The 55,245-nt window shown below is 61.1% G+C and carries 52 protein-coding genes and 1 tRNA gene (1 of these 53 running past the window's edge); 34 read left to right on the top strand and 19 right to left on the bottom strand.

What is annotated here, in order from left to right:
- Nucleotides 1-51 precede the first annotated feature (51 nt).
- Nucleotides 52-954, top strand: coding sequence for a LysR family transcriptional regulator (locus ACQ4WY_RS09205; RefSeq protein ID WP_436503717.1), 903 nt, complete (start codon nt 52-54; stop codon nt 952-954).
- Here the strand turns inward: ACQ4WY_RS09205 and ACQ4WY_RS09200 are convergent.
- The 5 genes from ACQ4WY_RS09200 to folD form a co-directional block, all read right to left on the bottom strand.
- A complete protein-coding gene (locus ACQ4WY_RS09200) occupies nt 947-2,089 on the bottom strand; it encodes a branched-chain amino acid ABC transporter substrate-binding protein (RefSeq protein ID WP_436503715.1) in 1,143 nt (380 codons plus the stop codon). The genes ACQ4WY_RS09205 and ACQ4WY_RS09200 overlap by 8 nt on opposite strands.
- 381 nt (nt 2,090-2,470) lie before the next feature.
- Nucleotides 2,471-2,812, bottom strand: a complete 342-nt coding sequence (locus tag ACQ4WY_RS09195; RefSeq protein WP_353660271.1) for a DUF2486 family protein — start codon at nt 2,810-2,812, stop codon at nt 2,471-2,473.
- Nucleotides 2,809-3,234 (bottom strand): DNA polymerase III subunit chi, encoded by a 426-nt coding sequence (locus ACQ4WY_RS09190; protein ID WP_436503714.1) that lies wholly within the window; start codon nt 3,232-3,234, stop codon nt 2,809-2,811. Before ACQ4WY_RS09190 ends, ACQ4WY_RS09195 begins: the two co-directional genes overlap by 4 nt.
- Before the next feature lie 8 nt (nt 3,235-3,242).
- Entirely contained in the window at nt 3,243-5,312 is a 2,070-nt protein-coding gene (locus ACQ4WY_RS09185; RefSeq protein ID WP_436503713.1) for a M3 family metallopeptidase, read from the bottom strand.
- 163 nt (nt 5,313-5,475) lie between these two features.
- Complete coding sequence (gene folD, locus ACQ4WY_RS09180) at nt 5,476-6,321, bottom strand: bifunctional methylenetetrahydrofolate dehydrogenase/methenyltetrahydrofolate cyclohydrolase FolD (RefSeq protein WP_436503712.1); 846 nt, start codon at nt 6,319-6,321, stop codon at nt 5,476-5,478.
- A gap of 472 nt (nt 6,322-6,793) precedes the next feature.
- On the opposite strand from folD, the gene aceE reads away from it, so the two are divergent.
- The 4 genes from aceE (at nt 6,794) to ACQ4WY_RS09160 (ending at nt 14,445) form a co-directional block, all read left to right on the top strand.
- The gene (gene aceE / locus ACQ4WY_RS09175; RefSeq protein ID WP_101482508.1) at nt 6,794-9,490 is read left to right on the top strand and encodes a pyruvate dehydrogenase (acetyl-transferring), homodimeric type; all 2,697 of its coding nucleotides are present in this window, start codon (nt 6,794-6,796) and stop codon (nt 9,488-9,490) included.
- A 94-nt stretch (nt 9,491-9,584) separates the two neighbouring features.
- The gene (gene aceF / locus ACQ4WY_RS09170; RefSeq protein WP_436503711.1) at nt 9,585-11,237 is read left to right on the top strand and encodes a dihydrolipoyllysine-residue acetyltransferase; all 1,653 of its coding nucleotides are present in this window, start codon (nt 9,585-9,587) and stop codon (nt 11,235-11,237) included.
- A 10-nt stretch (nt 11,238-11,247) separates the two neighbouring features.
- Entirely contained in the window at nt 11,248-13,020 is a 1,773-nt protein-coding gene (lpdA, locus tag ACQ4WY_RS09165; RefSeq protein ID WP_436503710.1) for a dihydrolipoyl dehydrogenase, read from the top strand.
- A gap of 255 nt (nt 13,021-13,275) precedes the next feature.
- The gene (locus ACQ4WY_RS09160; protein ID WP_436503709.1) at nt 13,276-14,445 is read left to right on the top strand and encodes a hypothetical protein; all 1,170 of its coding nucleotides are present in this window, start codon (nt 13,276-13,278) and stop codon (nt 14,443-14,445) included.
- A 23-nt stretch (nt 14,446-14,468) separates the two neighbouring features.
- Here ACQ4WY_RS09160 and ACQ4WY_RS09155 read toward each other — a convergent pair whose 3' ends face one another.
- On the bottom strand, nt 14,469-15,188 hold the full coding sequence (locus ACQ4WY_RS09155; RefSeq protein ID WP_436503707.1) for a TetR/AcrR family transcriptional regulator: 720 nt from the start codon (nt 15,186-15,188) through the stop codon (nt 14,469-14,471).
- 145 nt (nt 15,189-15,333) lie between these two features.
- On the opposite strand from ACQ4WY_RS09155, the gene ACQ4WY_RS09150 reads away from it, so the two are divergent.
- From ACQ4WY_RS09150 to ACQ4WY_RS09140, 3 genes are read left to right on the top strand one after another with little or no spacing between them, the layout of a single operon-like run.
- On the top strand, nt 15,334-16,539 hold the full coding sequence (locus tag ACQ4WY_RS09150) for an HlyD family secretion protein (protein WP_436503706.1): 1,206 nt from the start codon (nt 15,334-15,336) through the stop codon (nt 16,537-16,539).
- A gap of 6 nt (nt 16,540-16,545) precedes the next feature.
- The gene (locus tag ACQ4WY_RS09145) at nt 16,546-18,144 is read left to right on the top strand and encodes a DHA2 family efflux MFS transporter permease subunit (protein WP_436503705.1); all 1,599 of its coding nucleotides are present in this window, start codon (nt 16,546-16,548) and stop codon (nt 18,142-18,144) included.
- 40 nt (nt 18,145-18,184) lie between these two features.
- Complete coding sequence (locus tag ACQ4WY_RS09140; RefSeq protein ID WP_436503704.1) at nt 18,185-19,648, top strand: efflux transporter outer membrane subunit; 1,464 nt, start codon at nt 18,185-18,187, stop codon at nt 19,646-19,648.
- An 8-nt stretch (nt 19,649-19,656) separates the two neighbouring features.
- Here the strand turns inward: ACQ4WY_RS09140 and ACQ4WY_RS09135 are convergent, their stop codons facing one another.
- Nucleotides 19,657-20,574: a LysR family transcriptional regulator gene (locus tag ACQ4WY_RS09135; RefSeq protein WP_436503702.1), complete on the bottom strand. Its 918-nt coding sequence runs from the start codon at nt 20,572-20,574 to the stop codon at nt 19,657-19,659.
- A gap of 113 nt (nt 20,575-20,687) precedes the next feature.
- Here ACQ4WY_RS09135 and ACQ4WY_RS09130 point away from each other — a divergent pair, with 113 nt between their 5' ends.
- The 5 genes from ACQ4WY_RS09130 to ACQ4WY_RS09110 all read left to right on the top strand — a co-directional run bounded on the left by ACQ4WY_RS09130 (nt 20,688) and on the right by ACQ4WY_RS09110 (nt 26,247).
- Nucleotides 20,688-21,287: a short chain dehydrogenase gene (locus ACQ4WY_RS09130; RefSeq protein WP_436503701.1), complete on the top strand. Its 600-nt coding sequence runs from the start codon at nt 20,688-20,690 to the stop codon at nt 21,285-21,287.
- 109 nt (nt 21,288-21,396) lie between these two features.
- Nucleotides 21,397-23,118: a dipeptidyl-peptidase 3 family protein gene (locus ACQ4WY_RS09125; RefSeq protein WP_436503700.1), complete on the top strand. Its 1,722-nt coding sequence runs from the start codon at nt 21,397-21,399 to the stop codon at nt 23,116-23,118.
- Nucleotides 23,119-23,270: 152 nt separating this feature from the next.
- Entirely contained in the window at nt 23,271-23,963 is a 693-nt protein-coding gene (locus ACQ4WY_RS09120) for a hypothetical protein (RefSeq protein ID WP_436503699.1), read from the top strand.
- A gap of 103 nt (nt 23,964-24,066) precedes the next feature.
- Complete coding sequence (locus ACQ4WY_RS09115) at nt 24,067-24,798, top strand: BON domain-containing protein (protein ID WP_436503698.1); 732 nt, start codon at nt 24,067-24,069, stop codon at nt 24,796-24,798.
- A 156-nt stretch (nt 24,799-24,954) separates the two neighbouring features.
- Nucleotides 24,955-26,247 (top strand): MFS transporter, encoded by a 1,293-nt coding sequence (locus ACQ4WY_RS09110; protein ID WP_436503697.1) that lies wholly within the window; start codon nt 24,955-24,957, stop codon nt 26,245-26,247.
- A 55-nt stretch (nt 26,248-26,302) separates the two neighbouring features.
- Here the strand turns inward: ACQ4WY_RS09110 and ACQ4WY_RS09105 are convergent, their stop codons facing one another.
- Nucleotides 26,303-28,471: a dipeptidyl-peptidase 5 gene (locus ACQ4WY_RS09105; RefSeq protein WP_436503696.1), complete on the bottom strand. Its 2,169-nt coding sequence runs from the start codon at nt 28,469-28,471 to the stop codon at nt 26,303-26,305.
- Nucleotides 28,472-28,645: 174 nt separating this feature from the next.
- Between ACQ4WY_RS09105 and ACQ4WY_RS09100 the strand changes: the two genes are divergently transcribed.
- Entirely contained in the window at nt 28,646-29,692 is a 1,047-nt protein-coding gene (locus ACQ4WY_RS09100; protein ID WP_436503695.1) for a lysozyme inhibitor LprI family protein, read from the top strand.
- Nucleotides 29,693-29,695: 3 nt separating this feature from the next.
- Entirely contained in the window at nt 29,696-30,199 is a 504-nt protein-coding gene (locus ACQ4WY_RS09095) for a hypothetical protein (RefSeq protein ID WP_436503694.1), read from the top strand.
- Here ACQ4WY_RS09095 and ACQ4WY_RS09090 read toward each other — a convergent pair whose 3' ends face one another.
- The 5 genes from ACQ4WY_RS09090 to ACQ4WY_RS09070 all read right to left on the bottom strand — a co-directional run bounded on the left by ACQ4WY_RS09090 (nt 30,200) and on the right by ACQ4WY_RS09070 (nt 34,038).
- A complete protein-coding gene (locus tag ACQ4WY_RS09090; protein ID WP_436503693.1) occupies nt 30,200-30,598 on the bottom strand; it encodes a hypothetical protein in 399 nt (132 codons plus the stop codon).
- A gap of 104 nt (nt 30,599-30,702) precedes the next feature.
- Nucleotides 30,703-30,778 (bottom strand) — tRNA-Lys (locus ACQ4WY_RS09085).
- Between the two features lie 68 nt (nt 30,779-30,846).
- Entirely contained in the window at nt 30,847-32,604 is a 1,758-nt protein-coding gene (locus ACQ4WY_RS09080; protein ID WP_436503692.1) for a GspE/PulE family protein, read from the bottom strand.
- Nucleotides 32,605-32,649: 45 nt separating this feature from the next.
- Nucleotides 32,650-33,438: a class I SAM-dependent methyltransferase gene (locus ACQ4WY_RS09075; RefSeq protein WP_436503691.1), complete on the bottom strand. Its 789-nt coding sequence runs from the start codon at nt 33,436-33,438 to the stop codon at nt 32,650-32,652.
- An 87-nt stretch (nt 33,439-33,525) separates the two neighbouring features.
- Nucleotides 33,526-34,038 carry a glycine zipper 2TM domain-containing protein gene (locus ACQ4WY_RS09070; RefSeq protein ID WP_034785134.1) on the bottom strand — a complete coding sequence of 171 codons (513 nt, stop codon included), beginning with the start codon at nt 34,036-34,038 and terminating at the stop codon, nt 33,526-33,528.
- A 400-nt stretch (nt 34,039-34,438) separates the two neighbouring features.
- Between ACQ4WY_RS09070 and ACQ4WY_RS09065 the strand changes: the two genes are divergently transcribed.
- From ACQ4WY_RS09065 to ACQ4WY_RS09045, 5 genes are all read left to right on the top strand, one after another.
- Nucleotides 34,439-34,837: a barstar family protein gene (locus tag ACQ4WY_RS09065; RefSeq protein WP_034747450.1), complete on the top strand. Its 399-nt coding sequence runs from the start codon at nt 34,439-34,441 to the stop codon at nt 34,835-34,837.
- 156 nt (nt 34,838-34,993) lie between these two features.
- Nucleotides 34,994-35,602: a phosphoribosylglycinamide formyltransferase gene (gene purN / locus ACQ4WY_RS09060; protein WP_436503690.1), complete on the top strand. Its 609-nt coding sequence runs from the start codon at nt 34,994-34,996 to the stop codon at nt 35,600-35,602.
- Nucleotides 35,603-35,623: 21 nt separating this feature from the next.
- The gene (locus tag ACQ4WY_RS09055) at nt 35,624-36,943 is read left to right on the top strand and encodes an RsmB/NOP family class I SAM-dependent RNA methyltransferase (RefSeq protein WP_353660293.1); all 1,320 of its coding nucleotides are present in this window, start codon (nt 35,624-35,626) and stop codon (nt 36,941-36,943) included.
- A gap of 110 nt (nt 36,944-37,053) precedes the next feature.
- Complete coding sequence (locus ACQ4WY_RS09050; protein ID WP_436503688.1) at nt 37,054-38,412, top strand: mechanosensitive ion channel family protein; 1,359 nt, start codon at nt 37,054-37,056, stop codon at nt 38,410-38,412.
- Nucleotides 38,413-38,545: 133 nt separating this feature from the next.
- A complete protein-coding gene (locus ACQ4WY_RS09045) occupies nt 38,546-39,754 on the top strand; it encodes a DesA family fatty acid desaturase (RefSeq protein WP_436503687.1) in 1,209 nt (402 codons plus the stop codon).
- 136 nt (nt 39,755-39,890) lie between these two features.
- Here ACQ4WY_RS09045 and rpmG read toward each other — a convergent pair whose 3' ends face one another.
- The 3 genes from rpmG to radC form a co-directional block, all read right to left on the bottom strand.
- Nucleotides 39,891-40,058, bottom strand: a complete 168-nt coding sequence (gene rpmG / locus ACQ4WY_RS09040) for a 50S ribosomal protein L33 (RefSeq protein ID WP_010400929.1) — start codon at nt 40,056-40,058, stop codon at nt 39,891-39,893.
- 22 nt (nt 40,059-40,080) lie between these two features.
- Complete coding sequence (rpmB, locus tag ACQ4WY_RS09035; protein WP_010400928.1) at nt 40,081-40,317, bottom strand: 50S ribosomal protein L28; 237 nt, start codon at nt 40,315-40,317, stop codon at nt 40,081-40,083.
- A 257-nt stretch (nt 40,318-40,574) separates the two neighbouring features.
- Nucleotides 40,575-41,249 (bottom strand): RadC family protein, encoded by a 675-nt coding sequence (gene radC / locus ACQ4WY_RS09030; protein ID WP_436503686.1) that lies wholly within the window; start codon nt 41,247-41,249, stop codon nt 40,575-40,577.
- Nucleotides 41,250-41,369: 120 nt separating this feature from the next.
- Between radC and ACQ4WY_RS09025 the strand changes: the two genes are divergently transcribed.
- On the top strand, nt 41,370-41,825 hold the full coding sequence (locus ACQ4WY_RS09025) for an FKBP-type peptidyl-prolyl cis-trans isomerase (protein WP_070224501.1): 456 nt from the start codon (nt 41,370-41,372) through the stop codon (nt 41,823-41,825).
- A gap of 9 nt (nt 41,826-41,834) precedes the next feature.
- A complete protein-coding gene (ispH, locus tag ACQ4WY_RS09020; protein ID WP_436503685.1) occupies nt 41,835-42,782 on the top strand; it encodes a 4-hydroxy-3-methylbut-2-enyl diphosphate reductase in 948 nt (315 codons plus the stop codon).
- 80 nt (nt 42,783-42,862) lie between these two features.
- Here the strand turns inward: ispH and ACQ4WY_RS09015 are convergent, their stop codons facing one another.
- A complete protein-coding gene (locus ACQ4WY_RS09015; protein WP_070281343.1) occupies nt 42,863-43,081 on the bottom strand; it encodes a hypothetical protein in 219 nt (72 codons plus the stop codon).
- Between ACQ4WY_RS09015 and ACQ4WY_RS09010 the strand changes: the two genes are divergently transcribed.
- From ACQ4WY_RS09010 to ACQ4WY_RS08995, 4 genes are read left to right on the top strand one after another with little or no spacing between them, the layout of a single operon-like run.
- Entirely contained in the window at nt 43,080-44,009 is a 930-nt protein-coding gene (locus ACQ4WY_RS09010) for a branched-chain amino acid ABC transporter permease (RefSeq protein WP_034785168.1), read from the top strand. The genes ACQ4WY_RS09015 and ACQ4WY_RS09010 overlap by 2 nt on opposite strands.
- Nucleotides 44,010-44,031: 22 nt before the next feature.
- Nucleotides 44,032-45,249 carry an ABC transporter permease subunit gene (locus ACQ4WY_RS09005; protein ID WP_436503684.1) on the top strand — a complete coding sequence of 406 codons (1,218 nt, stop codon included), beginning with the start codon at nt 44,032-44,034 and terminating at the stop codon, nt 45,247-45,249.
- A 13-nt stretch (nt 45,250-45,262) separates the two neighbouring features.
- Nucleotides 45,263-46,036 (top strand): ABC transporter ATP-binding protein, encoded by a 774-nt coding sequence (locus ACQ4WY_RS09000; RefSeq protein ID WP_131689619.1) that lies wholly within the window; start codon nt 45,263-45,265, stop codon nt 46,034-46,036.
- Nucleotides 46,033-46,752, top strand: coding sequence for an ABC transporter ATP-binding protein (locus tag ACQ4WY_RS08995; RefSeq protein WP_353660299.1), 720 nt, complete (start codon nt 46,033-46,035; stop codon nt 46,750-46,752). The genes ACQ4WY_RS09000 and ACQ4WY_RS08995 overlap by 4 nt, the downstream gene beginning before the upstream one ends.
- A 134-nt stretch (nt 46,753-46,886) precedes the next feature.
- On the opposite strand, the gene ACQ4WY_RS08990 is transcribed toward ACQ4WY_RS08995, so the two are convergent.
- Nucleotides 46,887-47,450, bottom strand: a complete 564-nt coding sequence (locus tag ACQ4WY_RS08990; RefSeq protein ID WP_353660300.1) for a phasin family protein — start codon at nt 47,448-47,450, stop codon at nt 46,887-46,889.
- A gap of 351 nt (nt 47,451-47,801) precedes the next feature.
- On the opposite strand from ACQ4WY_RS08990, the gene ACQ4WY_RS08985 reads away from it, so the two are divergent.
- From ACQ4WY_RS08985 to ACQ4WY_RS08975, 3 genes are all read left to right on the top strand, one after another.
- Nucleotides 47,802-48,728, top strand: a complete 927-nt coding sequence (locus tag ACQ4WY_RS08985; protein WP_353660301.1) for a DMT family transporter — start codon at nt 47,802-47,804, stop codon at nt 48,726-48,728.
- A gap of 26 nt (nt 48,729-48,754) precedes the next feature.
- A complete protein-coding gene (locus ACQ4WY_RS08980; protein WP_436503682.1) occupies nt 48,755-49,474 on the top strand; it encodes a nitroreductase in 720 nt (239 codons plus the stop codon).
- Nucleotides 49,475-49,650: 176 nt separating this feature from the next.
- A complete protein-coding gene (locus ACQ4WY_RS08975) occupies nt 49,651-50,724 on the top strand; it encodes a serine hydrolase (RefSeq protein WP_353660303.1) in 1,074 nt (357 codons plus the stop codon).
- A 140-nt stretch (nt 50,725-50,864) separates the two neighbouring features.
- On the opposite strand, the gene ACQ4WY_RS08970 is transcribed toward ACQ4WY_RS08975, so the two are convergent.
- Complete coding sequence (locus ACQ4WY_RS08970) at nt 50,865-51,644, bottom strand: IclR family transcriptional regulator (protein WP_034785179.1); 780 nt, start codon at nt 51,642-51,644, stop codon at nt 50,865-50,867.
- 149 nt (nt 51,645-51,793) lie between these two features.
- Between ACQ4WY_RS08970 and ACQ4WY_RS08965 the strand changes: the two genes are divergently transcribed.
- The 5 genes from ACQ4WY_RS08965 to cysT form a co-directional block, all read left to right on the top strand.
- Entirely contained in the window at nt 51,794-52,177 is a 384-nt protein-coding gene (locus tag ACQ4WY_RS08965) for a diacylglycerol kinase (RefSeq protein ID WP_436503681.1), read from the top strand.
- A 130-nt stretch (nt 52,178-52,307) separates the two neighbouring features.
- A complete protein-coding gene (locus ACQ4WY_RS08960; protein ID WP_436503680.1) occupies nt 52,308-53,312 on the top strand; it encodes a sulfate ABC transporter substrate-binding protein in 1,005 nt (334 codons plus the stop codon).
- 51 nt (nt 53,313-53,363) lie between these two features.
- A complete protein-coding gene (locus ACQ4WY_RS08955) occupies nt 53,364-53,930 on the top strand; it encodes an RBBP9/YdeN family alpha/beta hydrolase (protein ID WP_436503679.1) in 567 nt (188 codons plus the stop codon).
- Between the two features lie 42 nt (nt 53,931-53,972).
- Nucleotides 53,973-54,611, top strand: a complete 639-nt coding sequence (locus tag ACQ4WY_RS08950; RefSeq protein ID WP_353660305.1) for a peroxiredoxin — start codon at nt 53,973-53,975, stop codon at nt 54,609-54,611.
- 230 nt (nt 54,612-54,841) lie between these two features.
- Nucleotides 54,842-55,245: the beginning of a sulfate ABC transporter permease subunit CysT gene (gene cysT, locus ACQ4WY_RS08945; RefSeq protein WP_436504420.1), read on the top strand. 406 nt of this gene lie beyond the right edge of the window; the window shows 404 of its 810 coding nt (coding positions 1-404); its start codon is at nt 54,842-54,844; the stop codon falls past the right edge of the window.

Below are 55,245 nucleotides of genomic sequence, written 5' to 3'. Positions count from 1 at the left end.
CATGGCTAATTGGGAATTGACGAGCATCGAGTACAGGCTATACATTTATGTATGACCACCTCGATTGCCTGGGAGTACTACCGTTCGCTGCTGGCCGTGCTGAAGCACGGCTCCCTGTCTGGCGCGGCACGCGCGCTGGGCATCACGCAGCCCACCGTCGGCCGGCATATCGCCGCGCTCGAGCAGGCGCTGGGCGCGACCCTGTTCACGCGCTCGCAGCTGGGCTTGCTACCCACGGAAGTGGCCCTGGCGCTGCGTCCCCATGCGGAAACCATGGAGCATACTGCCGCCCTGATGGAGCGCGCCGCCAGCAGCCAGGGGCAGGGCGTGACCGGCGTCGTGCGCATTGCGGCCAGCGAAGTGGTGGGCGTGGAAGTGCTGCCGACGATACTGGCCCGCCTGCGCGCGCGCCATCCGGGCTTGATCATTGAATTAGTATTGAGCAACAAGGTGCAGGATTTGCTGCGCAGGGAAGCGGACATCGCCGTGCGCATGCTGCGGCCCCGCCAGGAGCAGTTGGTGGCGCGCAAGGTGGGCGATATCGAACTGGGCCTGCATGCGCACGCGGATTACCTGGCCCGGCATGGCACGCCGCTGGCACTGGCCGATCTGGCTCAACATGCCGTCATCGGCTACGACGAGGCGAGCCCTTTCGTGCGCAACGCGGGCGCGGCCTTCCAGGGATTTGCGCGGGAAAACTTTGCCTGGCGCAGCGACAGCGACCTGGCGCAACTGGCCCTGATACGGGCGGGCGCCGGCATCGGCGTGTGCCAGGCGGGCCTGGCGGCGCGCGATCCGGCCCTGCGGCGCGTCTTGCCGCAAGCGTTTTCGCTACCGATGGAAACCTGGGTCACCATGCACGAAGACTTGCGCGGCAGCCTGCGCTGCCGCGCCACCTTCGACGCGCTGGCCGAAGGATTACGCGATTACGTTGCCAGCCAAGCGCTTACTTGACCACTTCCATCTTGGTCTTCTTGCCGTCTCGATACGTGAAGAGCGTCAGCGCGCCATCCTTGATGTCGCCGTTGGCGTCGAACGAGATCGGGCCCGTCACACCCTGGTAGTGCACCTTGGCCAGGAACGGCAGGTAGACGGATGGTTTCGACGATTTGGCGTCGGCCATGGCGGTGGCCATGGTCATCACGGCATCGTAGACGTATGGCGCGTACAGCTGCACTTCCATATTGTATTTCTGCTTGTAGCGGGCGCGGAAATCGTCCATGCCTTTTTGCTGCGCGCCCGTCACACCGCCCGCTTCCGCGCAGGTGACCATGTCTTCACCCACGGCGTCGCCCGCCAGCTTGCCCAGCGGTTCCGTGCACAGGCCGTCGCCGCCCATGAACTTGGCCTTGATGCCCAGCGCCTTCATCTGGCGCAGCATGGGGCCGCCCACGGAATCCATGCCGCCAAAGAAGATCAGGTCGGGATTTTTGGATTTGATGCTGGTCAGGATGGCATTGAAGTCGGTGGCGTTGGCATTCGTAAATTCCTTGCCGACGATTTGCACGCTTGGCGCAGCCTTCTTGGCGCCCTTGACGAACTGTTCCGCCACGCCCTGGCCGTACGCCGTGCGGTCATCGATGACGGCGATTTTCTTCGCCTGCAGCTTGCCCACGGCATACGCGCCCAAAGTCCCCCCCAGCTTGTTGTCATTGGCGACGACGCGGAAGGCCGTGTTGAATTTTTGCTGGGTGTACGTCGGGTTGGTGGCCGCCGGTGAAATCTGTGGAATGCCGGCATTGAAGTAAATGCGCGAGGCGGGAATCGTCGTGCCCGAGTTCAGGTGGCCGACCACGCCGTTGACCTTGGCGTCGACGAGCTTTTGCGCCACGGCCGTGCCCTGTTTGGGATCGGCCGCGTCATCTTCGGGCACCAGCACGAATTTCACGGCTTTGCCGTCGATCTTGAAGCCTTTGGCGTTCAAATCCTCGATGGCCATCTTGGCCGCGTTCTCGTTATCCTTGCCCAGGTGGGAGCTGGCGCCAGAGACCGGGGCGACATGGCCTATCTTGATGATTTCCTGTGCGCCCGCATGGCCGGCAAAGGCGAGGGCGAGGGCGAGAGGAAGGACTTTGGTCTTGAGCAGCATAAACATTCTCCAATGGATAAAGATACGGCGGCGTCTCGTGAAAACCGCTACGACTGGCGGTACGTGTGAAGAAAGGTACAACAAAAAACAGGCGGCGCAAAGCCGCATTTCGGGCTTTTTGCATTTTGTCGCAACAATCACCAAAGTGAAGCGCGATGCACCGATTTCGCAGGCGCGAGCGCACCAAAGAATGGCGTTGGAGAGAATACAAGTGTAGGAGAAGTCGGACCTCAAAGGTCATGAAACTGACAACACCTGACAAAACCGTAGCGAGCGGAAGGGAGAGGTGGCTAAGAAGCGCAACCGTACTTTATACGGGGGCGCCGAGCCGGTGAGCATCGCAGGCCGCCTATACCGACGCGCAGTAGGTTTTGACAGGTGTCACTGCAGATGTCCTAGTTCATGGCTGACGGCGTGCGCCACGATCTGTTCCAGCGACTGCTGCAAATCTTCGCGCAGGGCGCCACGCATGCCGATCAGGGCGTTTTGCAGGGCCGTCTGCAGGACGTGGGCAATGCGCTCTTCCAGCAGATGGTCGATCTTGCCCTGCACCTGATGCAGGATGCGCTGCGTCAGCCGCTGTTCGATGGCGTCCCAGTCGGGCTGCACGACGCCCGGTGGCAACTCGACAGCAGGCTCGACTGGCATGGGGGGCGCCACTTCCGGCCCCAGCAGCACCTCCGTCAGCAGGGGGATACCCTGGTCGAATGGCTGCTGGCTCATGCTTTACCCGCCACGAAGTGGGTGGGCTGCACGTTTTGCTGGCGGTAGTGCAGGAAGCGCTGGCGGCCCGCCTGCGCATCTTGCTCATCCATGGAGACGATCTCGAAGACGCGCTGAAATTGCGCGTAATTGGCGGGCGGCAACTGCGACAGGTTGACGAGGATGTCGTGGTGCGGCAGCTCGGCCGCTTCGTCATCGGTCAGGATGATGGGCGTTTGCGCCGCCAGCGGGTCGCCGGCCAGCACGTGCGGCAGGAAATCCGTGGCGGAAATGGTCCACATGGCGCTGTTCAAGGCGTCGAGCTGGGTGCTGTCGGCCGCCAGCACGACGACCTTGTTGCCGGCCATATAGGCCTTGCGCGCCAGACGGCAGGCATACGCCAGCTTGTCCGGCACATTGCTGTGAAAATCGACGCGGCTCATGGCGGGGCTCAGGCAGCCATGCCGCTGTGGCGCAGCAGGGCGTCGATCGAGGGTTCGCGGCCACGGAAGGCCGTAAACGACTCCAGCGCGGGGCGCGAGCCGCCGACGGACAGGATTTCCTGCAGGTAGCGCTTGCCCGCTGCCGTGGTGGCGGCCGGTCCCAGCGCCTTGGCTTCTTCAAACGCCGCATAGGCGTCGGCGGACAGCACCTCGGCCCACTTGTAGCTGTAGTAGCCGGCCGCGTAGCCGCCGGAGAAGATATGCCCAAAGGAATTCTGGAAGCGGTTGAACGGGGGCGGGATGAGCAGCGCGAACTTGGCGCGCACGCCGTCGATCAGCTGCTGCACGCTCTGGCCCGTGCTGGCATCGTAGTCATAGTGCAAATGCATGTCGAGCAAGGAAAACTCCACCTGGCGCAGGGTTTGCAAGCCGGACTGGAAATTCTTGGCCGCCAGCATCTTGTCGTACAGCGCGCGCGGCAGCGGCTCGCCCGTGACGGCATGCGCCGTCATGTGTTCGAGCACTTCCCATTCCCAGCAGAAGTTTTCCATGAATTGCGATGGCAGTTCCACGGCATCCCATTCGACGCCGGCAATGCCCGACACGCCCAGCTCGTCGACGACGGTGAGCATATGGTGCAGGCCGTGGCCGAATTCATGGAACAGGGTGATGACTTCATCGTGGGTGAACAGGGCAGGCTGGGCTTGACCAGCGACCACGGCCGGTTCCGTGAAATTGCAGGTCAGGTAGGCGATCGGCGTTTGCACGTGCTGCGCGTCGGCGCGGCGGCCGCGCGCGTCGTCCATCCAGGCGCCGCCACTCTTGCCGGCGCGCGCATACAGGTCCAGGTAGAACTGGCCGACCAGCTTGCCGTCGCGCTCGATGCGGTAAAAACGCACGTCCGGGTGCCAGACGGGTGCCGTATCAAGCTTGATCTCGACGGCGAACAGGTTCTGGATCTGGCGGAACACGCCGTCGATCACCTTGTGTTCAGGGAAATACTGTTTTACTTCCTGGGCCGAGAACGCATAGCGGCGTTCCTGCAGCTTTTCGGAGGCGTAAGGCACGTCCCACGCTTGCAGCTCGGCAATGCCCAGTTCTTCCCGGGCGAATTGTTTCAGCTCGGCCAGGTCCTTCTCGGCGAACGGGCGCGCGCGCTTGGCCAGGTCTTCCAGGAAAGCGATGACTTGCGCGGGCGAGGTCGCCATTTTGGAGACCAGCGACACTTCGGCGAAATTGGCGTAGCCGAGCAGTTTTGCCTCTTCGTTGCGCAGCCGCAACAAGGTGACGATATTGTGCGTATTGTCCCAGTCCTCTTTTTTGCTGAAGACGTCGCCCTGGTCCGATGCCTTGGTGGCATTGGCGCGGTAGATGGTTTCGCGCAACGCGCGATTGTCGGCAAATTGCAGGATAGGGTAGTAAGACGGGAAGTGCAGCGAAAATTCATAGCCTTGCTTGCCCGCCTTTTCGGCGGCGGCGCGCGCGGCGGCCTTCACGTCGTCGGGCAAGCCGGCCAGCTCGGCTTCGTTCTCGACCAGCAACTTGTAGTCATTGGTGGCGTCGAGCACGTTTTCGGAAAAACGCGTCGAGACGGCCGCGAGTTCTTCCTGGATGGCGCCAAAGCGCTCTTTCTTATCCTCGGGCAACTCGGCGCCGCCCAGGCGGAAGTCGCGCACGGCATTGTCGACGATGCGCCGGCGCGCCGGTGACAGGCTGGCAAAATCGGCGCGGGCCTGCAACTGCTTGTATTTGCCGAAGAGAATTTCGTTCTGGCCCAGCTCGGTCAAGAATTCCGTCACCTTGGGCAGGTTGGCATTGTAGGCGGCGCGCAGTTCCGGCGTATCGATCACGCTATTGAGGTGGTTGACGATGCTCCAGGCGCGGCCCAGGGTTTCGGCGATCTGGTCCTGGGGCGCGACGAAGTTTTCCCAGCTCACTTCTTCCATGGGTGCTTCGAGCCGCGCCACCGTGGCGCGCGCCTGGGCCAAAAGGGTATCGATGGCAGGCGTGACATGCTCGTGCGTGATCGCGTCGAAGCGTGGCAGTCCGGAAAAATCAAGCAGGGGATTGGTATTCATCGTCGGTTCGTCCATTCTGTCTTTATATCTTCAGGCGGCAACGCCGCCTGCATACTAGAGCGCCTGAAAAACGTTCCTGGCAAGGCGCGGTGCCGAAGACAGTACGAATAGTACGGCGAGGCACTGCAACGCCGCCAGGGGCATTTTCTCAGGTGCTCCTCTTTTAAATACGTTCTGCGGCTTCGACCGTATTCATCAATAACATCGTGATGGTCATCGGACCCACACCACCGGGCACGGGCGTGATGTGGGAGGCGACGTCTTTCACTCCGGCAAAATCTACATCGCCGCACAGCTTGCCTTCATCGTCGCGGTTCATGCCCACGTCGATGACGATGGCGCCCGGCTTGACCATGTCGGCCGTCAGGGTGTTGCGGCGGCCGACGGCGGCCACGACCACGTCCGCCTGGCGCGTGTACAGGCCCAGGTCCGGGGTTGCACTATGGCAGATGGTGACGGTAGCGTTCGCTTGCAAGAGCAGCAGTGCCATCGGCTTGCCGACGGTGTTGCTGCGGCCGATGACGACGGCGTGCTTGCCGCGCAAGTCCACGCCCGTGCTTTCGATCAACTTCATGCAACCGTAGGGTGTGCAAGGGCGGAAGCCGGGCAAGCCCGTCATCAGTTCACCGGCGCTCAGGACGGAATAGCCGTCCACGTCTTTCGTCGTGGCGATCGCTTCGATGACCTTGTGCGGGTTGATGTGCTTGGGCAATGGCATTTGCACGAGGATGCCGTGGATGGCCGGGTCGGCATTCAGGCTGGCGATGCGTGCCAGCAAGTCCGCTTCCGGCAGGTCCGCTTCATATTTTTCCAGCACCGAGTGGAAACCCACGTCGCCGCACGCCTTGACCTTGTTGCGGACGTACACCTGGCTGGCCGGGTCTTCGCCGACGAGAATCACGGCCAGGCCGGGCTGGGTGCCCTTGGCCGTGAGGGCGGCGGCGCGCGTGGCGATCTCGCTGCGCAGTTTTTGGGAGAGGGCGATTCCGTCGATCAGTTGTGCTGGCATGGTAGGGAGGCTGTGTGGGAGGGAAAAGACAGATTATAAAGCCGGGCGGCGCAAAGGGGCGGTTTTGGCGCCAAGCCGTTATGTTAAAAAGCGGGCCAGAGACGCGGGCCTGAGAAAATGCCGATGGCGGCGTTGCAGCTCCTTGCCGTACTGGCGTACTGCCTGCGTCGCTGCGCCTTGCCCTCGACATTTTTCAGGCCCGCTTGGCCCGGTATGCCTGTGCGGGCGACCGGCGTGTTAATTCGTTTTGCTGGTGCGCACATCTTAGTTTTCGGGCAGAATTTGCGGCAGTGCAGCATAAATTTCATAGAGTGATTTCACGATACGAAATGCTATATCGTAATTTGAAAAATAGTAAATACGCTGTTAGAATCCCCACACTAAACCGACTTAATAGTAAATAATCAGCGAAATACCGTCCGACAGCGATCCGGAAAATCGGGGTGGGGCGTTCACAAAGGAGACTCAACAGATGTCAGCTCAACTGAACCAGGTAACGACACAGATCGGCACCGACCCGGATATGCAGGAAACCAAGGAGTGGCTGGACGCGCTCGAAGCCGTTCTGGAAAATGAAGGTCCGGAACGCGCGCATTACCTGATGGAGCGCATGGTTGACCTGGCCCGCCGCCGTGGCGCCCAGATCCCATTCTCCAGCACCACCGCCTACGTCAATACCATCCCCACCAAGCAAGAAGCACACTGTCCCGGCAACCTGGAATACGAAGAGCGCCTGCGCTCGTGGATGCGCTGGAACGCCATGGCCATGGTGGTCAAGGCCAACCGCGCCGACGGCGACCTGGGCGGCCACTTGTCCTCGTTCGCTTCGCTGGCGAACATGCTGGGCATCGGTTTCAACCATTTCTGGCACGCGCCAACGGCCGACCACGGCGGCGACCTGCTGTACATCCAGGGCCACTCCTCGCCCGGCGTCTACGCGCGCGCCTTCCTGGAAGGCCGCTTGACGGAAGAGCAAATGCTGAACTTCCGCAAGGAAGTCGACGGCAAGGGCCTGTCCTCGTACCCGCATCCTAAATTGATGCCTGACTTCTGGCAGTTCCCGACCGTGTCGATGGGCCTGGGCCCGCACATGGCGATTTACCAGGCGCGCTTCCTGAAATACCTGCACGCACGCGGCATCGCGAAAACCGACAACCGCAAGATATGGGCCTTCTGCGGCGATGGCGAGATGGATGAGCCGGAATCCCTGGGCGCGATCGGCCTGGCCGCACGCGACATGCTCGACAACCTGGTCATCGTGGTTAACTGCAACCTGCAGCGCCTGGACGGCCCTGTGCGCGGCAACACCAAGATCATCCAGGAGCTGGAAGGCGAATTCCGCGGCGCAGGCTGGAACGTCGTCAAGGTCATCTGGGGTCCGGGCTGGGACGCCCTGCTGGCACAGGACAAGGAAGGTATCCTGCAGCGCGTGATGATGGAAACCGTCGACGGCGAATACCAGAACTACAAGGCGAAAGATGGCGCCTACGTGCGCAAACACTTCTTCGGCAAGCATCCGAAGCTGCTGGAAATGGTTGCCAACATGACGGATGACGACATCTGGCGCCTGACCCGTGGCGGCCACGATCCGCACAAGATCTATGCGGCCTTCAAGATCGCCCAGGAACACAAGGGCCAGCCAACCGTCCTGCTGGTGAAAACCATCAAGGGCTACGGCATGGGCAAGTCCGGCGAAGCGCGCAACACGGCGCACCAGACGAAAAAATTGGACGACGAAGCCATCCGCGAAATGCGCGACCGCTTCTCGCTGCCTATCCCTGACGACAAGCTGGCCGACATCCCGTTCTTCAAGCCAGCCGACGACGCGCCGGAAATGGTTTACCTGCACGAGCGCCGCAAGGCCCTGGGTGGCTACCTGCCGCAGCGCCGCCAGAAGTCGGAAGAAACCCTGCCGGTGCCTGGCCTGGACGCGTTCAAGAACGTGCTCGAAGCGACGCCAGAAGGCCGCGAAATCTCGACCACGCAAGCGTTCGTGCGCGTCATTTCGACCCTGCTGAAAGACCCGAACCTGGGCCAGCGCGTGGTACCTATCCTGGTCGATGAATCGCGTACCTTCGGCATGGAAGGCCTGTTCCGCCAGATCGGCATCTACAACCCGAAAGGCCAGTTGTACGAGCCGGTCGATAAAGACCAGGTCATGTACTACCGCGAAGACAAGGCCGGCCAGATCCTGCAAGAGGGCATCAACGAAGCGGGCGGCATGAGCTCGTGGATCGCCGCGGCGACGTCGTATTCGACCAACGACCGCATCATGATCCCGTTCTACACCTTCTACTCGATGTTCGGCTTCCAGCGCATCGGCGACCAGGTATGGGCTTCGGCCGACATGCGCGCCCGTGGTTTCCTGATGGGCGGCACGGCTGGCCGTACGACCCTGAACGGCGAAGGCTTGCAGCACGAAGATGGCCACAGCCATATCTTCGCCGCGACCATCCCGACCTGCATGCCGTACGATCCGACCTTCAGCCATGAAGTCGCCGTCATCATCCAGGACGGCCTGCGCCGCATGATCGCCAACCAGGAAGATGTGTTCTATTACATCACGATCATGAACGAGAACTACGCCCAGCCAGGCATCAAGCCAGGCCAGGAAGAAGGCATCCTGAAAGGCATGTACAAGCTGCAGGAAGGCCAGGCTGACGCCAAGCTGCGCGTACAACTGATCGGTTGCGGCACCATCCTGCGCGAATCGATCTTCGCCGCCGAGCTGTTGCAAAACGACTGGGGCGTGGCTGCGGACGTGTGGTCGGCGCCGTCGCTGACCCTGGTGGCCCGCGATGGCCAGGATGCGGAACGCTGGAACATGGTCAACCCGTCGAAAGAGCAGCGCGTGCCGTACGTGACGTCGCTGATGCAGGACACGGACGGCCCGATCGTCGCCACGACCGACTACATGCGCGCGTTTGCAGAACAGATCCGCGCCTTCATGCCGAAGGGCCGCACTTATAAAGTGCTCGGTACCGATGGCTTTGGCCGCTCGGACAGCCGCGCCAAGCTGCGCGAGTTCTTCGAAGTGAACCGTTATTATGTCACCGTGGCCGCGCTCAAATCGCTGGCTGACGAAGGCAAGATCGACGTGTCGGTGGTGGAGCAGGCGATTGCCAAATACGGCATCGACGCGAACAAACCGAATCCGGTGACCCAGTAATCGTTGTGCGGACCCGATGATGCCAGGGCGGTGCGAAAGTGCCGCCCTGGCGTGTGTGCGGGTCCATCTGACAAATAAAATAACGGAGCAAGCTATGAACATTGTGGAAGTCAAAGTCCCGGATATCGGCGATTTCAAGGAAGTCGAGATCATTGAACTGATGGTCAAGCCAGGCGACACGGTCAAGGTTGACCAGTCCCTGATCACGGTCGAATCGGACAAGGCCAGCATGGAAATTCCATCGAGCCACGCCGGTGTCGTCAAGGAATTGAAAGTCAACGTGGGCGACAAGATCGCCGAAGGCTCGCTGGTCCTGCTGCTGGAAGTGGCGGACGACGCCTCGGCGCCAGCGCCTGCCGCTGCTGCTGCCCCGGTTGCAGCACCTGCCGCTGAAGCCGCCCCCGCCTCCGCTGCGGCCGCGCCAGCGCCTGCCGCCGCTTCTGGCGCGCCGGCTTTGGTGGAAGTGACCGTGCCCGATATCGGCGACTTCAAGGAAGTCGAAGTCATCGAATTGATGGTCAAGGTGGGCGACGCGATCAAGGTCGACCAGTCGCTGCTGACGGTCGAATCGGACAAGGCCAGCATGGAAATTCCATCGAGCCACGCCGGTATCGTCAAGGAATTGAAAGTCAAGGTTGGCGACAAGGTTGCCAAGGGTAGTCTGGTACTGGTCGTTGAAACGACGGGTGGCGCTGCTGCACCAGCCGCCGCGCCAGCGCAAGCGGCCGCCGCACCAGCCGCCGCCGTCGCTTCGGCGCCGGTCGCTGCTGCTGCCCAGGCTCCTGCCGCCGCGCCTGCCGTGAATGGCAAGCTGGCGCACGCATCGCCATCGATCCGCAAGTTCGCGCGCGAACTTGGCGTGGACCTGACCCGCGTGGGCGGTTCCGGTCCGAAAGGCCGCATCACCCAGGAAGACGTGCAGAACTTCGTCAAGGGCGTGATGTCGGGCGCTGTCGCCGCACCGAACGCCCCTGTCGCTGCCAAAGGCGGTTCGGGTGTGGGCCTGGACCTGCTGCCATGGCCGTCGCTGGATTTCAGCAAATTCGGCACGACCGAATTGCTGCCGCTGTCGCGCATCAAGAAAATCTCGGGTCCGAATTTGCACCGCAACTGGGTCATGATCCCGCACGTCACGCAGTTCGACGAAGCGGACGTGACGGACCTGGAAGCGTTCCGCGTCGACACCAACGCGGCCAATGCGAAGAACAAGGATGCGGCCAAGCTGACCATGCTGGCATTCGTCATCAAGGCCTCTGTCGCCGCGCTGAAGAAATTCCCTGCGTTTAACGCTTCGCTCGACGCCAAGGGTGAAAACCTGATCCTCAAGCAGTACTACAACATCGGCTTCGCGGCCGACACGCCGAATGGCCTGGTGGTACCGGTGATCAAGGGCGCGGACCAGAAGTCGGTTTCGCAGATCGCCCGCGAAATGACGGAGCTGTCGCTGCAGGCGCGCGAAGGCAAGCTGAAACCGGCCGACATGCAAGGCGCAAGCTTCACGATTTCGTCCCTGGGCGGTATCGGTGGCACGCACTTCACGCCTATCGTGAATGCGCCGGAAGTGGCGATTCTGGGTCTGTCGAAAGCCTCGATCAAGCCGGTATGGGATGGCAAGGCCTTCCAGCCGCGTTTGATGATGGGCACCTCGCTGTCCTACGACCACCGCGTGGTCGATGGCGCGATGGGCGCGCGATTCTCCGTGTACCTCGGTGAAGTCCTGGCCGACATGCGCAAAATTCTGCTGTAAGGAGCGATTGATGAGCACAGTAGAGGTAAAAGTACCGAATATCGGCGACTTCAAGGAAGTCGAAGTCATCGAACTGATGGTCAAGGTGGGCGACACCATCAAGGTGGATCAGTCGCTGATCACGGTCGAATCGGACAAGGCCAGCATGGAGATTCCTTCGACCCACGCGGGCGTCGTCAAGGAAGTCAAGGTCAAGGTTGGCGACAAGATCGCCGAAGGCAGCGCGCTGCTGGTGGTGGAAGCTTCTGAAGGCGCGGCTGCTGCTGCGCCAGCGGCTGCCCCTGCACCAGTTGCAGCACCTGCTGCTGCACCAGCGGCACCTGTCGCCGCCATCCCGGCCGGCAATTACAGCGGCCAGGTCGACATCGACGTCGACATGATGGTATTGGGCGGCGGTCCCGGTGGCTATTCGGCGGCGTTCCGCGCGGCCGATCTGGGCATGTCGACGGTCATCGTCGAGCGCTACGCCACCCTGGGCGGCGTGTGCCTGAACGTGGGCTGCATCCCGTCGAAGGCGCTGCTGCACGTCGCTTCCGTCATCGATGAAACGGCGCACATGTCCAACACGGGCGTGACGTTTGCCAAGCCGACGATCGACATCGACCAGGTACGCAAGTACAAGGAAGGCGTCATCTCGAACATGACGGGCGGTTTGGCCGGCATGGCCAAGGCGCGCAAGACGCAAATCGTCACCGGCGTGGGCCAGTTCCTCTCCGCGAACCACATCGAAGTGACGGCAGCTGACGGCTCCAAAAAAGTCGTGCAGTTCAAGCAAGCCATCATCGCCGCCGGTTCGTCCGTGGTGAAACTGCCCTTCGTGCCGGAAGACCCGCGCATCGTCGATTCGACGGGTGCGCTGGAATTGCGCCAGATCCCGAAACGCATGCTGGTCATCGGCGGCGGCATCATCGGCCTGGAAATGGCGACCGTGTATTCCACGTTTGGCGCGCGCATCGACGTGGTCGAAATGATGGATGGCCTGATGCAGGGCGCGGACCGCGACGCCGTCAAGGTGTGGCAGAAGTTCAACGAGAAGCGCTTCGACAACATCATGACCAAGACCAAGACGGTGGCCGTCGAGGCACTGCCGGAAGGCATCAAGGTCACGTTCGAAGCAGCCGAAGCGGGTGCCACGGCGCCGGCGCCGCAAGTCTACGACCTGGTGCTCGTCGCCGTGGGCCGCAGCCCGAACGGCAAGAAGCTGGCGGCCGACAAGGCCGGCGTGCAGGTCACCGACCGCGGCTTCATCAACGTCGACAGCCAGATGCGCACCAACGTGCCGAACATCTTCGCCATCGGCGACCTGGTGGGCCAGCCGATGCTGGCGCACAAGGCCGTGCATGAAGCCCACGTGGCAGCCGAAGCGGCTTCTGGCCAGAAGTCGCACTTCGACGTCAAGGTGATTCCATCGGTCGCCTACACGGATCCGGAAGTGGCATGGGCCGGCATCACGGAAGACGAAGCGAAAGCCAAGGGCATCAAGGTCGAGAAGGGCCACTTCCCCTGGGCAGCTTCGGGCCGCGCCGTCGCCAACGGCCGCGCCGAAGGTTTCACCAAGCTGCTGTTCGATGCGGAAACGCACCGCATCATCGGCGGCACCATCGTCGGCACGCATGCGGGCGACATGATCGGTGAAATCGCACTGGCCATCGAAATGGGCTGCGACGGCACCGACATCGGCAAGACCATCCACCCGCACCCGACCCTGGGCGAGTCGATCGGTATGGCTGCCGAAGTGTACGAAGGCGTGTGTACGGACTTGCCGCCACCACGCAAGCGCTGATAAAGAGTTAACTTTCAGTATAAAAAACCGGGACATGTTCCCGGTTTTTTTATTTCCCTTGATCTGCAGCATAGTAAAACGTGGCGCAGCGGTGTCTTGTGAAAATTGGTGAGTATTGCCGTGTGGAAAAAGTGGCAGAATGGAGGTCTGTAACCATGTTTTTCTTTTGCTTCAACGGAAGCGTGTGATTTTTCCAGGAATGTTGCCAGCGTGGGATATGGTCAAATTCCGCTGTACTGAGAGAGTTTTGCAACGATGAAAAAATTTACCGCCCTTCACATTGCCGATGTCCGTCTGCGCCGGGCCGATGAGCAAGAGCAAGCCGTGATGCTGCATGCCTTGTACCAGGATGTGGCCGCTATCCTGGCGGCGGGCAAGAAGATCGATGCGATTTTTTTCACGGGCCAGCTGGTGGCACTGGACGCCTGTGCCGGCACGACGCCCGTGTATGTCTACGAATACTTCCTGCGCCCCTTGCTGCAGGCGGCCAGTTTGCCCGGCGCGCGTTTCTACCTGGTGCCGGGCAGCCGCGTGCAGGGCGTCGCGGCAGCGGCGCTGGGCAATGCCGGCTTCAGCTTTTTCTCCGCCGATGAGCACGCCAGTGCCGAGCAGCGCGCGCACTACAAGAATATCCACGCCGTGTTCCATGGCCACCAGCATACGGGCGATGCCAGTTCGCTCATGAAGTCGCTGGGCATCCTGTTCAAGAGCAATCCCGGCAGCCTGTACGGTGCGCATGGCCAGATGGCGGCGTTTGCCGTGCTCGAGTTCGGTACGGGCGCGGCCGATGGCGGCGCGGCAGGCACGCAGTGGACGGTGTCCCTGCGCGAGTTCGATGATGTGAGCAAGAACTTCGCCCTGTCGGTGCTGTACACGCCGAATGGCCAGGAAACGGGACAGATGGATGCGGAGTATGTGTTTGCCACCTTGCTGCCGCAACTGGCAGGCGAGCGCGCTTATTTTGATGGCTTGCTGGGCAAGGTGGGCGTGCAGCGGCGCATGGACGCCGGCGTGGCTGCCGACGTGCGCGAATTCCTGATGGAGCTGGCGTTCGTGATGTTCGAAGCCAAGACGCTATTCCTCCGCGAGGCGGAGCTGGGGCGCTTTGCCAGCGACTATTGTGGCGTGAAGGGCTGGAACATGGGGGCAGGGGAGTGGCTGGCGCCGCTGTATGCGCATGGCTTGCTGCTGCGGGCCGATGGCCAGGTGGCGTTTTCCTTCGATTACTTCCGCACGTATTTCCTGGCGCAACGCTTTGAGACCTCGTTCGACCTGATGCGCTATGGCCCGGAGCGCTACGATGGAAGTGAGTCTTCACTTTCTCTTGATGACGCGTCGGCGGCCCAGCCTTTCCTGCGCGCGCTGGGCTTGAATGATGAACGCGCCGAAGCGGCGCTGCCGGAAGACTGTAGCCGCCCTGGCTGACTTCCGCGTCCAGCCGTCGCGCCTCAGTCCGCGAGTGGCTGGCGCAGGGTGCCGCGCAGGAACAGGTCGAGACTGACCGCCACCTTGGTGCGCAATTGCGCCACGTCCGGTTGGGCTTGCGGTGGAAACAGCAGGCGCGACATCTGATCTCCGAGCAGGCAATTGAGCAGGTGCAGCGCCAGCATAGCCGCCGTCAACTCCGCGCGAAACAGCGGTGCGATGTCGGGCCGGCTGAAAAACTTGGTCAGCATCTCACGCGTCTGTCCCGGTCCCACCTTGTAAAAAGTTTCCGCCAGTTCCGGGTGCGTGGCCGCTTCGGCCACCACCATGCGATTCAGGCGTATCGCCGCCGGCATGGTGACGAGCTGCACGAACAGCAGGCCGAACTCGCCCAGGATGGTGGGCAGGGGCCGCATATCCGTTTCCAGCGCCGGCATGGTCGAGAAGTAGGCGGCGCGGCGCAGTTCCACCACGGCATTGAACAAGCCCGACTTGCCGCCAAATTTCACATAAATCGTGCGCACGGCCACATGGGCTTCGCGGGCGATCATTTCCAGGCTCACCTTTCCATACCCTTTTTCCAGAAACAGGCAGCCGGCCGTGTGCAGCAGGTTTTCCATGCGCGCTTCCATGTCGGCCGCGCGCGGGCGGCCAGCTGGCTTGCCGCAGCAGGAAAGCTCCTGGGCGTCGGCGTCGGATTCTGTATCGGTAGGCAAGCTATCGCTGAGGCCGGGATCGGACATGGTCTGGGTCTCTTTATAAGTGGGAAAAGTAAGTGATGGCTTACACTGTAGTGCAAATTAAAATGAAATGCAATCGTTTCATTTCTTGACTTTGGCTTTTCTTTGTCCAATAATGAACCTACATCATTTCATTTTCGGAGCGAGTATGTCCAACCAGCCAGGCCAGGCAGAGCACAAGGTGCTGACCGCCGTCCCACCCGCGGCCCCTGCCGCACCTTCCACGCCCGCCGCTTCCGCCAGCTCCGCAGCACCAAATAATCGCGTGAAAATCATCGCCGGCCTGATCGTGCTCGTCGCGCTGGGCGCCGGTGCGCGCATGTGGTACCGCAGCCACTATTTCGTGGAAACGGAAAACGCCTATGTGGCCGGCCACGTGCATCCCGTCTCGGCACGCATTTCCGGCGTCGTCACCAAGGTCTTCATCGACGACAATCAGATCGTGAAAGAGGGCGACGTGATCGCTGAACTCGACCCGTTCGACCAGCGCGTGAAAACCGAGCAGATCGCCGCGCAGATCGCCAGCGCCGAGCAGCAAGTGCTGCAATCGGACGCGCAGATCGCGCAAGTGCAGGCGCAAGCGAGCGCCGCCCAGGCGCAAGTGGCGCAAGCCGATGCGCAATTGCTGCGCGCAAAACAGGATGCGGACCGTTATGGCCAGCTGTACACGAGCCAGATGAAAGCCGTCTCGAAGGCGGAACTCGATGCGGCCAATGCGGCCCGCTCGAGCGCAGTGGCCGACCTGGCCGCCCGCCGCGACAGCGCCTCCGCCGCCAAGGCGCAGATTGGTGCCGCCCAGGCCGCGCGCGACGTGGCCAAGGCACAAGTGGCCGTGCTGCGCGTGCAATTGAAGGACGCGGAACAGCAGCTGCAATACAACCGCATCCTCGCGCCCGTCGCCGGCCGCATCGGCAAGCGCAACGTGGAAACGGGCATGCGCGTGCAGCCTGGCCAGCAACTGACGGCCATCGTGCAAGACAACGTCTGGGTCACCGCCAACTTCAAGGAAACCCAATTGGCCGACCTGCACCGCGGCCAAAGCGTACACGTGAGCATCGACGCCATGCCGGGCAAGAAACTGGTGGGTACCGTGGACAGCTTCGCTCCTGCCTCGGGCGCGCAATTCGCCCTGCTGCCAGCCGATAACGCGACCGGCAACTTCACCAAGATCGTCCAGCGCGTGCCCGTCAAGATCGTCTTCCAGCCGGAAGACATCAAGGCCATGAATGGCCGCCTGGTGCCGGGCATGTCGGTGATCGCCGAAGTGGAAGTGAACCAGCCCGCGTCGGCCCAGGACAAGGCCGAGGCACCACGCCACGCCGCCGCGCCAGCCGCACAGAGCGCCGCCCGCTAAGTTTCCATGAGCAGCCCTTCCACTACACCGGCGGCATCGCCGGCGTTCCCCGTGATCAGCGAGAAAGTCTCCGGGCGCACCTGGCTGGCGGTCGCCGCCGGCATGCTGGGCGCCTTCATGGCGGTGCTCGACATCCAGATCACCAACTCTTCGCTCAAGGATATCCTTGGCTCGCTGTCGGCCACCCAGGAAGAGGGCTCGTGGATTTCCACGGCCTACCTGGTGGCGGAAATCATCGTCATTCCCCTCACCGCGCTGCTGGCGCGCGTGTTCGGTCTGCGCACCTACATGATAGGCACCACTGCTTTCTTCCTGCTGTTCTCCACCCTGTGCGGGGCGGCCTGGAACCTGGAAAGCATGATTGTCTTCCGCATGCTGCAAGGGTTCACCGGCGGCGCACTGATCCCGATGGCGTTTACCCTGGTGATGCTCAAGCTGCCGCCATCGAAGCGCGCCGTCGGCATGGCTATTTTCGGCCTGACGGCGACCCTGGCGCCGGCCATGGGTCCGACCCTGGGTGGCTACCTCTCCGAGCTGTATGGCTGGCCCTCGATCTTTTACATCAACTGGGTGCCTGGCGTGCTGCTGATCGCCGGCATGATCTATGGCCTGGACAAGGAGCCGATGAAGCTCGAGATGTTCTGGAAAGCCGATTGGCTGGGCATCTTCTTCATGGCTCTGGGCCTGGGCTGCCTGACCATCTTCCTGGAAGAGGGCAACTCGAAGGATTGGTTCGACTCCGGTTTCATCATCGCCTTCGCCGCACTGGCCCTGACGGGCCTCCTGGGCTGGGTCGTTACCAGCGCCACGCGCGCCGAGCCGTTCGTCAACCTGGCTTTGTACGGCCAGCGCAATTTTCTGGTGGCCACCGTGCTGTCCGCCGTGACGGGCATGGGCCTGTATGGCTCGGCCTTTTTGCTGCCCCTGTTCCTGGGCCAGATCGCCGGCTACTCGCCGATGCAGATCGGTGAAGTCATCATGTGGGTGGGCTTGCCGCAGCTGTTCATCATGCCCTTCGTCGCCAAGCTGTCGTCCGTGGTGGATAACCGCATCCTGTGCTCGTTCGGCCTCCTGCTGTTTGGCGGCTCGTGCATGATGAATGCCTACATGGACGCTTCCACCGGCTACGACCAGCTGCTGTGGTCGCAGGTGGTGCGGGCGCTGGGTCAGCCCTTCGTCATGCTGACCCTGTCGAACTTCGCCATGAAGGGCATCGCGCCGAAGGACATGGCGTCCGCTTCGAGCCTGTTCAACATGACGCGCAACCTGGGTGGCTCGATCGGCATCGCCCTGCTGGCCACGGCCCTGAGCACCCGCGAGCACTTCCACTCGCAGCGCCTGGGTGAAGCGATCAATGCATATTCCAGCGCCACGCAGCTGCGCATCGACCAGCTGACGTCCTCGTTCATGGCCAAGGGCTATGACGCCGTCACGGCCGGCAACCAGGCCTTGCAGGCAATCGACGGCATCGTGCGCCGCGAGGCGTATGTGATGGCTTACAACGATGGCTTCTTCCTCGTCGGCGCCATTTTGCTGGCCTGTATCGTGCCCCTGTGGCTGGCCGACAAACTCAAAGCTCCCGGTGGCGGTGGCGGCGGTCATTGACCGCGCACGCGCACACATCAAGAACAAGAAGGTACACATCATGCAAACAGTATTGACGAAAATCGCGCTGGCCGCTTTCCTTGCCGTGGCGCTGTCCGCCTGCGGCACCGTGGGCCAGGATTTCAAGGCCCCGGCGAATGTGGCCGGCGTCGACAACGGCGTTTTCCGCCACGGCGCGGCTGCGGCGGATGCCGCGCAACTGCCCAAGCAGTGGTGGAGCATCTACGGCGACGCGACTCTGGACCGGCTCGAACAAAGCGCGCTGCAGGACAATCCCGGCGTGAAGGCGGCCGGCGAACGCCTGTTGCAGGCGCTGGCGCAAAGCGGCACGGCGCGCGCCAGCCAGGGCCCGAGCGTGAATGTCAGCACGGGCATCTCGAATTCGCGCACCTCTGCCAACAACTCGCAGGGCCTGGCCCAGGGCGGCCGCTCGATCAGCGGCAATAATTTCTCGGCGGGCGCCACGCTGTCGTATGAAGTCGATCTGCTGGGGCGCGTCAAGCGCATGGTCGAGGCGGCCGATTCGCAGGCACTGGCCGCGCAGGCCGACCGCGACGGCGTGCTGTTGATGCTGTCGGCACAAGTGGCCAGCAATTACTGGCAGCTGCGTGGGCTCGACGCGGAAATGGCCATCCTGAATGGTGCGTTGGACACGCGCCGCGAGTCGGCGCAGCTGGTCGAGGCCCGCTTTAACGCGGGCTTGACGAATGAGCTGGACCTGGCGCGCGCGAAAGTCGAACTGTCGAACGCGCAGGCCGACCTGCATGAAGTCAAGCGCCAGCGCAACCAGCTGGAAAACAGCCTGGCCACCCTGACGGGCAAGCCGCCGTCGGCGCTGCAATTGCCGGTGGCCGCCGAACCTTCCAGCTTGCCGCTGCCGCCAAGTATCCCTGTCGGCCTGCCTGCCAGCCTGCTGGCGCACCGCCCGGACCTGGTCTCCAGCGTGGCGGGCCTGCGCGCGGCGAACGCGCAAGTGGGCGTGGCTGAAGGCGCGTTTTATCCGTCGCTGCAATTGACGGGCAATTTCGGCTACGCCTCGGAAAAGCTGCGCGACCTGGCGCAGGGCGGCTCGCGCCAGTTCAGCTTTGGTCCGCTGGCCCTGTCCCTGCCGATCTTCGATGGTGGCCGCAACCAGGCCAACCTGGACCTGTCCAAGGCGCGCTATGCGGAAGCCGTGGCGAATCACGAAACCAAGCTGCTGACGGCTTTGCGCGAAGTGGAAGACGCATTATCTGACGTGGAGCAGCGCCAGTTGCAGGGCGATGCACAGGCCCTGTCGCAGGCAGCGGCGGCGCGCGCCTACCTGGTGGCGCGCACGCGCTACGAGCGCGGTATCTCGACCTATCTGGACGTCACCGATGCCCAGCGCAGTTCGCTGGCAGCGGACCGCGCCGCCGCGCAGATCAAGACCCAGCGCTTGCTGGCGACTGTCGCCGTGGCCCGCTCCCTGGGAGCAGGCTGGCAGCCGGACGGTGAGCTGGCCAAGCTGGCGAAGGCCAACTAAGTTCTCAGTTACGTGAGCGTGGCCGGCGGCGGTGTCGCCGCTGGCCCGTAGCGTTCCAGCAGAAAATCGATAAAAGTCGTCAGCTTCGGCGTGGGCTGGCGGTCGCGCGCATACACGAGGTGCATGGGGCGCGGCGGCGGCACGTAGTCGGCCAGCAGCGGCACCAGCCTGCCGGCGGCGATATCGCTGGCCATCAGGATCTCCGCCTGCATGACGATGCCGAAACCGTGCAGGGCCGCTACGCGCAATGCCTGCCCATTGTTCGAGCGGAAGCGGCTCTCGCGCACGGGGCTGCCATCGTCGTCGCCGCTCCTGGCCAGGCGCCACCGCACATGGCGCGTCCATTGCATGAAGTCCAGGCATTCGTGGCGCGCCAGGTCGGCCGGCGTGCGCGGTGTGCCGTGTTTGGCCAGGTAGGCGGGCGCGGCGCAGATCACCATCGCATACGGGCGCAGCGCGCGCGCCACCATGCCGGAATCTTCCAGCTTGCCGATGCGGATGGCCGCGTCGAACCCTTCTTCCACCAGGTCCACCGTCCTGTCGTTCAGGTTCAATTCCAGGCTCACTTCCGGATACGCATCAAGGTAGTCGGCCAGCAGCGGCGCAATGCACTCGCTGCCGAAAGATACGGGCGCCGTGATTTTCAGCTTGCCGCGCGGCGCCGTGCGCATGGCTTCCGCACCACGTTCTGCCGCATGGATGCTGGCCAGGATCTGGCGGCACTGTTCCACATACTGCTGGCCGATTTCCGTCAGGCTTTGCCGCCGCGTGGTGCGCGCCAGCAGCCGCGCACCCAGCCGCTCTTCCAGGTATTTGATGTGCTTGCCCACCATCACAGGCGAAATCTGGAACGCCTCGGCAGCGGCCGTGAAACTGCCCGCATCGACGACGGCGACAAAAATCTCCATGCTGCGCAATTTATCCATGGGCACCTTGATTGCAAATTGTGGGTTAGTAATCTTGTAAATTCTAGCGTATTTATTCCTTTTTGTAAGCGGCGCATACTGGCTCCATCGTTCAACCCACACAAGGAAGCAGCATGAAAATCGTCATCATCGGCGCCAGCGGCACCATCGGCACGGCCGTCGCCGCCCAACTGGCGCAACGCCATGAAATCATCGAAGTGGGCAGCCGCAGCGGCACGCACCAGGCCGACATGGGCGACATCGCGCAAGTGCGCGCCCTGTTCAAGCGCATCGGCAAGGTCGATGCCGTCGTCGTCACGGCCGGCAAACTGCATTTCGGCCCCCTGGCCGACTTCACTCCCGAGCAATTCCAGCTGGGCCTGGACAGCAAGTTGATGGGCCAGGTCAACGTGGCGCTGGTGGCGCAGGAATACCTGAACGACGGCGGTTCGATCACGCTCACGAGCGGCATCGTGGCCGAGCAGCCTATCCGTTTCGGCACGGCCGCCAGCATGACGAATGCGGCCGTGGAAGGCTTCGTGCGGGGCGCCGCCATCGAGTTGCAGCGCGGTGTGCGCATCAATGTCGTCAGCCCTACGGTCCTGGCCGAATCGCTGGAAGCGTATGGCCCCTTCTTCTACGGCTTCGAACCGGCCGCCGCCAGCCGCGTGGCGCTCGCTTACAGCCGCAGCGTGGAAGGGGCGCAGACGGGGCAGGTGTACAAGGTCTGGTAAGCCGCTTGCCATGCCATGGGGGCAGGTGGGACAATCGCAGGCTGAGCAAGAACGCGGTAGCGCGCGATCCGCGCTGGCCGCGCCTGAGAAAAATCCAACCGAGACCTCCATGAAAAAACTCCTGATTCCCCTGCTGATGGCTGCCGCCGTCGGCAGCGCCTGCGCCGCAACGCCGGCCACCCCGGCTACCGCGCAACAACTGACCAGCATGAGCGCCCGCTATGCGCCCGTCGCGCTGACCGCCGATGTCACGCACCTGTCCGCAGGCGACCGCCAGGCCATCGCCAAGCTGGTCGAGGCGGCCAAGCTGGTCGACGTACTGCAGCTGCGCCAGCGCTGGTCCGGCAACGAAGCGCTGTGGGCGGCCTTGAAGAAGGACAAGTCGGCCCTGGGCCAGGCCCGTCTGAATTATTTCTGGATCAACAAGGGACCCTGGTCGGTGCTCGACGCGCATGCTTCGTTCATGCCGGCCAGCTATGCCGGCATCGCCATTCCCGCGCACAAGCCGGAAGCGGGCAATTTCTATCCGCAAGGCGCCACCAAGACCGGCCTGGAAACGTGGATGAACGGCTTGCCGGCGGACGACAAGCAACAGGCGCAATGGTTCTTCACCACGATTCGCGCGGGCAAGGATGGTAAATACCAGACCGTCAAATACTCGGACGAGTACAAGGTGGAACTGAAACAACTGGCCAGGCTGCTCGACGAGGCGGCTGCCGCCACGGACAACGCATCGCTGAAGAAGTTCCTCACCCTGCGCGCCAAGGCTTTCCTCGACAACGATTACCTGCCGTCCGACTTTGCCTGGATGGACCTCGATTCGCCCGTCGACATCACCATCGGCCCGTACGAAACATATAACGACGAGCTGTTCGGCTACAAGGCTGCGTTCGAAGCCTACGTGAACATCCGCGACCAGGCGGAAACGCAAAAGCTGAATTTCTTTGCCAAGCACATGCAGGAGCTGGAAGACAACCTGCCGCTCGACGCCCAGTACCGCAACCCGAAAGTGGGCGCGCTGGCGCCGATGGTGGTGGTCAATCAGGTGTATGGCGCCGGCGACGGCAACATGGCCGTACAGACGGCCGCCTACAACCTGCCCAATGATGAGCGCATCATCAGCGCGCGCGGCTCGAAGCGCGTGATGCTGAAAAACGTGCAGGAAGCCAAGTTCAAGGCTACCCTGACGCCGATCTCGAAACTGGTGCTCACGCCCGAGGCGCAGCAGGACGTGGATTTCAATTCCTTCTTCACGCACATCCTCGCGCATGAAATCATGCACGGCCTGGGCCCGCACGCCACCGTCGTCGATGGCAAGCCATCGACGCCGCGCCAGGACTTGAAGGAAGCCTATTCGACCATCGAAGAAGCCAAGGCCGATATCACGGGCTTGTTTGCGCTGCGCTACATGATGGACAAGGGACAATTGAATGACACCCTGGGCCAGGGCGAGGCGGCCGAGCGCAAGCTGTACAACACTTTCCTTGCCTCCGGTTTCCGCACCCTGCATTTCGGCCTGACGGATTCGCATGCGCGCGGCATGGCCATCCAGATGAATTACATCCTCGACAAGGGCGGCTTTGTCTCGCTGGGCGACGGCAAGTTCGGCGTCGATTTTTCCAAGATCAAGCAAGCCGTGATCGACCTGGACCGTGAATTCTTGACCATCGAGGCGACGGGCGACTATGCGCGCGCGCAAGCACTGATGACCAAGTACGTGCTCATCCGCCCTGAAGTGCAGGTGGCGCTCGACAAGATGAAGGCCGTGCCCAACGATATCCGCCCGGAATTTGTCACGGCACGCGCGCTGGATAAAGCGGCGAAGAAATAAACCGACCTTGACTATTGTCAGTCTGAAAAGCCGGCGCCTCTGCGCCGGTTTTTTTTTCGTCTTTATTTACGAAAAGTTGCCAGTCTTTCCTTGTGGAAATATTTTTAACGCTTACTCTGCAGTGGTAAATCCTTTTTCCTCCCATCGATCCCATGCCAAATCCCCTCTTGCTGATGAGCTTGCTCATCGTTTTGTCTCCTGTGACTGCCGTGGCTGCCGCCAAGCTCACCGATCTGGAAACCCGTTGGCTGCAGGCGGCAAAACCTGTCATCGATTACGCACGCACGCAGGGCTTGCCCATCGATATCATCGTGCAGCCGCAGGATGCACCTGGCGCCGTGCCGCTGGCGCTGGGCTACGAAGCAGGGCGCTGCAAGCTGGTGTTGTCCTTGCGCGGCAATGCGCAGGTAGACAGTGTCTTGCAGGGCGTGCCACCCACGCGCCACGGCCTGATGATGGAAGCGATGATGGCGCATGAGATCGGCCACTGCCAGCGCTATGCACAGGGCGACTGGCATGCCTTGCCGCGCGGCTTAGGCGAGCCGCCCAGCATGCAGCGGGGCAAGTTGACACCGCTGGCGCAGGAGCTGCGCGAGACGCGCCGCGAAGAGGCCTATGCGGACCTGGTGGCCCTGGCGTGGGTGCATGGACGCCACCCCGCGCAGTACCAGGATGTGCTGGCCTGGATGCATGGTGTGCGCGCCGGCGGCGAAGTGGCAAGCGGGTCGCACGCCACGCAGGCATGGCTGGCGCTGGCCGCTGGCGCAGGCGTATTTGACGAGTCCGCTTCACCATTTGAACAGGCGCAAGTATTGTGGCGCAAGGGTTTGAGCGGCGACAAATAAACGGTGATTAGTACGCGGATGGCCTGTCAGCGTGTGCTGTCGCACGGAGCTTTGCGTGCTGCAGGGGTCTAATCTGGGCATCACTAACCAGAGAGGAACCATCATGAACAAAATCATCGCACTCATGCTGGCAGCCAGTGCCAGCGCCCTGCTTGCCGCCACACCCGCGTATGCGCAGGATGCCTCGTACAAAAGTTTGACGGACAAGGCAACGGCCGACTACAAACAGGCCAAGGCCGCCTGCGATGCCAAGAGCGGCAACGCGAAAAAAGTCTGCGTGGAAGAGTCCAAGGTGGCGCGCACCAAGGCCGAATCGGACGCCGTGGCGCAATACCGCAACACGCCGCGCGAACTGGGCAAGGCCCGCAAGGATGTTGCCAATGCCGAGTATGACCTGGCCAAGGTCAAATGCGGCGACCGCACGGGCGCCGACAAAACCACATGCATGAACGATGCCAAGGCCGCGAAAACGGCCGCGCTGGCTGACGCCAACTCGGGCGCCAGGGCTGGCACCAATGTCGCGCAAAATCCGCCTGCCATGACGAAAGAAAACTGCGACGACATGGACGCGACGGGCAAGGCCGCTTGCGTAACGCGCAATGCTGCCAGCAGCACCAAGGTGGCAGTGGAAGACTCCGTCATCACGACCAAGATCAAGGCCGACCTCGTCAAGGACAATGACTTGAAAGCACTCGATGTCCATGTGGAGACCGTGAATGGCGTCGTCATGCTCAGCGGTTTCGTGCCCTCCCAGGCGCAAGTGAAAAAAGCCGCCGACCTGGCCCGCGGCGTGGAAGGCGTGACGGATGTGAAGAATGGCTTGAAGGTGAAGTAAGCGGCATTTTTCACCAGTGTGGTAGCCAGGACTGGAGCGGCACGCAGCAGTGTCGCTCCAGTTTTTTTTGATTGTATAAATTACGATCATAATATAACATGAGAAAATCTGACCGTTTGGTGTTGGTCTGCCTTCACTTTTTCTCCTGAGGTCTGCATGCTTTCCCTATCTTTTTCGCAATGTCTGGAGCGGCGCGGCGTGCACTTTGCCTGGGTCATCGTCGCCATCACCTTCCTCACGGCCTTGACGTCGTCGGCCGCGCTGGGCTTGCCGGGCGCGCTGATGCAGCCCCTGAGCCGCGAGTTCGGCTGGGATGCCGAGCAGATTTCCTCGGCCCTGGCCGTGCGCTTCGTGCTGTTCGGTTTGATGGGGCCGTTTGCCGCCATCCTGATGGAGCGCTTCGGCTTGCGCAATGTCATCTGCGTGGCTCTGGGGCTGATCGCTGCCGGCATGCTGCTGGCCACGCGCATGACGCAGTTCTGGCACCTGGTGGCCCTGTGGGGCATCCTGCTGGGGCTGGGCTCGGGCATGACGGCGCTGGTCTTGAGCGCCGTGGTGGCCAACCGCTGGTTCGAGACGCACCGTGGCCTGGTGGTGGGCGTGCTGACGGCCAGCTCGGCCACGGGCCAGCTGCTGTTCCTGCCCGTGGGCGCCTGGCTGATCGAGCACTTCGGCTGGCGCACGGCCGTCATGCCCGTGTTTGCCGCCTGCGCCATCGTCGCCGTGCTGGCCTTCCTGTGCATGCGCAACCGTCCGCAGGACCTGGCCTTGCGTCCGTATGGCGCCGACCCGGCCACGCCCCTGGTGGCGGCGCCGGCGGCGACAATGACGTTTGCCACGCCTTTTTTGATATTGCGCAGCGTGGCGGCCAGCCGCACCTTCTGGATACTCTTTGGCACCTTCTTCATCTGCGGCCTCAGCACCAACGGCCTGATCCAGACGCACTTCATTTCCCTGTGCGGCGATTCGGGCCTGTCCGCCGTGCCGGCCGCCTCCGTGCTGGCCATGATGGGCGCCTTCGACCTGTTCGGCACGATCTTGTCCGGCTGGCTGTCGGACCGCTATGACAACCGCAAACTGCTGTTCTGGTACTACGGCTTGCGGGGCTTGTCCCTGTTCTGGCTGCCGTATTCGGAATTCACCTTGTACGGCCTGTCGCTATTTGCCATGTTCTATGGCCTGGACTGGATCGCCACCGTGCCGCCCACCGTGAAACTGGTGGGGACCACGTTTGGCCGGGAGCGGGCGGGCATGGTGTTTGGCTGGATCTTCGCCGGCCACCAGCTGGGCGCCGCCGTGGCCGCCTATGGCGCAGGCCGCATTCGTACCCTGATGCTGACCTACAACCCAGCCCTGTTCGCCGCCGGCGCCGCCTGCCTCGTAGCCGCGCTGATGGTGCTGGCGATCCAGCGCCAGAGGGCGGCCGTGGCCGCCGCCCAGGCTGCATGAAAAAAGCCAGGCCCGCATGAGCGGAGCCTGGCTTTTTTAGCAGAGCGCAGCGCGATTATTTTAAATACTTCGCCAGCCAGCCCTCAACTTCGCTATAGAAGAAGCGGCTGTTCTCGCCCTTCAAGATCCAGTGGTTTTCGTCCGGGAACACGAGCAATTTTGCCGGCACGTTCAGGCGCTGTTGCACGGCAAAGTTCATCAAGGCATTGTTGGCCGGCACGCGGTAGTCGAGCTCGCCCACGGTGATCAGGATCGGTGTCGTGAAGCCCGTGCCTTTTTCGTGATTACCCGCTTGCATGACCGGGCTTTGCTCGCGCCACACGGGCAGGTTGGACCAGACGGGGCCGCCCGCATTCGTTTCACGGCCGAAACCGCCATCGCTGGTGCCCCATTGCATGATCAAGTCCATTTCGCCCGCGTGCGAGACGATGGCCTTGTAGCGCGTGGTGGTCGCTTGCAGCCAGTTGGCCAGGTGGCCGCCATAGCTGGCGCCGCCGGCGGCCAGCTTCGTGCTGTCGATGAAGGCATATTTCTTGATGGCTTCATCGACACCCTGGTTGACTTCATCGCCAGGGCCCTTCAATGGGTCAAATTGAATCGAGCGCGAGAATTCCTCGCCGTAGCCGGTGGAACCCTTGTAGTCCGTCAGCAGCACGATATAACCTGGTTTGGCCAGCAAGTGATAGTTCCAGCGCAGCACGAACTGGTCGCGCCACATGCTGGCCGCGCCGCCATGGATGACGGTAAACAGCGGGTATTTCTTGTTCGGATCGAAATTGGCCGGCTTGATGAGCATGTTGTGGATCTGGCGGCCGTCGGCCGTCGTGAACCAGAAGTGCTCGGGCGCCTGCCAGTCGATTTTATTTGCCTTGTCCGTGTTGAAGGCCGTCAGCCGCTTTGGCTGCTTGCCGTTGAAGGCATAGATTTCCGGCGGGTTGATGGACGACTCCCACACGCCCACCAGGGCCTTGCCGCCGCTGCTCAGCGAGTTGATGGTGCCCGTCGGCAAGGATGGCTCCTCGCGCACGTCGCCGCCCCTGGCGTCGATCGAGTACAGCTTTTCCAGGCCCGCATGTTCATAGCTGAAGAGGACGCGTTGGCCGCCTTCGGGCAGCACGAAGCGGGAAATCGAACGGTCCAGCTTGGCCGTCAGGATGGTCGGCGCAGGGCTGCTCATCGGCCAGGCAAAGCAGGCCAGGCGTTTCACGTCATACACCTTGCCCGGCGTTTGCGCGTCGCTCAAGGCGAACAGGGTCTTGCCGTCGGCCGCAAATTTCAGGGAGCCGTAGCTATGTTTGTCCTGCGTCAAGCGCTGTGCTTCACCGCCCGCAACGGGCAGCAGATACAGTTGCGAGACCACGGCTTCGCGCTGCGCCGCGTCGCGGTTGGTGGCAGCGTTGAAGACGACGGCCTTGCCATCCGGCGTCCAGACGGCGTCCAGCGATTGTCCCTCGTCGCCCTGGCCGCCGCCGAAGCCCGGCAGGGTGACCAGTTGCGTGCCCGACAGGATGTCGCGCGCTGTGTTTTCACCTCGTGCAGCGGCGTCGGCGTCGACGATGAACAGGCGCACCTGCTTGTCGGTCAACCATTTGTCGAAATAGCGGGGCGCCGTCGTTTCATACGACCGGGCGCTGTATTTGCGCTCCTTGCGCTCTTTCGCACTTTGCTTGACGTCGGCTTCCGTCTTGTTGCCTGGATAGATGTCGCTGATGAACAGCAATTGCTTGCCGTCCGGGCTCCATTTCGGCATGCGCGCGCCCATGGTCAGGCTCGTCAGCCGTTGCGCTTCGCCGCCAGCGGCCACGTCGAGGCGGTAAATCTGTCCCGCTTCATCGCCGTCGCGCTTGGCGACAAACACCAGCTGGCGGCTGTCCGGCGACCAGGCCACGGCGCTTTCGCCGCTTTTGGAAGAGGTCAGGCGGCGCGCGGGGCTGTCGTCAAGCAGCGACTTGATCCACAGGTCCGACCATTGCTCCTTGCTGTCGTAGGCGCTGTCGACCACGGAAAACACGGCCCACTTGCCGTCCGGGCTGGCGACGGGCGCGCCCACCCGTTTCATCAGCCATACGTCTTCATGCGTGATGGCGTGCCTGGCGTTGGTTTGCGTGGCGGCAACTGGTGTGGTGGCCTTGGTATCGGCGGCGTGGACGGTCGTTGCCAGCGAGGCGCAGGCCGCTGCGATCAGCAGGGAGCCGAGGGAACGGCGAAGACGGGGTGAGGTCATGGGCGTGGTCCGGGAAGTGAAAAAAGTACAGCGGGCAACATTATTGCCCATCGTTTCCCCCGCTGCCAAGGCTGTGTACCGTTACTTACCAGGCGGGAAGGGCGTGTATCGGGCGGGCGCAGCTTGGCTGATCAGTTAAACTTGCCGCTTTACTCACGCTGGCGCTGATTGAACATGAAAATTAGTCTACCCTTATTGAAAACGCTATTGCTGGGGGCGGGCGCGCTGCTTGCCAACCCGGGTTTTGCCGCCGCCGCCGCACCGTACCCGAATACCAGCGCCATGGGCGTGGGTCACGCGGAAAGCACGGCCTGGTATGCGGGCTGCCTGAAGGTCAAGGATGCGGCGCCGCCGCCTGCCGACCTGCCGGCGCCATCTGCCGTGGCATCCTTGCAGCAATGCCAGGCGACGGACCTGTATTACGATACCAAGAGTATGTCCTCGCCCAAGCCCGCGGACTGGCGTCCCGCGCGCCATTGCGCGATGGCCACGCAGAATAGTGCCGTCTTGATGATGCTGTACCAGAATGGACAGGGTGTGCAGAAGGACCCCTTGCTGGCGCTCAAGTATGCGTGCAGCATCGATGCGGCGCCGGCCGAGATGCAGGGCCGCATCGAACATTTGCAGCAGATCAATGCCAGCGGGCGCGGCATGATCGATTTGTGCGACGACATCACCAGCGGCTACATGATGGGCGTGTGCAGCGCCATCGATGCGCGCCAGAAACAAAGAGTGCGTGCGCAGACGACAGGCAAAGTCAGTGCCACTATGCCGGCCGTGGCGCAAGCGTCGCTGCAAAAGCTGCAGGCGGCGGCAAGCAAGTTTGCCGATGCGCGCGCGGCCAACGAAACGGATTTGAGCGGCACGGCGCGCGCCGCCCTGAGCATCGCCGCCCGCACGGCCGAGCTTGATCTGCTGGCGCACGATTTGCGCGAGTACGAAGCGGGCAAGCTGCCGGCCAGCATGTCCAAAGAACAGGCGGCGGCGCTCGACAAGGAGCTCAACGCCATCTACGGCAAGCTGATGAAAAAGCCGGCGGAAACCTATGCGGGCGCCGTGGGCAAGGATGGCATCCGCGCCACCCAGCGCCTGTGGCTGGCGTACCGCGATGCCTGGATGAATTTCGGCGCCGTGCGCTATCCGTCCGTGAGCAGCGACACGTGGGCCGGCCGGCTGACGTCGCGGCGCAATGTGCAACTGCAGGATTTGCTGGGGAATTAAAACATGCGCGAAGCGTATTACCACGAAGATGATTTTTGCATGATCGAACTGTTGCCGCTGGATAATTTACAGCACTGTTTGACGCAGATGGGCGAGCAGCAGGCGTTCGCCGATGCGCACCGTAGCGGCGCCGGCTGGACGGAGATGTACGTGCCCGAGGCGCCGCCGTCGCAGATGCGCGCACTGGGCCTCACGGCCGATCAGCTGCGGCTGGCGCTGGCGGACACCTTGCCGCCGTATGACGCCGTCTACACGGGCTACAGCAGTTACCGGGTGGAATGCAAGAACGTGCTGGCCTTTGGCGGCGACCAGACGGAGACCGTGTTTGCCGGCCTGGATGACAAGGGCATCGTGTGCGACCTGTGGTGCAGCGATGGCATGCCCGAGCTGTTGCTGCTGCCCTTGAAAGAACAGTTGCTGCTGGCCGACTGGGGCGCGGGTTTTGTGTGTCCGCTGGCTGATGGCGACTTGTTCGCGCGCTATCTGCAGGAATACGAACTGGGCTGATTATTCGCAGGCGATGGCATTCGGTTGCGCCACCTTGATGACCGATGCCAGGCGCGCCATGTCGTTGCCGTCGCCCTGTTCCACATACGGTTGATAGGTGTCGATGACGATGCGCGCACGCGCTTGCCAGCCGCAATTGTCGGCCTGGCGCGCGGGCACGCGCAGCAGCCGGCGCGCTTCGCCATCGTTGGAAAAGCAGAACCACGCATCGTGCGACGCTGCCGGGCGGGGCAGGCGCCCCCATTGCGCCTTGTCGGGCGCGAAGCAGACGCGGTTGCCGATGATCTGCAAGCTCATCTCGTCCGTGCGCGCACTGTACTGGCCGTCGAGCACGATGGGCGTTTGCGCCTGGGCGGACAGGCAAGCGATGGCCAGGATGAGGGTGGCGGCAAGTTTCATGCGTTTCTTTCAGGGCTGGCAAGACGAAGAGGCAGTATAACCGCGAAGGCCGTAAACGAAAAAAGCCCATCCGTGAGGATAGGCTTTTTAGTACTGCGCATTCGTGGTAGGCCGTGCGGGATTCGAACCTGCGACCAACGGATTAAAAGTCCGCTGCTCTACCAGCTGAGCTAACGACCCGAAAGAGGCCGCATTATATATCAGTTGAAAAAGAATGCAAAGCATTCCTGCGAGAAAGTGCAGGCCTGCTAAGGCAGGGCTGCCGTGAGCTTCAGCACTTCATCGATGCTGGTCGTGCCATCGATGATCTTGCGCGCGCCGGCGATGCGCAGCGGCGTCATGCCGTCCAGCAGGCTCTGGCGGCGCAGGGCGTGCAGATCGGCGCCCGCCTTGACCAGCTGGCCGAACGTTTCCGTCATGCTCATCAGTTCATAAATGCCGGCCCGCCCCAGGTAGCCGCTGTACCGGCATAGGGCGCAACCGACAGGGCGGTACGCGGCGTGGGGCCGTTCCAGCTGGCCGCCCGTCAAGCGCTGCCAGGCAGCGGCGCCGGGGGCGGCGTCCAGCTGTTTGCAGTCCGCGCACAGGCAGCGCAGCAAGCGCTGCGCCAGCACGCCGGACAGACACGCTTCCAGCAGATAGGCGGGCAGGCCCAGTTCCAGCAGGCGCATGACGGCCGAGGGCGCATCATTGGTGTGCAGGGTCGACAGCACCAGGTGCCCCGTCAGCGCCGCCTGGATGGCCATCTCGGCCGTGGCCAGGTCGCGGATCTCTCCGACCATGATGATGTCGGGGTCTTGCCGCATAAGCGCCCGCACGCCATCGGCAAACGACAGTTCGATGCCAGCCTGGATTTGCACCTGCATCTGGTTGAAGGCCGGCTCGACCATCTCGATGGGGTCTTCCACCGTGCATACATTGACTTCGCTGCCGGCCAGCGCCTTCAAGGTGCTGTACAGGGTGCTGGTCTTGCCCGAGCCGGTCGGGCCCGTCACCAGCACGATGCCGTGGGTGCGCGCCGTGAGCTGGCGCCAGCGTTCGGCGTCCGCAGGCGGAAAGCCCAGTTCGGCGAGGCTCTTGACGGCCACTTCCGGGTCGAAGATGCGCATGACGAGCTTTTCGCCGAAGGCCGTGGGCAAGGTCGACAGGCGCAGCTCGATTTCCTGGCCCTGTGCATTGCGCGTCTTGATGCGGCCATCCTGCGGGCGGCGTTTCTCCACCACGTCCATGCGCCCGAGCAACTTGATGCGCGCCGTCATGGCAAGCAATACCACGGGTGGCAGCTGGTAGGCCTGGTGCAGGCGGCCGTCGATGCGCAGGCGCACGAGGCCCGCGTCGCGCTTCGGTTCCAAATGAATGTCGGAGGCGCGCTGGGCAAACGCGTATTGCCACAGCCAGTCGACGATGCGCACGACGTGCTGGTCGTTGGCGTCCAGGTTACCCTTGTTGCGCCCCAGTTCCACCAGTTGCTCGAAATTGTTGCGCAGCGCCAGGTCTTGCGTGGACGCCTGCCGGGCCACCTTGACGGAACTGGCCAGGCTGAAAAATTGCGCGATGGCGTCGGCGATGTGCAGCGGATTGGCGATGACAAGGCTCAGCTTGCGCGGCGCCAGCTTGCCCAGTTGCGCCTGCCAAGCGAGCGCGTAGGGCTGGGCCGTGGCGATGACGATACGTTCTGGCGTGCTTTCCACGGGCAGGATGTTGAAGCGGGCCGCATAGCCGGCCGTCATGACGTCGGCCACCTGGCTGAAATCGATGTGCAAGGGATCGATGCGCAGATACGGCAGGCTGGCCCGCCGCGCCAGCCAGGCGCACAGGGTGTCGAGCGTCAACGCGTCGTGGGCGATGCTGCACAGCGGATGCAAGGCCGGCGCCGGCAGCAGGGCAGCCTGGGCCTGCACGGCGGCCGCTTGCGCAGCGTCGAGCAAGCCGTCTTCCTGCAGCCAGGTCAGCAGTTGCGGCAGCTCCAGCGGGGTGTTGGGCGAAGGAGGAGGGGAAGCGGACATGGCCGGCGCCTTTCAGGCTGCCGGCCTTGCCTGGGTGGCCGGCGCTTACAGGGTGCTGACGATGCCCTTGACCCAGGATTTGGCGGGCAGCTTGGTCTCGGCGACGATCTGCTTGGCGCGCTCGAGCAGGGCCGCTTGCGCTTCCGTATCGAGTGCCACTTTCGTCTTGAAAGCGATCGCCACCACGTTCCCATCATGGACTTCCGGCAGGCAGATCACCTGTGCAAACGCAAACTTCATCGCCTTGATGTTCTTCGCGTAGCTGGGGTGGTCGCCAAACAGGTTCACCGTCATGATGCCATGCGGCGCCAGGCAGGCGCAGCAGGCGGCATAGAAATCGGCGCTGTCGAGCACGGGGCCGCGCGCCGTGGCGTCATACAGGTCCACTTGCAGGGCATCCAGGGTACCGTGGTTGGCGTCGTCGTTGACGTAGTCGAGTGCATCCATCTCGCGCACGTGCAGGCGCTCGTCGTTGGGCGGCAGCTTGAACATCGAGGCGCAGATGGTGATGACGGACGGATTCAGTTCGATGGCCTCGACCTGTGCCTGCGGGAACTGGCGGTAGCAGAACTTGGTCAGCGCGGCCGTGCCCAGGCCCAACTGGGCGAGGCGCTGCGGTTGCTCGATCCACAGCATCCACGCCATCATCTGCTGCGCGTATTCGAGCTCCGGCCAGTCCGGCTTGCGGATGCGCATGGCGCCCTGCACCCATTCCGTGCCGAAATGCAGATAGCGCACGCCATCCATTTCGGACAGGGTGACAGGGGCATAGCGGGGCTTGCGCGCTGGGCGCGAGGATTCGACTTGTTCGATGGATTTTCGTTTGATAAGCATAAGGCGGCCTGAAAGTGTGCCGCATTATAGCGTGCCATAAAAAATGCCAGCCGCTGGGGCTGGCATGCTACGGACCGGTTGTCGCGCTTACTGTTGCGCTGGCTCGATCGATACACGCAGACGGATGCGTTCGCCCGGATCATAGGACATGATGCTCGTATAGTTGCGGCCGCGGTAGTCGTAGGTGACCTGGTAGCCATTGTTGCGCGATTCCCAGTGGTCGACCTGGCGGCATTGTTTGACGGCTTGTTCCTGCATGCCGCCCTGGTAATTGTTCTGGTTGTCGACTCTGTCACCGACGACGGCGCCGGCAATCGCGCCAGCGGCTGCAGCGGCCGTGCGGCCATTGCCGCCACCGACCTGGCTACCGAGCAGGGCACCAGCAATACCGCCGACGATGGAGCCGCCAGCGCTGCGTTGTTGCGGCGGCGCCTGCACTTGCACGTATTCCGTACGGCATTCCTGGCGTGGACGATTGATCTGTTCCACTTGCGGCACGACGCGCACGACCTTGCCGAAATCTTCAAAGTCGGCGGCCTGGGCGAGTGGCAATGCGCCGATACAAAGGGCTGACATCATCAATTTGGCTTGCAAGTTCATTTGTAACCTCGTTATCTAGAGAATCTTTCAGGGTATTTTTTACAACTTGGGACTATAGTAATCCCGCCAGGCCGCAGCAAGTGTTTCGCATGGCAACAAAATGTAACAGCCCAAGCCCCTTGCCCCACAGTCTGTAACATGCACTTTCAATCGATACATGATGTTGGCTGACTTGAAACTGGCGGTTTGTAACAAATCTTGCGTTTGACATCATATTCGGGTTGATTCATGCAGGACAACACGTTACCCTAATACGCGTATGGCTTATATAAAATCGCACTGAATCGCATAAAAGTTGATACAGATCGAATCACCGCGTGCGCATTGACCCGCGTGCGGGGATGCAATAAGAAGAGCAGCTAGAAGAGATCCATACATAACAGGTCGATTTGAGGGAAAAATGAGTTTGTTACTAACCGTGCCGCCCAACCTTGTCCAGTCCATCCGTGCCTTTCGCGTGACCGAATTACAAGACGAGGCCATCCGTCTCGGGCAGCACTTTTTATATGCGCATTGCAACGCTGGACAGACCAAACAACAAGTCATCGGCATTATTGCAGAAGCATTCCTGTTTCCGAAAAATTTGGCGAAGAATTTCGATGCCCTGCGCCTGTGCCTGACGGACACCATGTTCAAGGCGGGCACGCAGACAGGTTTCCTGGTGGTGCTCGAGCAATTGCCAAATACGCAAAAATTTGACAAGGAAGCACGCGAGATCCTGCTCGACGTGTTCCGCGACGCGGCCGACTACTGGGCCGAGAAGAAAGTCCCGTTCCGCGTCTTCTATTCGTTCGAGTAAATACTTACTCTTGCCGCGACGCCGTCAAACCGGCCTCCCGCGCAGCTGAGAATCGGCCTCGCCGGGCGCCGGCGGCGCGCCGGCGCTCATGTTGCGCCGCAACAATAATACCGGCCTTTCTAGATTCGCATCGCCATAGCGGGTACAATGCGCGCTATGAAAAATATCGTTATCCTCATTTCCGGACGCGGCAGCAACATGGAAGCGGTCGTTCGCGCGGCGCAAGCCGAGCAATGGCCAGCCCGGATTGCCGCCGTCATCAGTAACCGGGCCGATGCCCAGGGATTGGTTTTTGCCGCGGAACATGGGATAGCGACGGCAGTCGTTGCCAACAAGGATTATGCCAGCCGCGAACAGTTTGATGCGGCGCTGCAAGCCGTGATCGACGGCTTTGCCCCCGACCTGGTCGTGCTGGCCGGTTTCATGCGTATCCTGACGCCGCCCTTTGTCGAGCATTATGCGGGGCGCATGCTCAATATCCACCCGTCGCTGCTGCCGCTGTTCCCGGGCATGGCGACGCACCGCCAGGCGCTCGAGGCTTGTGTGACGGAACACGGCGCGACCGTGCATTTCGTGACTGCTGAGCTCGATCATGGCCCGGCCGTGGCGAGCGCGAAAGTCCCCGTCTTGCCAGGCGACACAGAAGAGAGCTTATCGGCGCGCGTGCTGGTACAGGAACATCTGCTTTACCCGCGCGCCATCCGCCTGTTCATTGACGATAAACTGTCAATCGAGCATGGCCAGGTCCGCGTGGACCCTCAATAAAATATTACAGGAAGAATAACAATGAGATTGCCACCAGCGATACTTGCCAATGCTGAAGAAGTATTGCGCGAAATTTTACGTTTCACGGCCCCGGCCGACACCACCCTGTCGCGCTATTTCCGCGACCATCCGCGCCTCGGTTCGCGCGAACGCGGCGCCATCGCCGAAGGCATTTATGCCGTGCTGCGCAACAAATCGTTCTTCACGGACTTCGCCGAAGCGGGCAGTGGCCCGACCATGCGCCGTTTGACCATCCTCGGCCTGGCCGAAGCGGTCGGCGCCGATTCGTTGGGCGGCCTGACGGAAGAAGAAGTGGAATGGCTGGAACGCATCACGCAGATCGACCGCAGCCTGATGCCGTCGAATATGCGCGCCAACATGCCGACCTGGCTGTTCGACAAGTTGATCGCCCAGTTCGGCGAAGCGGAAACCATGAAGCTGGCCGATGCGCTGAACGCGCCGGCGCCGCTGGACTTGCGCGTCAACTCGCTCAAGGCCACGCGTGAGGACGTGATGCTGGCCCTGGCCGAAGCACCGATCCTCAGCACGCCGACGCCGTTTGCCCCGTTGGGCTTGCGCGTGATCAAGAAGCCATCGTTGCAAAACCTGCCATTGTTCCAGAGCGGCGCCATCGAAGTGCAAGATGAAGGCAGCCAGATCCTGTCGCAAATCGTCGGCGCCAAGCGCGGCGAGATGGTGGTCGATTTCTGTGCCGGCGCGGGCGGCAAGACCCTCGCATTGGGCGCGCTGATGCGCAACACGGGCCGTTTGTACGCGTTCGACGTGTCGGAAAAGCGTTTGGCCAAGCTGAAACCACGCATGGCCCGCAGCGGCCTGTCGAATGTGCATCCGGTGCAGATCGCGCATGAGCGCGATGCCAAGATCAAGCGCCTGGCCGGCAAGATCGACCGCGTGCTGGTCGATGCCCCGTGCAGCGGCCTGGGCACCCTGCGTCGCAATCCGGACGTGAAATGGCGCCAGCAGCCGAACTCCATCGTCGAGCTGCAAGCCAAGCAGGCAGCCATCCTGGCCGGCGCGGCGCGCCTGGTCAAGGGCGGCGGCCGCCTGGTGTACGCCACCTGCAGCTTCCTGAATGAAGAAAACGATTTTATCGCCGAGCAATTCCTGGCAGCCCATCCGGACTTCACCCTGGTGCCGATGAACAAGGTGCTGGCCGAACAGAAGATCGAACTGGAAATGGGCGACTACCTGAAATTGTTGCCGCACCTGCACCAGACCGACGGCTTCTTCGCCGCCGTGTTCGAGCGCAAGGTCATGCCGAAAAAAGTCTACGCCGATGAAAAACCGGCCGACGACGTTGACGCTGAACAAGCCGAGTAAGCCTGTCACGGGCCGCCGCTGCACCCTGCAGTGGCGGCTTCAATGCCGCCAGCCCGCCTGGAGGCATGGGCACACCGCCCATCCGTCCCACCTTCCAGCCCCCATGTGCCATGAACGAAACCCCGCTGCTCAACCTGATCACTGATTTTGTCAACGATTTCCGCCAACCGGCCATCCTGTGGCAGGCGCTGGTCATTGTCGGCTGCCTGGCGCTGAGCTGGCTGCTGGTGCGGCAGTTGCGCGTGTTCCTGCACCAGCGGGCAGAGGCGGCCGCGGTCCCGGCCACGCCGGAAACCTTGCAGCGCACCGATAGCTTTATTCGCATCCTGACGCCCGTTCTGGCGGCCATGCTGCTGGGCATTGCGCAACACTTCCTGGCCAAGTTCCAGTCGGTCAACCTGCTCAGTATTGCCATCCCCCTGTGCACGTCGATGGCACTGGTGCGCTTTGGTTTCTACGTGCTGCGCCGCATTTTTTCCCGCCACGGCGACATCAGTCCCACCATGTTGTTGCTGGAAAAGATATTTACGGTGGTAGTGTGGGCCGGCATGGCCCTGTATATCACGGGCCTGTGGCCGGAACTGCATAGCTTCCTGGAAGGCATCGTCGTGCCGCTGGGACGCAACAAGGTCTCCGTGGCTGCCATCTTGCAAGCCGCTATTTCGGTGGTCGTGTTGCTGCTGCTGGCCATGTGGGCCGGCACTTCGCTCGACGAACGCCTGATGAAAATGCAGGGCCTGCACACTTCCTTGCGCGTGGTCATGTCGCGCATGGGACGCGCCGTGCTGATCCTTGTCTCGGTGCTGGTCAGCCTGTCGCTGGTGGGTATTGACCTGACGGTGCTGTCCGTGTTTGGCGGCGCCTTCGGCGTGGCGCTGGCCTTTGGCTTGCAGAAGATCGCCGCGAACTTTGTCTCCGGCTTCATCATCCTGCTCGACCGCAGCCTCACCATCGGTGACATGATCACTGTCGGTCAATTTACGGGAAAAGTGACGCAGATCAATACGCGCTATACTGTGTTATTGGGTGGCGATGGTGTTGAATCCATCGTGCCGAATGAAATGCTGATTTCCGGCGGTGTGCAGAACATGTCGCTGAGCAACCGCATGGTCTGGCTGTCGACGGCCGTGTCGGTGGGCTATGAAACGGATATCGATGTGATCTTCCCCTTGCTGGAAGCGGCGACGGCCAAGGTGCCGCGTGTGTCGCAAAGCAATCCGCCATCGGCCACCCTCGTGCGTTTCGGCGCCGACGGTCTCGATGTGCAGATCGGCTTCTGGATCGCGGACCCGGAAAACGGCACCGGCGGCGTGAAGTCGAATGTGAACCGCGCCATCTGGCGCACCTTGCAGGAGCATAAGGTCACTGTACCGTTTCCGCAACGCGAATTGCGTATTGTTGGTACGCCTCCTGCCCCGCTCGCGGGCGCGGCAGAGGGTGAGTCCACGCCATCCGGCACCCAGCCTTAACCTCGCTGCCTGCCTCCGATTTTGCCTGACAGCCCCCATTAGGGCGTACAATCACGCCTAAAATTAACTCTGCCGGACCTCCAGAGTCACTGGAGCGACCGTGCGCACGCCCTGACCACTTGGAGTAGCAGTAATGACATTGAGTTCCGTTTTTCACGACGTTTTGCAGTTCATGGCAACTGGCATTACCGATCTGTCCGCATGGCAAGTTTTCCTGTACACCATGGTGGTCACGCATATCACGATCGCCAGCGTCACGATTTACCTGCACCGCCACCAGGCCCACCGCGCGCTGGAATTGCATGCGATTCCCAGTCATTTCTTCCGTTTCTGGCTGTGGCTGACGACGGGCCAGGTCACCAAGGAGTGGGCGGCCATTCACCGCAAGCACCATGCCAAGTGCGATACGGAAGAAGATCCGCACAGCCCAGTGACGCGCGGCATCAAGAAAGTGTTTTGGGAGGGCGCCGAGCTGTACCGCGCTGAATCGAAGAACATGGAAACCATGGCCAAGTACGGCCACGGCACGCCGACGGACTGGATCGAGCGCAATCTGTACACCAAATACAGCTGGCTGGGCGTGGTGTCGCTGTTCGTCATCAATTTCATCCTGTTCGGCGTGATCGGCATTTCCGTGTGGGCCGTGCAAATGATGTGGATCCCGATCACGGCGGCCGGCATCATCAACGGCATCGGCCACTACTGGGGCTATCGCAACTACGACTGCGCCGATGCGGCCACCAACATCATTCCCTTCGGCATCCTGATCGGCGGCGAAGAGTTGCACAACAATCACCATACGTATGCCACGTCGGCCAAGCTGTCGTCGAAATGGTATGAAATCGATATCGGCTGGGGGTATATCCGCGCGCTGGAAATGCTGGGCCTGGCCAAGGTGAAGAAATTGGCGCCAGAACCGAAGTTCTCGCACGGCAAGCTGGAAGCGGACTTCGACACCTTGCAATCCGTCATCGCCAACCGCTACGACGTGATGGCCAAGTATGCGAAATCGATCAAGCATGCCTGGAAGGAAGAGCTGGAACACCTGAAGCACAAGGCCGAACTGGAAAAGCGCTTCCTGAAATCGTCGCGCAAGCTGATGCAGCGCGAACCGGGCAAGCTGGCCGATGCGCATCACGAACAGTTGTCGGAATTGTTCCAGCACAGCAAGGCGCTGGAAACCATGCACCACATGCGCGTGGAGCTGGGCGCCATCTGGGAACGTTCCCACTTTACGCGCGAGCAATTGCTGCAGAAGCTGCAAGACTGGTGTACGCGCGCCGAAGCGTCGGGCATCAAGTCGCTGCAGGATTTCTCCTTGCGCCTGCGCAGTTATGCATAATTAATACTGCGCCACATCAAGGCCCTGGTTTCCAGGGCTTTTTTTTCGCCTGGACAAAGGGAGGAGGGCGGCGTCAAAATCAAGGCGAAAAAAAACCGCTCATCGGAGCGGCTCTTTTTACAGAACACAATATCAATTACTTGATTTTGGTTTCTTTGTACGTTACGTGCTTGCGTGCTTTAGGATCGAATTTCATGATCTCCATTTTCGCAGGCGTCGTACGCTTGTTTTTGGTAGTCGTGTAGAAGTGACCCGTACCGGCGGTCGATTCTAACTTGATTTTGTCGCGGCCTGATTTTGCCATGATAGCTCCCTTATTCTGCTAATTAGACTTTTTCGCCACGAGCGCGCATATCGACCAATACGGCGTCGATGCCGACTTTATCGATGACGCGCAGACCGGCGTTGGACAAACGCAGGGAGACCCAGCGGTTTTCAGATTCAACAAAAATACGACGATTCTGCAAGTTAGGCAAAAAACGACGTTTGGTTTTGTTGTTTGCATGGGAAACATTGTTGCCGACCATCGGCTTCTTCCCAGTGACTTGGCAAACACGTGCCATGGCGCACTCCTTAAAGATATTCCAAATTGGAAAAACGAGAGTATATCCAAAATAAGCCGATTTATCAATGACTTGCGAAAAACAATTGTGTCATGTTGTATTGAAATAATTTAACAATTTGACTTTGACAGGTTTTCATGAGGCGGCCGCTTGTAAACCAGTGTGTTTACTGCTAGATAAGCGGCCTGGCATTTTCACGTATGTCCTTGTTTACACATGGTTAACTGACAATTGACCGCTGCCATGCCGCATCTGCCCTAGATCTGGCCGTGTTCCGCAAAGGAATGCACTTGCCGCCCGGCCACGACGAAATGGTCGAGGATGCGCACCTCCACCAGCGACAAGGCCTGCACCAGCGCGCGCGTCAGTAATAAATCCGATTCGCTGGGCTCGGGCGTGCCGGATGGGTGGTTGTGGGCCAGCATGACGCTGGCCGCGTTGTGCAGCAGCGCCTGCTTGACCACTTCGCGTGGATACACGCTGGTGTGGGTGAGGGTGCCGCGAAACATTTCCTGGGTCGTGATCAGGCGGTTCTTGACGTCCAAAAACAACACGTGAAACGCTTCATGCGCCAGGTGGCCCAGGGTCAGGCGCAAATAATCTTTGACGGCGTGCGGCGAATTGAGGGTCTGGCCTGCCTGCAAGTCCTCGAGGATGGCGCGCCGCGCCAGTTCCAGTACCGCTTGCAGCTGGGCAAACTTGGCGCTGCCCATGCCGTGTACGGCGGAAAAACTCTCGAGGCTGGCGCTAAACAGCCCACGCAGCGAACCGAAGTGTTCCACCGTGTCGCGCGCCAGTTCCACGGCGCTCTTGCCGCGCACGCCCGTGCGCAGGAACACGGCCAGCAATTCCGCGTCTGACAGCGATTGCGCGCCATCCTCGATCAGGCGTTCGCGCGGCCGTTCGCCGGCCGGCCAGTCCTTGATGCCCATGCTGTTCTCCTGTTTGGCACCGGCGCGTGCCCCAGCATGGCCTTCTTTGACGAAGCCATGGGGCAGGCGCGGCCAGTGTGGCTTACAATATCGTTTTGCACCAGTTACTTGAAAACTACTATGTCCAACGAGCAACCAGCAGTCGTCACCGAAGCGGCTTACCTTACCCTGCATTATCGTCTTGCTACTGTTGACGGTACTGATATTGTCACTACCTTCAGCGGTAATCCTGCTACTTTGATGCTGGGACAGGGCCAGTTGGCGCCATTCCTCGAACAGCGTTTGCTGGGCTTGCCTGAAGGCACGCACCAGACGTTCGAGCTGGCTGCGGGCGAAGGCTTTGGCGAGCGCAATCCCGAGCTGGTGCAGTCGGTCTCGCGCGCGACGCTGGACGAGAACTCGGTACCGGGCGCCGACTACAAGATCGGCGACCTGGTCGACTTCGCCGCGCCGGGCGGCGGCCGCTTTGCCGGCGTGCTGCGCGAAATGCGCGAGGACTCGGCCCTGTTTGACTTCAACCATCCGCTGGCCGGCCAGCCGCTGCGTTTTGAAGTCAAGCTCATCTCCGTCCTGTAAGGAGTAGCGATGGATAAAGAACTGTTACTGGCCCAGCCCCGCGGTTTTTGCGCTGGCGTCGACCGGGCGATCGAAATCGTCGAGCGCGCCTTGCAGCAATTTGGCGCACCGATCTATGTGCGTCATGAAATCGTCCACAACGCCTATGTGGTGGCCGACTTGCGCAACAAGGGCGCCATCTTCATCGACGACCTCGATGACGTGCCTGCTGGCAATACGCTCGTGTTTTCCGCCCATGGTGTGTCGAAAGCCGTGCGCGCCGAGGCGGAGTCCCGCGGCTTGAGCATTTTTGACGCGACTTGCCCGCTGGTCACCAAGGTGCACATGGAAGTGGGCAAGATGCGTCGCGAAGGCCGCGAGATCATCATGATCGGCCACGACGGCCATCCCGAGGTGGAAGGCACGATGGGCCAGGCCGATATGGGCATGCATTTGGTGGAAACGCTCGACGATGTGGCGAAATTGCAGGTCGCCAATCCGGAGAGCCTGGCCTATGTTTCGCAAACAACGTTGTCAGTTGACGACACTCGCGACATTATTGCGGCCTTGAAAGCGAAATATCCGAATATCGCCGAGCCGAAAAAAGGTGACATCTGCTACGCCACCACGAACCGCCAGGAAGCCGTGAAATTCATGGCCCCGCAAGTGGAAGTGGTGATCGTCGTCGGCAGCCCGAACAGCTCGAATTCGAACCGCTTGCGCGAAGTGGCCGAGAAGATGGGCACGCCAGCCTACATGGTCGACAATGCCTCGCAGATCGATCCCGCCTGGCTGGAAGGCAAGCTGCGCGTGGGTGTGACGGCTGGCGCCTCGGCGCCCGAGGTACTGGTGCAAGCCGTCATCGACCGCTTGAAAGAGTGCGGCGTGAAGAGCGTGCGCCCGCTCGACGGCGTGCAGGAAGCCGTCACGTTCCCGATGCCGAAAGGCCTCGACGGCCTCAAGCGCGACGTCGCCTGAGTCTGCAGGACGATTGAGTATCTATGAAATAGTTATTTCAAAACCGAATTTAATTCGGAAATGATCGATTTATTCCAAGCTTAGTTTTTGCAAAAGATCGTTATGATTGCCTCAAGCTTGAATATGTTGTCGTTATGACTAAGCAAGGTCACGCCCGTTTTAAGTGCGTGCACCATGCTGGTGAGAACGGTCCAGGGATGGCACTGCAGGAATTCTTCCTCCGGTGCCGTTTTTGTATCAGCGCCCCATGTTCTGGCGGAAGTTGTTCCCGAAAAATGCATATTTGATAGGGCAATCATGGATACATTCATCCAGCAGATCATTAACGGCTTGGTGTTGGGCAGCATGTATGCCTTAGTCGCCCTCGGTTACACCATGGTGTACGGCGTGTTGAACCTGATCAACTTCGCCCACGGCGACGTGCTCATGATCGGCGCCATGGTGGGCTTGACCATCCTCAAGCTGCTGGGCATTTATGTGCCGGACTGGCCCGGTTACCTGAAACTGGCCACCGCCATCCTCGGCGCCATTCCCATCTGCATTCTGGTTAACATCATCATCGAGCGGGTCGCCTACCGCCGCCTGCGCAACGCCCCCCGCCTCGCCCCCCTGATTACCGCCATCGGCGTTTCCATCCTGCTGCAAACCTTCGCCATGATGATCTGGACGCGCAATCCCTTGCCCTTCCCGCAATTGCTGTCGACCGACCCCATCAACATAGGCGGCGCCGTGATTTCGCAAACGCAAGTGCTGCTGCTTGCCCTGGCCGCGTTGTCGATGGGCGGCTTGGTGTTGCTGGTGGAAAAAACGAAAATGGGCCGCGCCATGCGCGCCACGGCGGAAAACCCACGCGTGGCGGGTCTCATGGGCGTCGATTCCGACAAGGTCATCGTTGCCACCTTTGCCATCGGCGCCGCGTTGGCGGCCGTGGCGGGCGTGATGTGGGGCGCCAACTATGCATCCATCCAGTTCTCCATGGGCGCCATTCCTGGCTTGAAGGCCTTCTGCGCGGCTGTGCTGGGCGGCATCGGTAATATTTATGGCGCCATGCTGGGCGGTATCTTGCTGGGCATTATCGAAAGCCTGGGCGCCGGCTATATCGGCGACATCACGGGTGGCTTCCTGGGCAGTCACTACCAGGATATCTTTGCCTTCGTCGTGCTGATCATCGTGCTGACCTTGCGCCCGTCCGGCATCATGGGCGAACGAGTGGCCGACCGTGCCTGATGTGAAACTGGGGAGATTAATCATGGCATTACTCGATTTCGACGCAAAAAAGAATCCCGCCAAGGCCTACGCCTGCATGCTGGGCCTGGCCGCGCTGCTGATGGTGTTCCCGTTTTTTGCCGCCCAGTTCGGCAACTCGTGGGTGCGCATCATCGACATGGCCTTGCTGTACATCATGCTGGCCCTGGGCTTGAACATCGTCGTCGGCTTTGCCGGCCTGCTCGACCTCGGCTACATCGCCTTTTACGCCGTGGGTGCCTACCTGACGGCCTTGCTGGCGTCGCCGCAGTTCGCCATCCTGCTCGAATCGGTGGTGAATCAATATCCGGTGCTGGGCGAAACACTGGTGCAGCTGATGGGGCCGGAAATCCGCGAAAACGGCATCCACCTGTCGATCTGGCTCATCGTGCCGCTGGCCGCTGCCGTGGCGGGCCTGTTCGGCGCCCTGCTGGGCGCGCCCACCTTGAAGTTGCGCGGCGACTATCTGGCCATCGTGACCCTGGGCTTTGGCGAAATCATCCGCATCTTCATGAACAATTTGAACGACCCGATCAATTTCACGAATGGGCCGCAAGGCATCAATCTGATCGATCCGATCCGCATCTTCGGCGTCAACCTGGCGGGCGAGGCGGGCACCAATAGCACCGTGACGGTGGCCGGTTTTTCCATGCCGTCCGTCAACGCCTATTACTTTTTGTTCCTCTTCCTGTGCATTGCAGTCGTGTTCGTCACCAAGCGGCTCCAGCATTCGCGCCTGGGCCGCGCCTGGGTGGCCATCCGCGAAGACGAGATCGCGGCCAAGGCCATGGGCATCAATACGCGCAACGTGAAATTGCTGGCCTTTTCCATGGGCGCCTCGTTTGGCGGCGTGGCTGGCGCCATGTTTGCCTCGTTCCAGGGCTTTGTCTCGCCGGAATCGTTCTCGCTGACGGAGTCGATCGCCGTGCTGGCCATGGTGGTGCTGGGTGGCATCGGCCATATCCCCGGCGTGATCCTCGGTGGCGTGATCCTCGCCTCGATACCGGAAGTGCTGCGCCATGTGGTGGAGCCGGCCCAGCAGGCGCTGTTCGGCCATGTGGTGATCGAGGCAGAAGTGCTGCGCCAACTGCTGTACGGCCTGGCGATGGTCTTGATCATGCTCAACCGTCCCGCCGGCCTGTGGCCATCGCCGAAGCACGAAGACCGGCCCGACCACGATGTGGACCAGCCGACTAAACCCACCGGCGTCGTGTCCGCTTAAACGAGGAAGCACCATGAGCGAACAGATCATTCTCAATATTGCCGGCGTGAACAAGCGATTTGGCGGCTTGCAAGCGCTCACCGACGTTGGCATTACCATCCGGCAAGGCCAGATCTACGGCTTGATCGGCCCGAACGGCGCCGGCAAGACGACCTTCTTCAATGTCATCACCGGCTTGTACCAGCCTGACACGGGCACCTTCGAACTGGCAGGCAAGCCGTATTCGCCGTCCGCTCCGCACAAGGTGGCGAAGGCAGGCATTGCCCGCACCTTCCAGAACATCCGCCTGTTTGGCGACATGACGGCGCTGGAAAACGTCATGGTGGGGCGCCACGTGCGTTCGCACCAGGGCGTGTTCGGCGCCATCTTCCGCCACAAGGCGGCGCGCGAGGAAGAGGCGTCCATCCGCCGGCGGGCGATGGAGTTGCTCGACTTCGTCGGCATCGCCCAGTTCGCCAACCGCACGGCGCGCTTTTTGTCGTATGGCGACCAGCGGCGCCTGGAAATCGCCCGCGCACTGGCCACCGATCCGACCCTGCTGGCGCTCGATGAGCCTGCGGCCGGCATGAACGCGACGGAAAAGCTGGCCCTGCGCGAGTTGCTGGTGAAAATCAAAGCCGAAGGCAAGACCGTACTGTTGATCGAGCACGACGTGAAACTGATGATGGGACTGTGCGACCGCATCACGGTGCTCGAGTATGGCAAGCGCATCGCGGAAGGCTTGCCGGCCGAAATACAACAAAACCCGGCCGTCATCGAGGCTTACCTGGGGGGATCGCACGCATGAGTAATGTATTGAAGGTGGCGGGCCTGCACGTGGCCTACGGCGGCATCAAGGCGGTTAAAGGCATCGACCTGGAAGTCAACGAGGGCGAGCTGATCGCCCTGATCGGCGCGAACGGCGCCGGCAAGACGACGACACTGAAAGCCATCACGGGCACTTTGCCCGCCTGCAAGGTGGAAGGCACGATCAGCTACCTGGGCGAGTCGCTCAAGGGCACGAAATCGTTTCACCTGGTGGAAAGGAAACTGGCCATGGTGCCGGAAGGGCGGGGCGTGTTTACCCGCATGTCGATTCGCGAAAACCTCATGATGGGCGCCTACACGCGCACGGACAAGGCCGGTGTCGAGGATGACATCGCCCGCTGGTTCGACGTGTTTCCCCGTCTGAAGGAAAGGGCGGCGCAGATGGCCGGCACCCTGTCCGGCGGTGAACAGCAGATGCTGGCCATGGCGCGCGCCCTGATGAGCCATCCAAAGCTGCTGCTGCTCGATGAGCCGTCGATGGGCTTGTCGCCCATCATGGTCGAGAAAATCTTCGAGGTGATCCGCAAGGTCTCATCTGAAGGCATCACGATCTTGCTGGTCGAACAGAATGCCCGTCTGGCCCTGCAGGCAGCGCACCGCGGCTATGTGATGGATTCCGGGCTGGTCACCATGGGCGGCAACGCGGCGGCCATGCTCGATGATCCGCGCGTGAAGGCGGCGTATCTGGGAGAGTAATCGCGTTCAGGAAAGTGTTCAGGCATAAAAAATGCCCCAGCTGGGCTGGGGCATAATGGCATCCGTCGGGGAAGTGCGGGATGGATGCCTGGAGGAGCTGGTAACAGCGGACCGCCGTAGCGGTCGCGCAATAATTACTTGGCAGTGCGCGGAACGGCTTTTTCAGCCGCTTGCGTGAACTGGTTCACTGCCGAGGTCAGGTTGGCTTCGATGGCTTCGACGGCTTGCTTGCTGGTTTTCGAGAATTGCTCGTAGCCTGCATTGGCGTTGCCGATGGCGCTTTTCAGGATGGCAACGGCGTTTTCCGAACCGGCTGGCGCGTTCTTGGTGACTTCTTCCACCAGGGACAGGACTTTGCGGTTGGTTTCAGCGATTTGCGATTCAGCAGCTTTGCTGAATTCAGCTTGCGTGCCGGACGTGATGGCAGCCAGGTGACGGCCGTAAGCGATGGCTTTTTCGGCGCTAGGCTGGGCTTGAGCAGCGCTCAGCGAGAAGAATTCTTGTGGATCTTTTGCCGACAGCAATTGCTTGGCGGCGGCGGTCGATTCTTCCAGCGTTGCCTTGGCAGCGGTCAGGTTCAGTTCGACGATCTTTTCGATGCCTTCGAAGGCTTTGCTCGTCAGCGACGAGAAAAGGGCGAATTGGGCTTCCAGGTTGGTTTTGGTAGCGGACGAAAATTGCTCAGGAATTGAAAACATATAAATCTCCAAAAAATCGAAATCTGGTTAATTTGATGCTGCGTGTACCGTTTGGGAAAGCAGGTGAATCTAAATTTTTCAAGCCGAACAAGAATTGTGCAACGCAACAAACCCTATTCTACGGTGAAAAAAACGTAAGTCAAGCGATTCTTGTGCGATGCAACAATTGAATAGATTTGGGTCAAAAGTCGTTGTTTCTAAAGAGAAATATTTGATTTCTGTGTGTTAATGGTTTGGACTTAAACTATCGTTTCCAGTGGCTACGGGGACGATCGCGGCGCAGCATGCTAGACTTTGTCTCCCGCACTGGCGCAGCGCCCCGGTGCCGATCCCGTTTCCCGAGTTGATACCATGTCCAATCTTCCCGCCGCGGCTGGCGCCAGCGGCAAAGCCCCCAAAGCCCCTTTCCTGACGACCCTGGCGCCGATGGCCTTGCCCGGCTTCTTTGTGTTGTTATGGAGCACAGGTTTTATTGTGGCCAAGTTCGGTTTGCCCTACGCGCCACCGCTGACCTTTTTGCTGCTGCGCTTCCTGGGTGTGCTGGTGATCCTGCTTCCTCTGGTGCTGCTGTTGCGCGCGCCGTGGCCGGTGGGCCAGTTCCGCCAGATTGCCGTGGCCGGCATCTTGATGCAGGCCGGCTACCTGGCAGGCGTCTGGTGCGCCATCAAACTGGGCATGCCTGCCGGCTTGTCCGCCCTGATCGTCGGTATGCAGCCTGTGCTGACGGCGTGCGCCGCGCCCCTGATCGGCGAATCCGTGCGCCCGCGCCAGTGGTTGGGCCTGTTCTTTGGCCTGCTGGGCGTGGCCCTCGTTGTGTATGCCAAGATCAACCTCGTGGGACTGACCGTGGAAAGCGTGCTGCTGTGCGTGTTCGCGCTGCTGTCGATGACGGCCGGCACCATGTATCAAAAACGCCACTGTCCGCAATTCGACTTGCGCACCGGCACGGTGGTGCAGTTTGCCGCCTCCATCGTGGTGGTCTTGCCGTTTGCCCTGTATTACGAAGGGCTGGATCTGCATTTCAGCAACGTGCAATGGACGGCGAATTTCATAGGCGCCTTGCTGTGGTCGGTACTCGTGCTGTCCATCGGCGCCATCTTCCTGCTGTTCGCCCTGATCCGCCGCAGCGACGCCACGAAAGTGACGGGCTTGCTGTACCTGACGCCGCCCACGACGGCCGTGATGGCCTGGCTGATGTTTGGTGAAGCGTTCAATATGCTGGGCATCGCCGGCATGCTGGTGGCCGTGGTCGGCGTGGTATTTGTGGTCAAGAAATAGTATAGATATAGCGGGAGAGCAGGGCAGTGAGCAAGCAAGCATCTGAAACACCGTCGGCGCAGCAAGCCGTGGACGCCGTCATTCTGTCGCGCCGTTCGATCCGCGCCTTCCTGCCCACCCCGGTGGCGCAGGACGATATCGCGCGCATCCTGGAAGTGGCCGCGCGCGCGCCCTCGGGCGCCAACATGCAGCCGTGGAAAGTGTACGTGCTGTCGGGCGAGGCCCGCCTGCGCCTGTCGCGCCGCATCCTCGCCGCCTATGCCGCACCGAAAGCGCCCGATGCCCCCGCGCGCCCTGCGTCGTACATCTATTACCCGCGCCAGTGGACGGCGCCGTTCATCGAGCGCCGCCGCAAGATCGGCCTGGACCTGTACCAGCTGCTGGGCCTGGAGCGGGGCGACACGGCCGGTATGGCTGCCCAGCATGGACGCAATTTCCAGTTTTTCGATGCGCCCGTCGGCCTGATCTTTACCATCGAGCGTGTGCTGGAGCAGGGTTCCTGGCTCGACTACGGGATGTTTTTGCAAAACATCATGCTGGCGGCGCGCGCGCGGGGGCTCGACACCTGCCCGCAAGCCGCCTTCATTCATTACCATGACATCATCCGCGACGAGCTGGGCGTGCCGGCCAGCGAAATGGTGGTGTGCGGCATGGCCCTCGGCCATGCCGACCCGGACAAGATCGAAAACCGCTTGAGCACGGAACGCGAGCCGTTGGCCGGCTTTGTTAAATTCATGGACCAATAGACACTCTAGCGATCTGCACAGCCAAACAGCCGGTTAAGAATGAGATTGTTTGCGGATCGCTAACGTTTTGTATTTCGTTGCTGCAATAAATACTGTCCTAACTGTTAAATAGGCTTGCGATTACTCTGCATTTCGCTACACTACAATGAGGCAACAGCTTCACGGGGAATTATCGAATGGCTAAGTTTAAACTTGCGCTGGGTATCCTGGCTTCCCTGCTGTTTGCACTGGCGCCGGCTGCGGCCGTGCACGCCAAGGAAGCGAACGGCAAATCCTCAGCCGCGAAGAAACACACTACCAAGAAAATCAAGGTCGTGCTGCGCAATGGCGCGACGGCCGCGCCGCGCGAAAAGACCGTGCGCCGGGTCGTCATGGTGCGCGGCAAACGCAAGGTCATCTATCAAAAAATCAGCAGCGTGGCCGTGCCCATGGCCGCACCGATGCCGACCATGGGCGACCTGGCCGGCCTGAACCTCACGCGCGATCCGCTCGACCTCAAGTCGAGCGTGGCGCTGGTGCTGGACCAGAGCAATGCGGAAGTGCTGTTTGAAAAGAATTCGAATGTCGCCCTGCCCATCGCCTCCATCACCAAGATGATGACGGGCCTGGTGGTGGTCGAAGCGCGGCAGGACATGGATGAGGTGCTGACGATCACGGACGAGGACGTCGACCGCGCCAAGTTCAGCAGCTCGCGCCTGAAAGTGGGCGCGCAATTGACGCGCGCGAATATGCTGCACATCGCCCTGATGAGCTCGGAAAACCGCGCCGCCTCGGCACTGGGCCGCAATTATCCGGGCGGCTTGCCGGCGTTTGTCGACGCCATGAACAGCAAGGCGCGCCAACTGGGCATGATGGATACGCATTACGTCGATTCCAGCGGCTTGTCGAAAATGAATGTGGCCAGCGCGCGCGACCTGGGCAAGCTGGCCATGGCCGCCTTCCGGCATCCGCTACTGCGTGAGTACTCGACGGATCCGAAAGCCATCGTCGAAGCCAGTGGCCAGCCCATGCAGTTTGGCAATACGAATCACCTGGTGGCCAATCCGGGCTGGGAGATCGGCTTGCAAAAGACGGGTTTCATCAATGAGGCGGGACGTTGTTTGATGATGCAGGCTGTCATCGAAGGACGGGCCGTGATCATGGTCTTCCTCGACTCCAAGGGGAAACAGTCGCGTACGGCCGATGCGGGCCGTATGCGCAAATGGCTGGAGGCCTTGAAACCTGCCAACATGAGCCTGCCAGGCGGTTAATGCAGAAGGCTATCGTTACGACGCCTGACAAAACCGTAGCGAGCGGTAGTGATTTGTGGCTAAGAAGCGCAACCGTACTCTAGTACGGTGAGCATCGCAGGCCGCAAAGCGCGCCGCGTAGTAGGTTTGGTCAGGCGTTCTCAGTCTTGCGGGATATAGCCAAGCGTGACGGAAATCTGGTTCGCTGTTTCCACCAGGTCCACCAGCCACTCATCCTGCAGGCGGTCGGCAGGCGCCGAGATCGACAGTCCGGCAATCAGCTTGCCCGAATCGTCGCGGATGCCGGCGGCCATGCAGCGCACGCCCAGTTCCAGCTCTTCATTGTCGCGCGCATAGCCGCGTTCGCGCACCAGGCTCAGCTCGCGCTCGAGCTTTTGCAGATCCGTGATGGAATTCTTGTTGTGTCCGGCCAAGCCCGTGCGCGTGGCATACGCGCGGATGGCTTTTGGTTCGTCGACGGAGAGGAATAATTTACCTGTCGAGGTCAGGTGCAGCGGGCCGCGGCCGCCGATGGCGCGCACCACCTGCATGCCGGAGCGCTCGGAAAAGGCGCGGTCGATATAGACGATCTCGTCGCCCTGACGCACGGACAGGTTGATGGTTTGCTGGGTTTTCTTGTGCAACTGGCGCATGAAGTCCAGCGCCGCTTCGCGCACGCTGAGGCGGCTTTTCACCACATTGCCCAGTTCCAACAGGCGCATGCCCAGCCGGTACGTGCCCGGTTCGATGCGGTCGACAAAGCGCGTCAGCACCATATCGTTGAGGATGCGGTGCGCTGTCGAGGGGTGCAAGCCGGAGACCTTGGATAATTCCTTCAGGCTGACCGGGTCGGAATATTTGGCCAGGGCATCGAGCAGGGCGACCATGCGTTCGATCACCTGGATCGTCGTCTTCGGGGCAGCGACCGGTTCAATTTTCATGATGGATTTGGTGCAATGCAGTATTCATGCTTCTTTATACCATGATGTGAAAAAATAGTGAAATGTTCCGAGATATTCAGCGAATGAATGGTCACACTGCTATGCCGCCCCCATAATGTGCCCACTGCCTGCTTTACATATGGAAAACTATGCAACCTGTAAATGAATTCAAAAGTAAAAGTGGCTTGAAACGGATATTTTCCGCCTTTTTCTACTCGCTCGATGGCTTGAAAGCAGCCTGGCGCCATGAACACGCGTTCCGCCAGGAACTCGGTTTGTTCGTCGTCGGCACCGTGATCGCCTTGTTGCTGCGCATCTCTGCCTTTGAAAAACTGGTATTGATCGGCGTGCTGCTGCTGGTTTTGATCATCGAACTGATTAATTCGGCAATCGAAGCCGTGGTCGACCGCATCTCGCTGGACCGCCATCCGCTGTCGAAAAACGCCAAGGATTTCGGCAGCGCCGCCGTGCTGCTGACCTGCATCCTGGCCTTCGCCACGTGGTCCGTAGTGCTGTTCAACCGTTTTTATTAACCGCTAAATCCCCGTTGCGTGCCGTCCATATGCGAAAAACGCATATCAAACGGCGAAACGCTTCGTTCTCTTTGCGGCCATAGCGCCGTAATCTGGTGGCTCTGAAAGTTCAACTACACGGGGATCTTAGATGCTGTCGAAAAAAATCATCATTGCCGCCGCCATCAGCGCGTTTGCCCTTCTGCAAACGGCGCAGGCTGCCGATATCACCCTGCTCAACGTGTCGTATGACCCGACGCGCGAGCTGTATCAGGATGTGAACACGGCGTTTGCCAAGGAGTGGAAAGGCAAGACGGGCGACAACGTCAAGATCAAGCAATCGCATGGCGGTTCCGGCAAGCAGGCGCGCGCCGTCATCGATGGCCTGGAAGCGGACGTCGTGACCCTGGCCCTGGCCTACGACATCGACGCGCTGGCCGAGCACAAGCTGCTGGCCACAGACTGGCAAAAGCGCTTGACGCACAACAGCTCGCCTTACACCTCGACCATCGTGTTCCTCGTGCGCAAGGGCAATCCGAAAGGCATCAAGGATTGGAACGACCTGATCAAGCCGGGCGTGTCCGTCATCACGCCGAATCCGAAAACCTCGGGCGGCGCCCGCTGGAACCATCTGGCCGCCTGGGGTTACGCCTTGCGCCAGCCGGGTGGTAATGAAGCCAAGGCCAAGGATTTCCTCGGCAAGCTGTATAAAAACGTGCCCGTACTCGATTCCGGCGCACGCGGCGCCACCACCACTTTCGTTGAACGTGGCATCGGCGACGTGCTGATCGCCTGGGAAAACGAGGCTTACCTGGCCGTCAAGGAACTGGGCCCGACCAAGTTCGACATCATCACACCTTCCGTCAGCATCCTGGCCGAGCCACCCGTCGCCGTCGTCGACAAGTTTGCCGACAAGCACGGCACGCGCAAGGTGGCCGAGGCTTACCTGAACTACCTGTACACGGACGAAGCGCAAGACATCATCGCCAAGAATTACTACCGTCCGGCCACGGACAAGGCGGCGAAGAAATACGCATCGCAGTTCGCCAAGGTCAACCTGTTCACCATCGAGCAAGTGGCGGGCGGCTGGACTGCGGCACAGAAGGCGCACTTTGCCGACGGCGGCATCTTCGACCAGATTTATCAACCGAAATAATCAATCATGGCAGGCGCAAGCCTGCCTGTGCTGATTTTTTAAGGATCCATCATGGCGCTGCGCAGCTTTTCCGATTACCGGGTACTGATCGTGCCGGGCTTGCATAACAGCGGTCCCGAGCATTGGCAGAGCCGCTGGCAGCGCCTGTATCCGCAATTCGAACGGGTCGAGCAGGATGACTGGAACGAACCCGACCTGGCCACCTGGTCGGCGCGCCTGGACCATGTGCGGCGACAAGATGCGCGCCCGACCCTGATCGTCGCCCATAGTTTCGGCTGCCTGACGACGGCACACAGCCTGGCCCGCGACCCGCAGGGCGTGGCCGGCGTGCTGCTGGTGGGGCCGGCCGATCCGGACAAGTTTGGCGTGGCGAAGGCCTTGCCGCAAAAGCGGCTGCCTTGCCCCGGCATATTGATCGCCAGCCAGACGGACCCGTGGATGACGGCCGAACACGCGGCGCAGTGGGCACGGCGCTGGAATTGCAAGTATATTGATGGCGGTGCGCTGGGCCATATCAACGCCGAGTCGCGCCTTGGCGACTGGGTCTATGGCCAGGCGCAACTGCAAACACTGTTTGATCTGGCGCAAAGCGACAAACGCCACCGTCAGGCAGCCTGATTCGACGAACATCCCGCCACACAAACTCTCAAGGAGATCACGATGACTTTACGCCTGGGCGATGTCGCCCCTGATTTTGAACAAGACAGCTCGATCGGCACGCTCAAGTTCCACGAGTGGGCTGGCGATTCCTGGGTGGTGCTGTTTTCCCACCCGGCCGACTTTACCCCCGTGTGCACGACGGAACTGGGCCTGACGGCCAAGCTCAAGCCGGAATTCGACAAACGCAACGTGAAGGCCATCGCCCTGTCCGTGGACGCGGCCGAGTCGCACAAGAGCTGGATCAAGGATATCGAAGAGACGCAAAACACGGTGGTGGGCTTCCCCATCATCGCCGACGTCGACAAGAAAGTGTCGGTGCTGTACGACATGATCCACCCGGAACAGTCCGTCACGGCCACCGTGCGCTCCGTCTTCATCGTCGACCCGAACAAGAAGGTGCGCCTGATCCTCACGTATCCGCTGAGCACGGGCCGCAACTTCAATGAAATCCTGCGCGTCATCGATGCCCTGCAACTGACGGACGGCTACACCGTGGCCACGCCCGGCAACTGGAAAGATGGCGACGACGTGATCATTCCCTTGACCGTGCAAGACCCGGATGTGATCAAGCAGAAATATCCGAAGGGCTTTACGGCCGCCAAGCCATACCTGCGCCTGACGCCGCAGCCAAATAAATAAAAGTTTTTACTTTTACAAAAAACGCACCTCGCCGGTGCGTTTTTTTTTGCCCGCAGATTCTGCAAGCAAGTATGCAAAATCCATCTAAGCAAATGAGAAATGGTTAGTTCTTTTTATAACGATTGCATGTGATTATTGCGCCCTATAACTCAAAAATGTAATAAGAAGGAGTTTCTATGTCTGCAGCATCAGCAGCACCGCTCAAGGCGCGCGGAGCGCCATTTCGGGTCATGCCGGGGTTTAAGCTATCACTGGGCTTCACGCTCTTTTACCTGGCCTTGATCGTTCTCATTCCGCTGTCGTCGGTGTTCCTGAAAACCTTCACCATGACATGGGACGCCTTCTTCAGCGCCGTCACGTCCGAGCGCGTGATGGCGTCGTACCGCCTGACGTTCGGCGCCTCGCTGATCGCCGCCCTGCTGAACGTGGTGTTTGGCGGCATCCTGGCCTGGGTGCTGGTGCGCTATAAATTCCCCGGCAAGCGCATCATCGACGCGCTGGTCGACTTGCCGTTCGCCTTGCCGACGGCCGTGGCCGGCATCACCCTGACAGCCCTGTATTCCTCGAACGGCTGGTTCGGCCAGTTCATCGAAGGCGTGCTGGGCATCAAGGTGGCGTTTACGCCGCTGGGCGT

The organism is Janthinobacterium salmonicoloratum, from assembly GCF_051380845.1.
GTDB classification, from domain to species: Bacteria; Pseudomonadota; Gammaproteobacteria; order Burkholderiales; family Burkholderiaceae_D; genus Janthinobacterium; species Janthinobacterium lividum_F.
This window is presented reverse-complemented; position numbering and strand designations above follow the sequence as displayed.

Excerpts from the sequence above, each read along its gene's own strand:
- ACQ4WY_RS09015 (WP_070281343.1), bottom strand. The coding sequence starts at position 43,081 with ATGATTGCCCTATCAAATATGCATTTTTCGGGAACAACTTCCGCCAGA.
- ACQ4WY_RS09125 (WP_436503700.1), top strand. The coding sequence starts at position 21,397 with ATGAAAAAACTCCTGATTCCCCTGCTGATGGCTGCCGCCGTCGGCAGC.
- ACQ4WY_RS08985 (WP_353660301.1), top strand. The coding sequence starts at position 47,802 with ATGTCCAATCTTCCCGCCGCGGCTGGCGCCAGCGGCAAAGCCCCCAAA.
- ACQ4WY_RS09185 (WP_436503713.1), bottom strand. The coding sequence starts at position 5,312 with ATGAATACCAATCCCCTGCTTGATTTTTCCGGACTGCCACGCTTCGAC.
- ACQ4WY_RS08970 (WP_034785179.1), bottom strand. The coding sequence starts at position 51,644 with ATGAAAATTGAACCGGTCGCTGCCCCGAAGACGACGATCCAGGTGATC.
- ACQ4WY_RS08975 (WP_353660303.1), top strand. The coding sequence starts at position 49,651 with ATGGCTAAGTTTAAACTTGCGCTGGGTATCCTGGCTTCCCTGCTGTTT.
- ACQ4WY_RS09000 (WP_131689619.1), top strand. The coding sequence starts at position 45,263 with ATGAGCGAACAGATCATTCTCAATATTGCCGGCGTGAACAAGCGATTT.
- ACQ4WY_RS09070 (WP_034785134.1), bottom strand. The coding sequence starts at position 34,038 with ATGAACTTGCAAGCCAAATTGATGATGTCAGCCCTTTGTATCGGCGCA.
- ACQ4WY_RS09145 (WP_436503705.1), top strand. The coding sequence starts at position 16,546 with ATGAGCAGCCCTTCCACTACACCGGCGGCATCGCCGGCGTTCCCCGTG.
- folD (WP_436503712.1), bottom strand. The coding sequence starts at position 6,321 with ATGCCAGCACAACTGATCGACGGAATCGCCCTCTCCCAAAAACTGCGC.
- ACQ4WY_RS09120 (WP_436503699.1), top strand. The coding sequence starts at position 23,271 with ATGCCAAATCCCCTCTTGCTGATGAGCTTGCTCATCGTTTTGTCTCCT.
- ACQ4WY_RS09065 (WP_034747450.1), top strand. The coding sequence starts at position 34,439 with ATGAGTTTGTTACTAACCGTGCCGCCCAACCTTGTCCAGTCCATCCGT.
- ACQ4WY_RS09130 (WP_436503701.1), top strand. The coding sequence starts at position 20,688 with ATGAAAATCGTCATCATCGGCGCCAGCGGCACCATCGGCACGGCCGTC.
- ACQ4WY_RS09010 (WP_034785168.1), top strand. The coding sequence starts at position 43,080 with ATGGATACATTCATCCAGCAGATCATTAACGGCTTGGTGTTGGGCAGC.
- ACQ4WY_RS09140 (WP_436503704.1), top strand. The coding sequence starts at position 18,185 with ATGCAAACAGTATTGACGAAAATCGCGCTGGCCGCTTTCCTTGCCGTG.
- ACQ4WY_RS08960 (WP_436503680.1), top strand. The coding sequence starts at position 52,308 with ATGCTGTCGAAAAAAATCATCATTGCCGCCGCCATCAGCGCGTTTGCC.
- ACQ4WY_RS09115 (WP_436503698.1), top strand. The coding sequence starts at position 24,067 with ATGAACAAAATCATCGCACTCATGCTGGCAGCCAGTGCCAGCGCCCTG.
- ACQ4WY_RS09095 (WP_436503694.1), top strand. The coding sequence starts at position 29,696 with ATGCGCGAAGCGTATTACCACGAAGATGATTTTTGCATGATCGAACTG.
- ACQ4WY_RS09050 (WP_436503688.1), top strand. The coding sequence starts at position 37,054 with ATGAACGAAACCCCGCTGCTCAACCTGATCACTGATTTTGTCAACGAT.
- ACQ4WY_RS09090 (WP_436503693.1), bottom strand. The coding sequence starts at position 30,598 with ATGAAACTTGCCGCCACCCTCATCCTGGCCATCGCTTGCCTGTCCGCC.
- rpmB (WP_010400928.1), bottom strand. The coding sequence starts at position 40,317 with ATGGCACGTGTTTGCCAAGTCACTGGGAAGAAGCCGATGGTCGGCAAC.
- rpmG (WP_010400929.1), bottom strand. The coding sequence starts at position 40,058 with ATGGCAAAATCAGGCCGCGACAAAATCAAGTTAGAATCGACCGCCGGT.
- ACQ4WY_RS09025 (WP_070224501.1), top strand. The coding sequence starts at position 41,370 with ATGTCCAACGAGCAACCAGCAGTCGTCACCGAAGCGGCTTACCTTACC.
- lpdA (WP_436503710.1), top strand. The coding sequence starts at position 11,248 with ATGAGCACAGTAGAGGTAAAAGTACCGAATATCGGCGACTTCAAGGAA.
- ACQ4WY_RS09150 (WP_436503706.1), top strand. The coding sequence starts at position 15,334 with ATGTCCAACCAGCCAGGCCAGGCAGAGCACAAGGTGCTGACCGCCGTC.
- purN (WP_436503690.1), top strand. The coding sequence starts at position 34,994 with ATGAAAAATATCGTTATCCTCATTTCCGGACGCGGCAGCAACATGGAA.
- ACQ4WY_RS09075 (WP_436503691.1), bottom strand. The coding sequence starts at position 33,438 with ATGCTTATCAAACGAAAATCCATCGAACAAGTCGAATCCTCGCGCCCA.
- radC (WP_436503686.1), bottom strand. The coding sequence starts at position 41,249 with ATGGGCATCAAGGACTGGCCGGCCGGCGAACGGCCGCGCGAACGCCTG.
- ACQ4WY_RS08990 (WP_353660300.1), bottom strand. The coding sequence starts at position 47,450 with ATGTTTTCAATTCCTGAGCAATTTTCGTCCGCTACCAAAACCAACCTG.
- ACQ4WY_RS09045 (WP_436503687.1), top strand. The coding sequence starts at position 38,546 with ATGACATTGAGTTCCGTTTTTCACGACGTTTTGCAGTTCATGGCAACT.
- ACQ4WY_RS09100 (WP_436503695.1), top strand. The coding sequence starts at position 28,646 with ATGAAAATTAGTCTACCCTTATTGAAAACGCTATTGCTGGGGGCGGGC.
- ACQ4WY_RS09205 (WP_436503717.1), top strand. The coding sequence starts at position 52 with ATGACCACCTCGATTGCCTGGGAGTACTACCGTTCGCTGCTGGCCGTG.
- ACQ4WY_RS08995 (WP_353660299.1), top strand. The coding sequence starts at position 46,033 with ATGAGTAATGTATTGAAGGTGGCGGGCCTGCACGTGGCCTACGGCGGC.
- ACQ4WY_RS09195 (WP_353660271.1), bottom strand. The coding sequence starts at position 2,812 with ATGAGCCAGCAGCCATTCGACCAGGGTATCCCCCTGCTGACGGAGGTG.
- ACQ4WY_RS09155 (WP_436503707.1), bottom strand. The coding sequence starts at position 15,188 with ATGTCCGATCCCGGCCTCAGCGATAGCTTGCCTACCGATACAGAATCC.
- ACQ4WY_RS09160 (WP_436503709.1), top strand. The coding sequence starts at position 13,276 with ATGAAAAAATTTACCGCCCTTCACATTGCCGATGTCCGTCTGCGCCGG.
- ACQ4WY_RS09055 (WP_353660293.1), top strand. The coding sequence starts at position 35,624 with ATGAGATTGCCACCAGCGATACTTGCCAATGCTGAAGAAGTATTGCGC.
- ACQ4WY_RS09190 (WP_436503714.1), bottom strand. The coding sequence starts at position 3,234 with ATGAGCCGCGTCGATTTTCACAGCAATGTGCCGGACAAGCTGGCGTAT.
- ACQ4WY_RS09110 (WP_436503697.1), top strand. The coding sequence starts at position 24,955 with ATGCTTTCCCTATCTTTTTCGCAATGTCTGGAGCGGCGCGGCGTGCAC.
- aceE (WP_101482508.1), top strand. The coding sequence starts at position 6,794 with ATGTCAGCTCAACTGAACCAGGTAACGACACAGATCGGCACCGACCCG.
- ACQ4WY_RS08950 (WP_353660305.1), top strand. The coding sequence starts at position 53,973 with ATGACTTTACGCCTGGGCGATGTCGCCCCTGATTTTGAACAAGACAGC.
- ACQ4WY_RS09005 (WP_436503684.1), top strand. The coding sequence starts at position 44,032 with ATGGCATTACTCGATTTCGACGCAAAAAAGAATCCCGCCAAGGCCTAC.
- ACQ4WY_RS08965 (WP_436503681.1), top strand. The coding sequence starts at position 51,794 with ATGCAACCTGTAAATGAATTCAAAAGTAAAAGTGGCTTGAAACGGATA.
- ACQ4WY_RS09105 (WP_436503696.1), bottom strand. The coding sequence starts at position 28,471 with ATGACCTCACCCCGTCTTCGCCGTTCCCTCGGCTCCCTGCTGATCGCA.
- ACQ4WY_RS09135 (WP_436503702.1), bottom strand. The coding sequence starts at position 20,574 with ATGGATAAATTGCGCAGCATGGAGATTTTTGTCGCCGTCGTCGATGCG.
- ACQ4WY_RS09080 (WP_436503692.1), bottom strand. The coding sequence starts at position 32,604 with ATGTCCGCTTCCCCTCCTCCTTCGCCCAACACCCCGCTGGAGCTGCCG.
- ACQ4WY_RS08955 (WP_436503679.1), top strand. The coding sequence starts at position 53,364 with ATGGCGCTGCGCAGCTTTTCCGATTACCGGGTACTGATCGTGCCGGGC.
- ispH (WP_436503685.1), top strand. The coding sequence starts at position 41,835 with ATGGATAAAGAACTGTTACTGGCCCAGCCCCGCGGTTTTTGCGCTGGC.
- aceF (WP_436503711.1), top strand. The coding sequence starts at position 9,585 with ATGAACATTGTGGAAGTCAAAGTCCCGGATATCGGCGATTTCAAGGAA.
- ACQ4WY_RS09200 (WP_436503715.1), bottom strand. The coding sequence starts at position 2,089 with ATGCTGCTCAAGACCAAAGTCCTTCCTCTCGCCCTCGCCCTCGCCTTT.